This is a genomic window from Elusimicrobiota bacterium (assembly GCA_016788905.1).
Lineage (GTDB): Bacteria > Elusimicrobiota > Elusimicrobia > FEN-1173 > FEN-1173 > JADKHR01.
The window spans coordinates 57,672-115,342 of record JAEURZ010000001.1 but is presented as its reverse complement, the minus strand read 5'-3'; the positions used below and the strand labels follow the sequence as shown (position 1 = coordinate 115,342).

35 protein-coding genes and 1 tRNA gene (2 of these 36 cut by a window edge) are annotated in these 57,671 nt (G+C 53.6%); all 36 read left to right on the top strand.

What is annotated here, in order from left to right:
* A protein-coding gene (locus JNK54_00410) for a hypothetical protein (protein MBL8022730.1) crosses the window boundary here: on the top strand, positions 1-289 show its end. The gene continues 326 nt to the left of window position 1, outside the view; only the last 289 of its 615 coding nucleotides appear in the window; its start codon lies beyond the left edge, outside the window; the stop codon is at positions 287-289.
* A 4-nt stretch (positions 290-293) separates the two neighbouring features.
* On the top strand, positions 294-1,328 hold the full coding sequence (gene ruvB, locus JNK54_00405) for a Holliday junction branch migration DNA helicase RuvB (protein MBL8022729.1): 1,035 nt from the start codon (positions 294-296) through the stop codon (positions 1,326-1,328).
* Positions 1,325-2,470, top strand: a complete 1,146-nt coding sequence (locus JNK54_00400) for a SpoIID/LytB domain-containing protein (protein ID MBL8022728.1) — start codon at positions 1,325-1,327, stop codon at positions 2,468-2,470. Before ruvB ends, JNK54_00400 begins: the two co-directional genes overlap by 4 nt.
* The gene (queA, locus tag JNK54_00395) at positions 2,374-3,540 is read left to right on the top strand and encodes a tRNA preQ1(34) S-adenosylmethionine ribosyltransferase-isomerase QueA (GenBank protein MBL8022727.1); all 1,167 of its coding nucleotides are present in this window, start codon (positions 2,374-2,376) and stop codon (positions 3,538-3,540) included. Before JNK54_00400 ends, queA begins: the two co-directional genes overlap by 97 nt.
* A gap of 96 nt (positions 3,541-3,636) precedes the next feature.
* The gene (locus JNK54_00390) at positions 3,637-9,255 is read left to right on the top strand and encodes a metallophosphoesterase (GenBank protein ID MBL8022726.1); all 5,619 of its coding nucleotides are present in this window, start codon (positions 3,637-3,639) and stop codon (positions 9,253-9,255) included.
* 147 nt (positions 9,256-9,402) lie between these two features.
* Positions 9,403-19,911 carry a YvcK family protein gene (locus JNK54_00385; GenBank protein MBL8022725.1) on the top strand — a complete coding sequence of 3,503 codons (10,509 nt, stop codon included), beginning with the start codon at positions 9,403-9,405 and terminating at the stop codon, positions 19,909-19,911.
* A gap of 548 nt (positions 19,912-20,459) precedes the next feature.
* A complete protein-coding gene (locus JNK54_00380) occupies positions 20,460-28,034 on the top strand; it encodes a glycosyltransferase (protein ID MBL8022724.1) in 7,575 nt (2,524 codons plus the stop codon).
* A 183-nt stretch (positions 28,035-28,217) separates the two neighbouring features.
* Positions 28,218-29,390 carry an ATP-binding protein gene (locus JNK54_00375; GenBank protein ID MBL8022723.1) on the top strand — a complete coding sequence of 391 codons (1,173 nt, stop codon included), beginning with the start codon at positions 28,218-28,220 and terminating at the stop codon, positions 29,388-29,390.
* Positions 29,391-29,421: 31 nt separating this feature from the next.
* Positions 29,422-30,567, top strand: coding sequence for a tRNA guanosine(34) transglycosylase Tgt (gene tgt, locus JNK54_00370; GenBank protein MBL8022722.1), 1,146 nt, complete (start codon positions 29,422-29,424; stop codon positions 30,565-30,567).
* Between the two features lie 41 nt (positions 30,568-30,608).
* Positions 30,609-30,992: a preprotein translocase subunit YajC gene (yajC, locus tag JNK54_00365; GenBank protein ID MBL8022721.1), complete on the top strand. Its 384-nt coding sequence runs from the start codon at positions 30,609-30,611 to the stop codon at positions 30,990-30,992.
* A 9-nt stretch (positions 30,993-31,001) separates the two neighbouring features.
* Positions 31,002-32,438, top strand: a complete 1,437-nt coding sequence (secD, locus tag JNK54_00360) for a protein translocase subunit SecD (protein MBL8022720.1) — start codon at positions 31,002-31,004, stop codon at positions 32,436-32,438.
* Entirely contained in the window at positions 32,439-33,362 is a 924-nt protein-coding gene (gene secF / locus JNK54_00355) for a protein translocase subunit SecF (GenBank protein ID MBL8022719.1), read from the top strand. It begins immediately after the preceding gene.
* A complete protein-coding gene (locus JNK54_00350; protein MBL8022718.1) occupies positions 33,329-33,988 on the top strand; it encodes a hypothetical protein in 660 nt (219 codons plus the stop codon). The genes secF and JNK54_00350 overlap by 34 nt, the downstream gene beginning before the upstream one ends.
* Before the next feature lie 52 nt (positions 33,989-34,040).
* A complete protein-coding gene (locus tag JNK54_00345; protein MBL8022717.1) occupies positions 34,041-34,712 on the top strand; it encodes a lysophospholipid acyltransferase family protein in 672 nt (223 codons plus the stop codon).
* Entirely contained in the window at positions 34,706-36,013 is a 1,308-nt protein-coding gene (locus JNK54_00340) for a 3-deoxy-D-manno-octulosonic acid transferase (protein MBL8022716.1), read from the top strand. Before JNK54_00345 ends, JNK54_00340 begins: the two co-directional genes overlap by 7 nt.
* 2 nt (positions 36,014-36,015) lie before the next feature.
* Complete coding sequence (locus tag JNK54_00335; protein MBL8022715.1) at positions 36,016-37,044, top strand: glycosyltransferase family 9 protein; 1,029 nt, start codon at positions 36,016-36,018, stop codon at positions 37,042-37,044.
* A complete protein-coding gene (locus tag JNK54_00330; protein ID MBL8022714.1) occupies positions 37,041-38,096 on the top strand; it encodes a glycosyltransferase family 4 protein in 1,056 nt (351 codons plus the stop codon). Before JNK54_00335 ends, JNK54_00330 begins: the two co-directional genes overlap by 4 nt.
* Entirely contained in the window at positions 38,093-39,208 is a 1,116-nt protein-coding gene (locus JNK54_00325) for a glycosyltransferase (protein ID MBL8022713.1), read from the top strand. Before JNK54_00330 ends, JNK54_00325 begins: the two co-directional genes overlap by 4 nt.
* Entirely contained in the window at positions 39,205-39,972 is a 768-nt protein-coding gene (locus JNK54_00320) for a glycosyltransferase family 2 protein (protein ID MBL8022712.1), read from the top strand. Before JNK54_00325 ends, JNK54_00320 begins: the two co-directional genes overlap by 4 nt.
* Positions 39,962-40,768: a polysaccharide deacetylase family protein gene (locus tag JNK54_00315; GenBank protein MBL8022711.1), complete on the top strand. Its 807-nt coding sequence runs from the start codon at positions 39,962-39,964 to the stop codon at positions 40,766-40,768. Before JNK54_00320 ends, JNK54_00315 begins: the two co-directional genes overlap by 11 nt.
* Positions 40,769-41,770 carry a glycosyltransferase family 9 protein gene (locus tag JNK54_00310; protein ID MBL8022710.1) on the top strand — a complete coding sequence of 334 codons (1,002 nt, stop codon included), beginning with the start codon at positions 40,769-40,771 and terminating at the stop codon, positions 41,768-41,770.
* Position 41,771: 1 nt separating this feature from the next.
* A complete protein-coding gene (lpxK, locus tag JNK54_00305; GenBank protein MBL8022709.1) occupies positions 41,772-42,836 on the top strand; it encodes a tetraacyldisaccharide 4'-kinase in 1,065 nt (354 codons plus the stop codon).
* Positions 42,812-43,684 carry a hypothetical protein gene (locus tag JNK54_00300; GenBank protein MBL8022708.1) on the top strand — a complete coding sequence of 291 codons (873 nt, stop codon included), beginning with the start codon at positions 42,812-42,814 and terminating at the stop codon, positions 43,682-43,684. The genes lpxK and JNK54_00300 overlap by 25 nt, the downstream gene beginning before the upstream one ends.
* A 452-nt stretch (positions 43,685-44,136) precedes the next feature.
* Positions 44,137-44,718: an isoprenylcysteine carboxylmethyltransferase family protein gene (locus JNK54_00295; protein MBL8022707.1), complete on the top strand. Its 582-nt coding sequence runs from the start codon at positions 44,137-44,139 to the stop codon at positions 44,716-44,718.
* A complete protein-coding gene (locus JNK54_00290; protein ID MBL8022706.1) occupies positions 44,667-45,578 on the top strand; it encodes a DUF3108 domain-containing protein in 912 nt (303 codons plus the stop codon). The genes JNK54_00295 and JNK54_00290 overlap by 52 nt, the downstream gene beginning before the upstream one ends.
* Before the next feature lie 67 nt (positions 45,579-45,645).
* Positions 45,646-46,275 carry a hypothetical protein gene (locus JNK54_00285; GenBank protein ID MBL8022705.1) on the top strand — a complete coding sequence of 210 codons (630 nt, stop codon included), beginning with the start codon at positions 45,646-45,648 and terminating at the stop codon, positions 46,273-46,275.
* Entirely contained in the window at positions 46,272-47,258 is a 987-nt protein-coding gene (gene rfaE1, locus JNK54_00280; protein ID MBL8022704.1) for a D-glycero-beta-D-manno-heptose-7-phosphate kinase, read from the top strand. The genes JNK54_00285 and rfaE1 overlap by 4 nt, the downstream gene beginning before the upstream one ends.
* Positions 47,255-47,998 (top strand): 3-deoxy-manno-octulosonate cytidylyltransferase, encoded by a 744-nt coding sequence (gene kdsB, locus JNK54_00275; GenBank protein ID MBL8022703.1) that lies wholly within the window; start codon positions 47,255-47,257, stop codon positions 47,996-47,998. The genes rfaE1 and kdsB overlap by 4 nt, the downstream gene beginning before the upstream one ends.
* A 29-nt stretch (positions 47,999-48,027) precedes the next feature.
* On the top strand, positions 48,028-49,626 hold the full coding sequence (locus tag JNK54_00270) for a CTP synthase (GenBank protein MBL8022702.1): 1,599 nt from the start codon (positions 48,028-48,030) through the stop codon (positions 49,624-49,626).
* Positions 49,627-49,649: 23 nt separating this feature from the next.
* The gene (locus JNK54_00265) at positions 49,650-50,189 is read left to right on the top strand and encodes a hypothetical protein (protein MBL8022701.1); all 540 of its coding nucleotides are present in this window, start codon (positions 49,650-49,652) and stop codon (positions 50,187-50,189) included.
* 133 nt (positions 50,190-50,322) lie between these two features.
* A complete protein-coding gene (gene tadA, locus JNK54_00260; protein ID MBL8022700.1) occupies positions 50,323-52,149 on the top strand; it encodes a Flp pilus assembly complex ATPase component TadA in 1,827 nt (608 codons plus the stop codon).
* Positions 52,150-52,219: 70 nt separating this feature from the next.
* Positions 52,220-53,620: an FAD-dependent oxidoreductase gene (locus tag JNK54_00255; GenBank protein MBL8022699.1), complete on the top strand. Its 1,401-nt coding sequence runs from the start codon at positions 52,220-52,222 to the stop codon at positions 53,618-53,620.
* 45 nt (positions 53,621-53,665) lie between these two features.
* Positions 53,666-54,760 carry an LOG family protein gene (locus tag JNK54_00250; GenBank protein ID MBL8022698.1) on the top strand — a complete coding sequence of 365 codons (1,095 nt, stop codon included), beginning with the start codon at positions 53,666-53,668 and terminating at the stop codon, positions 54,758-54,760.
* Between the two features lie 479 nt (positions 54,761-55,239).
* Positions 55,240-56,604 carry a TrpB-like pyridoxal phosphate-dependent enzyme gene (locus JNK54_00245; protein ID MBL8022697.1) on the top strand — a complete coding sequence of 455 codons (1,365 nt, stop codon included), beginning with the start codon at positions 55,240-55,242 and terminating at the stop codon, positions 56,602-56,604.
* A 19-nt stretch (positions 56,605-56,623) separates the two neighbouring features.
* Positions 56,624-56,707: transfer RNA gene (locus JNK54_00240), tRNA-Leu, on the top strand.
* Between the two features lie 270 nt (positions 56,708-56,977).
* Positions 56,978-57,671, top strand: the 5' portion of a protein-coding gene (locus JNK54_00235) for a PD-(D/E)XK nuclease family protein (protein ID MBL8022696.1). Its footprint extends 2,327 nt past the window's final position; 694 of the gene's 3,021 nt are visible here — the first part of the coding sequence; its start codon is at positions 56,978-56,980; the stop codon falls past the right edge of the window.

Genomic DNA, 57,671 nt, shown 5'->3' with positions numbered 1-57,671 from the left:
CAAGGACCCCAAATCTCTCGTGGTCCTTTTTGGGTTCACCTCCAAGACGGCGGAGAAACTGGTGGCCGCTCTCCAGGGCAAGATGGAATCTCTCTCGTTGCCTGGGGGATCTCCTGAGACGGAACCGTCCTCCGCCTTTGAAGAGGCTGTGGCGGGGCTCGTCAGTTTGGGGTATCGAGAACCGGCCGCGCGGCAAGCCGCCCAGTCCGCCCGGGATACTCTTGGGGGCCGGCCCACATCCCAAGATATTTTGAGGGAATCGTTGCGACACTTGGCGGGAAGAGGCTAATTCAATGGAAGAAGACGAACGGACGCTCACGCAAAACCCTTTACCGGAAGACGCGACGTTGGACTTTACCCTTCGTCCCCAAAGTTTGGACGAATTTGTCGGTCAGGACAAGCTTAAAAAAAATCTGAAGGTGTTTATTCAAGCGGCTCAGAAACGAAAAGAAGCTTTGGACCATTGTCTCTTTTCAGCCCCGCCGGGATTGGGAAAAACCACGTTGGCGCACATTATCGCGAAAGAATTAAACGTGGGTCTTCGTCAAACCTCAGGGCCCGTGTTGGAACGGGTGGGGGACTTGGCGGCGCTTTTGACAAGCCTTAAAGAGGGCGACATTTTTTTTATTGATGAGATCCACCGGTTGAACCATACGGTGGAGGAAGCCCTTTATCCGGCCATGGAAGATTTTTCTCTGGACATCATTATTGGACAGGGGCCCTCCGCTAAAACGATCAAATTGCCACTGCCCCGATTCACCCTGGTGGGAGCGACGACGCGGGCGGGTCTCTTAACGGGCCCCCTGCGCGAGCGGTTTGGGATCATTGCGAATCTGGACTATTACGATGAAGCGGACTTGGCGGCCATTGTCACCCGTTCGAGCCGTTTGTTGAATGCACCCATTGAACCCGAGGCCGCTCGGGAAGTCTCCCACCGATCGCGCGGCACCCCGCGCATCGCCAACCGCCTTCTCCGGCGGGTCCGGGATTTTGCCGATGTGGAGGCGGGGGGGCGGGTGACCCACGCGGTGGCCCGTCGTGGCCTGGACGCTTTGGAGGTAGACCAGGCGGGGTTGGACCCTATCGACCGAAAAATCTTGATGGCGTTGATCACGAAATTCGGTGGGGGCCCGGTGGGGGCCGATACAGTGGCGGTAGCGGTCAGTGAACAGCGTGACACCTTAGAAGATGTCTACGAACCTTTTTTGATTAAGGCGGGTTTCCTCGCTCGCACTCCCCGGGGCCGTGTGGCGATGCCTTTGGCGTATGAACACCTTGGCTTGCCTCTCCCCGCCCCGCCTCTCCAGCCTAGCCTGTTCGGACAATGATCCCCTCTGTTTTTCGGACGCAACGCGCCGTTCTGGCGCTGATCTGCACGTTGGGATTGATCTCTCCGGTTTTAGGCGCCCGTTCCCCCTTGGTTCGGATTGGGCTCATGGATCAGGAATCGTCCGTGACATTGGGACCAGGGGACTTTCGTTTATTGGGGGAGTCCCCCCGGCAGACAAAACGGTATAAAACCCAAACCAAAATTCAATTATCTTCCAAGGGATTTATAATTGGAAAGAAGTCTTGGGGTCCGAAAATTTTTGTCTCTCCCACCGAACGGTCGGGTACCGTTGTGATCAATAAACGGGTCTACCGTGGCCAGATCGAACTGACCCGGAAGGGGGCTGGCATTCGCGTGGTCAACATCCTTTCCGTTGAAGACTATGTGCGTGGGGTTTTACAAATGGAAACGTCGGACAAATGGCCGGAGCAATCGCTGAAGGCGCAGGCGGTCATCAGCCGGACCTATGGACTTCGCAACAGGGGCCGCCATGGCCGATCCGGATATGATTTGTGTTCGAAACCCCATTGCCAAGTGTATGGGGGTGTCGCCGCCGAACGCAAAAAGACCGATACCGCAGTGGAGCAGACCCGGGGGGAAGTTTTGGTGGATCGGAAAAGACATTTAGTGAGTACCGTGTTTCATTCCAGTTGTGGTGGGTCAACGGAGTCTGCGGAAAACGTGTGGGAACACGGCGGGGCTCCCCATCTTAAAGCGGCTCGATGTTCCTGGTGTAAGTCCAACCCCTACGCCCATTGGGTGGCCCGGGTTCCTTACGATTTGGTTTGGTCTCGGCTGAAAGCCGCGGGTGTTGATGTGGGACACATTCGAGCGATCGGTGTTTTGAGTCATACGCCTTCTGGACGGGTGTACAAATTGAGGCTCTATGGAGACCAGGGGAAAATGGACCTTCTGGCCAATAAGTTCCGAACCGTTGTTGATCCCCGGCTCATTCGGAGCACGTTATGGACCGGAATCTCGAAACGGAATGGGGCCTGGCAGATCCATGGTCGGGGATGGGGTCATGGGGTCGGTGTTTGCCAATGGGGAATGAAGGGGCAAGCGGACAAAGGAAGGTCTTACGGAGATATCCTCCGAACCTATTACCATCATGTGAAGGTGGTCGATTGGAACGAGTAAGGCCCCATCGTTCCGACTCCTTTTTGGGTTTCCCACAGATCCCCCAGGACCGTATTGCCCAAACCCCCCTCCCCAAACGGGATCAGGCTCGTTTGCTGGTTCTCAACCGAAAGGACGGGTCCCGGACCCACCGGGTTTTTTCGGATTTGCCTCACTATTTGACTGGGGGGGATGTCCTGGTATTAAATGACGTTCGCGTTCTCCCGGCGCGCCTTTTCGGTAAAAAACCAACGGGCGGGCGAATGACGGTGTTGCTCCTGGCCCGGTTTCCGGGCGAAGGGGCTGAACGATGGACGGCTTTGGTGACGCCTCGCCCGCGGGTGGGAACCGAGATTTTATTCCCTGAGGGGCTTCACGGGTGCGTGGTGGGCGAATGTCCCGATGGGGAATGGGAACTTTCGTTTTCTGAACCAGTGGGTCCCGACTTGGAACGACGGGGGCAGATGCCTCTTCCCCCCTATATCAAACGTTCTCCCGATGGCACCGCCGCGGATCGAGAAGCCTATCAAACTGTCTATTCCGCGCCCAGCGAAGCGGAAGGAGAGGGGCCCTTGCCCCAGGGCGCCGTGGCCGCCCCGACCGCGGGCCTGCATTTTACCCCCGAACTCTTGGAGAGGGTTAAACAGATGGGTGTCCACGTCAAGTTTTTAACCCTCTGGGTGGGGTGGGGAACTTTCCGTCCCATTTCAACGGAAGATTACCGAGCCCATCACATGCTCACGGAACCCTATCGGATCCCACCCGAAACAGCCATGGCTGTTCGCCTGGCCCGGGCGGAGGGGAAAAAAGTGTGGGCGGTGGGAACCACCGCGGTGCGCGCCCTCGAATCCGCCACCACGCCGGACGGTGTGCTTCTTCCTGGGGTGGGCGCCGCCTCTCTTTACATTACGCCAGGGTATCAATTCCGTTCCATCGATCGCCTTCTCACAAATTTCCATATGCCCGGCCATACGCCGCTCCTCCTGGCCGCCGCCTTCGCCGGGCTGGACCCCCTCCGCGAATCCTACGTTGAAGCACTCGCCCAAGGCTACCGATTCCTCTCCTACGGCGACGCCATGGCTGTTTTATAACGTTTTTCTCTAAAACCCGCCAAATTTAATCGTAATTTACAACTAATTTACAATTCCTTAAGCCTTCCTTTCATGATCTTTGAATATACTTCCATTATGGCCTACGCCCTTATTTCCTATGGAAGAAAAATTGTTTCTCTTTTGACATGTTCCCTATTGGGGGCACAATGTCTCCTGGCCTATCAACCCGAAAACAGTTTTTGGGCCAATCGCCAACGTCATGTTCAAGAGCAATCCCGCTTCTACGCGCGCGCGACTCCAGCTGGGGAGACGGTTGGCGCACGTGGGGTGGCGGACCAGTTCCCTCGAATTGAAATCCCAAACGAATCCATTACTTCATCGAAGATCCGGCACGTCCCAGACCATCTACTGGAAGGGAATGAGAAACTGTTTTCGGCTCTCACCTCAAATCATGGGCAAATCCGAAAAGTTTCGGTGGCTCAGGGTGAAACGTTACGTTCCCCGTTAGTGATTCACATTCAAGATGTTCATAGAAATGCGGAAGCCCAGTGGAACATCAGGGAAGTCGTTAGTGATTTACTAAGTTCCGGTCAGGTGAATTTGCTCGCTTTAGAAGGGGCAACTGAAAAGATTTCTCTCCAGCATTACGCTGAATTTCCATTCCCTCACGCTGTTAAAAGGGGGGCGGATTATTTATTGCGTGAAAACGAAATTTCCGGGCCCATTCATGCCGCTCTAACAACGGAGAGCCCCCTTCCGCCCATTGTGGGCATCGATGACCCGCTCCTTTATGCGGCGAATGTCCAGGCGTATAGGGAGGCGACACTCCAGGGGACCCCCTCTCGTCAAAACTTCAACGCGATTCAACAGGATTTAAATAATCAAAAGAAAAGTGTGTATTCTCCGGCCCTTCTGGCTTTTGATCAAACAGTCAATGGTTATCGTGTCGGTGAAATTGGATTGGGCACCTACGTTCAATCGTTGATGCCCCAGCCCGGGCGAAGCGCTCCTTTAACTCATCTGTTCCTACAGGCCACAGCCCTCGAGCGGGACTTGAACTTTGACCAGGTGGAAAAAGAGAGGGGCCTCTTGGTCAAGGCTCTTACCCAACGGTTGAATCCACAGGAAACGAACATTCTTATTTCCGATAGTCTCGCTTACCGAGCGGGCCGTTTGGGTTACGCTGATTTTTACGGGAGGCTATTAAAGACCTGTGAACGTGTGGGAGTGCCTTTATCTAGGTATCCAGCCATGGACGCTTATGTTCGATATGTTTTATTGGCTGAGGGAATTGATCCTGAAGGGCTTCAAAAAGAACTCCATGCTTTAGAAAAGGCAACCTTTAGTCGTTTGTCTCAGCGGGAAGAAGAACGAAGCCTGATCAATAAATCGCGTCAGATCTGGCTGACACAGAAACTCCTTGATTTTTCACTTACGCCTTTAGATTGGGCGGAATACAACGAAATGAATCAACAAGATAACAATTTGAAACTGAAGCCATTTGAGTCTTTTTACCTCGAGGCCCACAAACGTGACCTCGCCATGGGCCGTCGCTTATTGACAGAGATCAAAGGTTCTTCAGTTTCCCGTCCGGTGGTCGTTCTTGTAACGGGGGGGTATCACGCTGAGGGAATGGCAAAATTTCTCACGCGGGAAGGAATCACTGTTGTCTCCTACGTTCCTAAAATTGAAAAGATCGATACTCGAGAGGGCTCTGTATCTCTCAGTGTTTTTACCCAAGAAAAAACACCCCTCGAAAAACTTTTCCAGGGCGAATCCCTGTTCCTTGCCCAATCCCCCTGGAAAAAAACCGTTCGTACCGCTTTGGCCCCTGCGGTGGTGTCCCTCCCTCTGCGGTTAGATGAGGACATCGATCCGAAAATCGATTGTTCAAATCTCTATTCATCCCTTGGGGGGGAAGGAGTTCTTTCACACGTCACCGGAGATCGAGGAACTGTTCGTGCGGTACTGTCCGCAAGATTAGGAAAGCTCTTCGTGACCCTAACAGGAACTGCCGAGTCCATTTCCTCCGTGGAATGGTCAAAGGTTGTTGAGAAAAGGACTTCCTGGGTTTCCTCTGTCTGGGGGCGATTTGTCGGTTTTGTCCAGGGAGAGAGAGCCGATTTAATGGAACCACGTTCTCAAGGGGAATCGAGGGTCTCCCTCCTTCAGAGTCTTGTGGGGTTTGTTGAACGGGCGTTAGACTTGTTTTTGCATAAATTTGGATTTCCCTTGTCTTACCTTCGCCCGGGGGTTGTTCCAGAGTCCGGATCGTCCACCGCGATCCCTCTTGACCCCATGAATTTCCGGCATCTCCCGCGCAAAGAAATTTTAGATGTATTGCGAAAAGATTTAAACGAGAACTATCCTTGGCACAACGAACACGATTCCATTCAGGTTCAGTGGCCCCCTTGGTATGACACGGATCAAAAGGAAAAAGAATTCCCCGTTCCGGAAATCATCGTTCAACTGAAAGATAACCGTAAGGTAAGCTATTTCGTTAAGCCCGCAAATTTTCAATTGCCCGCACAAATTGGTCTTGAGATGCAACGAATGTTGGGAATAAAGACGATCTCTATGTGGAGCGTTCCCCGATATATTGTTCTGAGTGACGCGGGGTTGGATACAACCACCGTTTTCGGGATATTAAATAAATTGTGGCTGGAAGCAAAACGGACGGGGGACCTGGAGGCCCAGGGCATTCTTCAAAACTACATGGGTCAGATGAATTCTGAAATTGGCCGTTTGCTGGCGACCGAAGTGATATTGGGTTACCCCGATGGGGTTGGTCAAAACGTTGTTTTTCGAAACACAAGGGATTTGAAGTCTATCCTCGCGGGGCCTGTTCCCAACGATTTTTCCAATGCCATTCAATGGATCAAAAACCATCCTCCCGAATTGAATCTTTTTGATTTTGGTGCTCACGAGTTTCTCAAGGTGTTTCTCCTTGAACACTATTGGGAGCCCGGTGGTGTGGACTACATGGTTCTCAACGCCAAAGCGGCTTTTGACGATCTGTTGAGACTCAGCATGGAGATGGGGGCCTTGGATGAAACCGAAGTCCGAAAAGCCTTTTTGGACCAAATGAACTTAGGCTACACCCTCGAGGATGACTTCATTGATTATTTGGAAAAAACTGTTCCACATGAGACCGCGGCCCTCTATTTTGCCGAAGGCTTTGAAACGTCAATTCAAGATCGGTTGGATGACGATTTCGTCGAATGGTACCAAACGCTGGTCGCGGACACTGTCCTATCTGGGCACACGCCCACCTTCCCATTGATCGGGCAGGGGGGGAAACAGGCGCTGAGAGATTTGAGCGACCGTCTTGCCTCGGGGAAAGTGAATCGTACCGCTAATGTTTTTGATATGCATGGAAATCCCAAGGTGCTGGAAAGATTGATCCCACTCGTTGAGGCGAGGCTCATCGATGAAGTCATTGTTCATGGCGATGTCTTTGACCGAGGCAATAACAACAAAGGCTGTTATGCGGCCATGCGCACATTGAAAGAAAAATTGGGGGATCGGTTCATCCTTATCCTAGGGAACCACGAAATCCTAATGATTGAATCATTAATTCTGATGAATGAGAAATCTTTGCCGATTTGGTTGGCAAACGGAGGGAATGAGGTTTTTCGAGAGTTCGGGGTGCTCCACGAAGCCGAAGGCATCGTAAATAAAATTTTGAACCTGGACCCCTTATCCGACCTCGCTCTTCATGCAAGGAACGGATTTCGTTGGAGTTTTTTCTACCGATACGTTAAGAGCACTATTTTGAAAATGACCCGTTTGGGAGCTCACCACGTCATCAATTATGACTACGAACTATTTCTCAATGATCCCAAAACACGACCCCTGATCGAAATGGCCTGGTGGGTATTGGGCAACTCTCGTTTCCATTATATCGATGACAAGGGATGGGTTCATTTACATGCGGGAATGCCCTTGACGTTAAGTAAAAAACCGATGTTTACGGCTGTCGATCTGGCCGCGGCGGAAAATCGAATGGCGACGATCCTGAGGCGCGCTCGGGTTCCTTACGATTTGACTGTTCATCATCGAGAATCATTGTTGGGGTTGTTTCATCAATTTAGTGGTATTTTTTGGGTTCGAAAAAGTCTATGGATTTACCGATTCTTTAATCCTGCCCTTGCACAAAAAACCTATTACCCAACGACGCTTTCTGCCGAGGAAGAAGGGAAGTTACGTGCCAAGGCCAATGTGATTGCTCAGATGACGGGTGGCGATCCGGAGGGGACATATAAAATGTTCCTGAAGAAATTAAGTAAACCAGAAGATCGATTGTTTATTGTTCATTTGGGGGTCCTGGCCTGGAGTTGGTTCGAGAGTATTCTTCAGAATATTTCACATCTCGCCCAAGGCATTTTGATTGGCCACAACCTTGTTCCTATCCTTCACAATGTGGGTAATATGTTTTTTGATGCGGATACCGGCCGAGCTGATTTCATACTCATGGGCTCAGATGGCATTCAGTTTGTTTCAGAAAAAGTTGATTTATTGAATGGCGGGGTGCCACAGACTTTATCTACTCGTGAACAGATGGTTGACCGCGTGAATGCCCGTCTTCGTTCTCTGGAGGAAGGACTTCCGCATTCTGAAAATACGATAGGTGACAGTCGTTCGGAACGGGATCCACTCTCTCTCGGCTATCTTTTAAGCGGGGATTGGCGGTGGGGGGGCGTGGGGCTCTTTTTGGAGTGGGCCGGAGGGGTTTTTTTGGCCCACCTTTTCGTGGCGGAATTTTCTGCGGAAGTTCTGGGTTTTATCCCTCCCGTGATTGCGGCAATGGGGGTCTTTGCTGTGGTTTTGTATGCCTATTCAATCGTTCATGCTCTGGTCATTGCCGGACGTGACGATCAGGAGCCCCATCGGGGCCCCCCTCGATCGTTATTTGTTCGAGCGAATGAATTTTTTAAGGATTTTCTTCCTTACCTCGTTTTGCCCGGGGTGTTTCTTCTCGCTCCGGGGTGGGGCGACCTCACCGCTCTTGCTGTTCTTGGAGGACACGTTTATAGAGATTTCCGATCCAAAATGGGGGACGATTTCCTTCGGAGTTTTCAGAGGGTGCGTCCCTCCAACGTCCCGTCTTCCCCTGGAGCCTCGACTGAGGAAACTCTCTTGAATTTGATGCCCGACGCGAAGAAAGGTACGTATTCCGCAGAAGATATCTTTGGGACGATCGTTACGCCTTCCGCAGATTTGGAACAAGTGGCTCGGGGGATACTCGACAAGAGCACGCCCGAGGAAAGGAAAAACATGAGTTCTCTTGCGGGGGCGACAGATGGTTTGTTGCAAAGGATGGGCATCGACCAACGTTCGGTGGGATTGATCCCCTTATCTCCGGAGGTGTTAGCGACCCCGAATCCTCAGGAATGGATGAGCCATACCCTTGCCATCCATCGACAAACGGTTTTTTATGTGGAGAAAAACACCACTATCCCTCAAATGGTTTCGGAGACCATTCAAACGATGAATGATCGTGCTCTACTCATCCGGTTGGACGAGGGGGTTCAATTATTTGCGGGAAGGAATTTATTGATGGCTACTTTGGAGCGCCATGTCCCACCACAATTTCCCATCGTTCAGCCCTATCTCCCTCCGGGCTATTCGGCCAATGATTCTGGGGTTAAAGATTCGTTCCGTTTCGGCAAAGAATCTGTTCGCCCGATGGGTCTCCTTATCCACTTTGAACGGTTCCTGGAGTTAGCAAGGCTTATTGCTCAACAGGCTTAATCCCAGTGCGCTTTCCGAATCACTAAAACCTCCCAAAATCTGCCGTAATTTACAACTTATTTACAACTCCTTTCGGCCTCCTTAAGGTGCAACTAATAAAATAAGCGTAGGCAAACCACTAGAGAAAAACTCAATGGCGAGGTTTCAATGGAAAGGAGCGTAAAAAAAACGGTACGGCCATCCGGTGGTCATTCTCTGGCCCGATCCATGGGAACGGTTCTCCTGGTCATGGCCTATCTCATGACCAACGTTTCTGGTCTTTATTCTGCGGAGACTGATTTTTGGAAAGACCGTCGTAATGCCGCTCGCCAGCACTCCTCCCACACGCAATTCGCTCAACTTTCCACGTTCACTCCACATTCCGCCCCACGTGCAGAATTGTTCTCCCCCGTTGAACGGAAAGGGATTGAAAATTCTGTATCCGTAAATCATCGTTCATTGCCGCCAGGGGCAGAGGAACAATTGGATTGGCTCCCCGAATTGGTCGCGCCTTTCGGGGATTTGGGGGATGTTTTTCTTTCCGGGAATCCCACGGCTCCCTTGATAATCCATCTCCAAGACGCTCACGAAAGTTTAGACGCCCAAAATGCTCAGGCGGGGATCATTGAAGCGTTAGGAAAAAGAGGTGTGTCGTTGGTGGGGCTTGAAGGAGCGACGGGCCCTTTTTCGCTCGATGGGGTTCGAACATCTCAAAACGCGGATATCAACAGGGGCGTGGCCGACCTCCTGATGCGCCTTGGGTATATCGGTGGGGCGGAATTTGTTCGTCTTTCTGCGGAAGCATCGCTCCTCCTCTGGGGTGTGGAAACCGAAGGGCTCTATAACCAAAACCTGGCCGCGTTCTCTGCATCTGAAATGAACCGGGCCACCTTGATCAAAGGCTTGGCGGTCCTCAAATCTCTTTCCGACCAAGCGGTGGCAAGCGTTTATTCTCCACGATTAAGGAAATTCGATTCAGCCGTGGCTTCCTATGAAGAAGGACGAACTCATTTGGGGGATCACGTGGATTTCCTATGGACCTCTTATGCAGGGTCCGCGAAAGACTATCCTCACCTGATGTCTCTCCAGAAGGCGTTCGCCATTGAAAAGACGATGGATTTCAAGGCGGTTGAAAAAGAACGTAAAACCTTGGTGGACCTTCTCAGTCACCGACTCACGCCCGCTCAACTTCAGAATGTCGTGACTCAAAGCGTGTCCTACCGGTTGGGTCGGATTTCACACGCGGATTACCATTCTTACTTGAGGTCTATCTCCAAACAAAACGGTATTCATCTTGATCAATTTTCTCAGGTGGATCGGTATATGAAATATTTGGCTCTGGCGGATGGAATCGATCGGGGGGCTCTTTTGAGTGAGCTCCCTTCCATGGAACGGGCGGTTGAATCCCAGTTGGTTCAGAATCCCAAGGAAAAAGTGTTGGCCCAATGTCGACGAAATTTGTCCCTTCTCAATAAATTGGCTCATCACGCCATGACGCCTGCGGACTGGACCCTTTACGTGACCTCCCGGGACGACGTACAAAAAATCCATGAGCGTTTGGCTGGTTTGAGCGGTCGTCCCGCTCCGCCGGAAGGATCTGTCCTGTCCCCGGCGCTCCTTCAATCCTTTGAAAAATTTTCAATGCTCGCGTTAGAACGCAACCCATCACTTGTCCAGAATCTTCTGGAAAAGGTGAAAGCGGAAAAGGCCTCCGTGGCTGTCTTGGTGGCTGGGGGATTTCACACCGAGGGCATGACAGCGCTCCTCAAAAAGGCTGACGTCTCTTACGCGGTTGTTACCCCGCGGATTGGAGAAATACCGAATAATTCACAGCCCCTTCAATCCCTGATTCGTGACCCGCTCCCTTTGGAAAAACTGCTGGCTGGTGAAGTGATCACTCTCCAATCGCCTCGTCTCCTGGCCGCCCATCCCCCTCAAGTGTCTCCCGCGCTGCAAGAAAAAATCCAACGGAATGGCCGAGCGGTGAAATTGATTCCCCTTGTGGTTGGAACTCTTTTGGAGCTTTTAGTCGCGGGAAAACCGTTGCCTTCACTGGCTCATGGGCGTATTGTTGAGTCATCCGTTGAGACGTCCTCCAATGGAAATCCGGTCGCTCACGTGGTTGTTCAACTTCCTTTCTCTGAATCCGACGGTCAAGATCAGGGACGTCTCACCGCTCGGGCTGCTTTTAAGATAGCGGTGGACCAGGACTCAAATCTTCTTGGCCCGGCATACCGTTCTATTTCTCCACTCATCGTCACGTTGCCTGAGGGTGAGGTTGTCGTTAACGTAGGTCCTTCTTCCCAAAAGGCCCGGGGTGGACGTTGGCCCTGGTTGGAATGGTTTTATGGGTTAGCCGGAAAAGGGGGATGGGCCCGGGTCGGGCTGCCTGTGATCATGGAAAGCCTTCTCCCTGCAGCGGGCTTACTTTGGGCTGGAGTGGATCCCGGATTTGGTTTTTGGTTACCGCTCCTGCTTGGGGTGGGGTATCAGCTGGTTTGGCATTTGGGCCACCTTTGGGGTGCCGAGGGAACATGGCCTGAACGATTCCGGTTTGCCTTTTCCGCAGAAAAGCTGGCGATCAGCGTGGGGGTTCTCCTCCTCCATTCCGTGATGTTTTCGGGAATGGGGGTTGTTCAAGGGGCTTCGGAACGATCCTTTGCCTGGATTGCCGGTTTGGCCATTCCGCATGCGGTGATGAACAGTGTTCTTCATATCAATAGGGACGGTAGCGAAGAGGAACAAGAGCAAGAACCAAGGGCATTTGGTTTGGTCCCTTTTCTTATGCCGCTCATCGTTACGTTCAGAGCAATTCTTGTTGGATACCAAATGGGGCTTCACTCTTTCCGCGTGTGGCGTTTGGGTTCTCGGGTTGCTCATCCCGCGCGGGTGGTCGTTTTGGGAGGAGGGAGTGGGCCCGAACTCCTTGGGAAAGTTTTTCAGAGTGTTCCGGAAGCGAGAGGATCGGTCAAAGCGGTGGTCAGCAACTTAAACGACTCTGGTCGTTCTTCCGCTCTTCAAGGCGTGGTGGGGCGAGTGTGGGAGGGGCAACGCTCGTTGAGACGTCAGGGGGTGAGGGCGCTCCCCCGTTTCCTGAGCCGATACCTCAACGGGATCCCCGTTGAAACCGTGCCTTACATGGGCTATCCCATGCGTGCCATGGAAGGGGGAATTTCAAGTCCCTGGGTCCGGGCCCTGTTGGCCGCGGAAATAACCGATTATTCCGGGACACCGGAAGATTGGTTAAGGACGTTGGTGGAAGAAGTCTCCTTTCCCGAAAGGATGCAAGAAGAAGATTCTCAGTTTAAAGAAAATGTTCTCAAGGCCATCCGTTCTCGTCTTCAGGCCATTCCCCTTGATATTCAACAGGCTATTCGTACCGACACAATTCTTGAAAACCTGAACCGGGTTTCGCGCCCGCAGCCTCTTCGCAATTTGTTGTTCCTCGGGGCGTTGTACCGGGACAGAGCCGTTTCAGTCCCAGGAATTATCCATCGATCGAATTACTACCGCGCTGTGGATGGTTTGGTCCGCGATTTAGACAGTTCCGTTGTCCCCCTCATGGCGGGGTTCGAATCGTCCCTGGAAGTTCGACCCGTTGGTTTTGATGAAACAGGACGAAGAGCAGAAGGAGAGAAATCCATTGGATTGGGCCAGGAAGCGGGCCCATTAAAAAGAATTGATTTGGAAGATGTCCGCCATGGGCACCATCTGGGGTATCTTCCTCAGGCGGAGCCTGAAGCCGTTCGGGCGATTAATGAATCGGCCGAAATATATATTGGCCCCGGAAGTCTCACCAGTTTGGTGGGCGCCTTGGCGCCAGCGGGAGTTGTGGAAGCGTTGATGAGAGCCAAGGCCCGGGGGGTCCCGATCACCTGGCTCTTCAACCCCACCCAAAATCCAGAAACCGCCGGGCTCTCCCCGGTGGAGCTGGTAAAACTTTTAGAACACTCCCTTTCCTTGGAAGGGAGGCGTGTCTCACTCAAATCGTTTCTTACGGATGTGGTGGTCAACGTTCCGGAAGAAAGCCCAGAGGAATTATCCACTTTCGTCAAAGAGGAAAGTCTTTATGCGCTCCTTTGGGGGGCCGATCCGGAAAACATGCGCCGGGCGGCCAAAACGGTAGCGGGGTTCTGGGAATCCATGACGCCGGAGGAAATTCAAGTGGAGTTTGAAGACGTGTTAGGGACCCGGGTCTTTGTCCTTCCCCTCGTGGGCAAAACCCAGGACGGTCGGTTTCTCTATCGACCGCATCGCCTTTTAACCTGGGTGGCCCTTCGGAACCTCCATGCTCTTTACGGTATATTGGTGGGTGTTTTTGATAAGGACGATACTCTCGCGAAGGCAAACACGGATATTGATAGTGAAACAGCGAAAGCGATAGCGAGGGCATTGTGGAACGGGGCTGTTATCGCGCCTCACACCGCGTCCAGTTTTGAAGAGCTATTGAAAAATCTGGATCCACTTTTCATCAACCTTACATACCGATCCGGCCGGGGATTTCGCCTCCCCGCCTATCTCCTTGGGAATAACCTTCCCATGATTGCCAGCATCATGGACGCCCGACTTTACGATTCGGTGTCCAAACAGTATCAACCGGCCATGACGGAAGATCTCTTTGAATCCGTGGCCGAATCGTTTGAAAAAAAAGTCTTGAGTGAAGGGGGCGTTATCGTGGAGGCACGGGTGGGTCTCCTCGCCCAAGCCAGGGGATTCCTAACGGAAATGAAAGACGACCCTTGGGCAGAAAAGCTGTTGGAAGGAATGGATCGCCCCCACCCTTCCACACGTTTTGTCGTGGCCCTTTGGTTGGAGGCCCTTTTGGCCCGGGAGCAGGCCCACCCGCTCCACCATGGCTCGCGAGTGGAACGGCGGCCAGCCGCTCCCAAAGCCACCGCAAAAACCGCTCCAGAATCGGTGGATGATTTACTTAAATTTCGGCGGGTTCAATACGTTCTAAGGAATATTCCTTCAATTCATCGGTCGGCGGCGAACGCCCGCATTCAGGAAGAGATTAAGCGATCGGGATTGCCTTTGGAGGGCGTGATGGCGGGGACAAGTTCCATCAACTTCATCCCCCGTGGTCAATCCAAGAAAAATGCGCTGGCCTTGCTGGTCAACCTTTGGAAACTTCCATCCATGCGGGCGTTGCTCTTAGCGGACGATAAACCGAGGATTGAAGAAGTCCTTCATGCGGTGGAAGCGGTGCTGGTTTTTTTTGGAGCCATGGGAAATGCGCCCAGGGGACCCTTGCCCCACACGACGGCCATCGTTCCTGAGGGGAAATCGGTCGGTGATGTGCGGGTCCTTATTGACGCCATGGGAAGAATTCTCGAAACGGTGAACCCCGGCGTCCGGGTCCGATTGGGGGCCCGTCCTGTCGCCTGGGCGGCTCTCATGCGGAAAATGGTGGTGGAGGGTTGGCGGGGGAAACTTTTGACAGGTCGAGGGCCTTTTCGTCAGGGCGGCTCGGTCGACGGAGAGCAAAAACTTGCGCCTCGGGCGAACGCTCTCGAGGAAATGATCTTTGAAGAAAAACAGTTGGAACGTTTAAACGGGGTTGCCGCGACGCTTAAGAACGATGGTGTCCGATACGTTATCTACGTGGGGGTGGGTGGCGTGGGGCCTATGGGACGCATGATGGATTCCTGGCCGGCCGGTTCCGACGCCGCCCGGATCTTTCCGGTGGAACATATCGATCCAGGTGAAATCGAAGCGTTACGAAGGCGATTGATCAATGCTGAAGAAACCCCCCAGGAACGTGCCCTGATTGGCCTGGGGTTTACAGGAGTTCAAAACCGAGTCTGGCGGCGGGCCATAAAGAAGAGTTCACTTGTCATTGTGTCCAAAGGAATGAATGAGGAAGGAAAAGAAGAAATCCAGGCTCTGACCAATCTCATCAGTGAAACCTTTGAGCAGGTGGATTCACAGAATAAAGAAAAAGCGTTCAAGCACATTTTTTATTTCGGAGATCCACCGGTTGGGGGAGATGATCGTACGGCGGTGGGATGGAATTGGGCGACCAGCATTGGGATCCGAACCTTTCCCCTTCAATTCGATGGCGGGCGCCAGTTGCTCAAACGTTTCCTTCATCCGGGATATCCCTACGCCTTTCTTCTGGCACTCAAGGGGTGGTCGCCGACCACCATTTTTCAGTCCGCCGCCAGCTTCGCTCGAAAAGGAGAATCAGGCGACGCTTTTTTTCGTCTAGCGGCCTGGTTTGAAGGGTATGTGCGGGAAAACAAAAATCAGGCGGTGTTTGTTTTTCCTCCGCTCTTGGAAGGATTGTCGCCTCTCACGGCGCGGAGCTTAGAACCCGGTCTTCTCACCCAGGAAGGCAACTCGCCATTAATCTCCTATGACGTCCCTTTAAACGTTGCGGCCTACGGGGACGCCGCCCACTCCCGGGCCGTTTTTGTTCATGTTCGTCAGGAGGGCGTGGACGATCCGAATGCGGAGGCCATCGAGACCCTTCGTCGAGCCGGCCACCCTGTGGCGGAGGTCACCTTGCCCAACGATCTCCCCGTGGCCTTCGCTGTGTGGATGGAGGGGATGTTCCGCATGGCCGCCGCTTTGGGAGCCATGGAAGGGAAAAACAGTGTAACCACCCCCGTGGTGGAGGCCTACAATCAGGCCATGGTCACATACAAAAACCAAGTCCCTTCCACCCCAGAGCCCACCGCTCATTTCGGTACCGTTGGGATGAACGATGAGAGTGCCTTTGCATGGGGGCAAGTTTCCCGACAAGAAGTTGAGCGATTGATGGTGGACGCGGGGTTGGGAAAAGAGGGGGATGCGGCGGATCGTTACGCCGCTATTTTCTATTTACTCAACCGAAAAACAGCAGCAGACGGTCCTGAAATCAGTGAGATACGTTATTTAGGTTCACCTTCTCCCACTTTGGTTGGCGCGCTAAAAAGAGGCCAGGCCGTTCTCTCAAGTCGATCGAAAAAAATTGTCCGGCTCGGGCGGCGCGCCCACGCGGATTACCAAGGAAGTCTCGCTCGGCCAGTTTATGGCGCTCCGATCCTTTTGGAAACAGTGGTGTGGAGCGAAGAAATGACATCCACTTCCTGGAAAAGCGATCATTCCGACGCCCAGCGCCTTCTCCGGGGAGATTCGCTTAAACTTCGTCGATACGCAGCTCTCACAGCTCTCCAAACGGCGCCCCGCGCCCCTCCCACGGTTCTCCTCACTCTGGAAACGGGGAAAGGCCAGGGCCCCAAAGACCTCCATCGTTTCTTCAATAAAGTCGAAAAACGATTCAAGCAGTTTGAAGACATGCATCGAGCGCTAACACCGGGTTCAGGCACTTCAGGTCCCCATGAAAAGAATCGTCAGTCCACTGACAGGAAACCATTCTTTTATCCGCTCATTTTCATCCTAGCTGTTTCCGCTGTTCTGCTGGCACCTTTCCTCTCCGTAATTGCTTTTGCTGGTGAGATGGTTCCTTCTCTGATTCAAACCCATGGGATCTGGCAGGACCTTTTTTCAGTTTTTGGGGGAAATGTGGGGATCAGTGCGCTCCTTATCACAAGTGTGTCCTTGATCTGGAAATTTGTGTTTCGCTCAGCTCCCGTGCCTCGATTTCAAAGCGGTGATGGGCCAGGGGCCCTTACAGAACCTGTTCGTTGGGGACAGGGGAGCGAGCATCCGGGGGACGCGGTTGTGATTGGGGACGCGGATGCCCATCTCGCGGCGGTGGAAAAGATTCTTAAGGCCGAAAAACTTGTTAACGATGCGGGCCATTGGATCGGCGGACGGCGGGCGGCGGTCCAAGTGGGGGATGTGGTGGGGCGGGGAGATCAGGCCATGGAGCTTTACACCCATCTCTTTAGAATTCAAGAAGAAGCCCGTCGAGCGGGGGGGGATTTTATACTGCTCATGGGGAATCATGAAATGGCTCTTCTCATTGGAGAACCCATCGGCGGTGATTTTAAAGAAGGAGAGGAGACGTTGCGCGAGAAGTTAAGAACACTCCTCATGAATGGTGTATTGGAGGGACGTCTTCAAGGGGCCGCGGTGTTGGAAGGTCCTGATGGGAAAAGTCACCTGGTTACGCATGCGGGATATTCGGAAAAATTGAAGGGAGCTCTGTATGGCACTCCGGTGTGGGAGGAGTGGCTGGAAGAGTATCGAGTAAACACGGGATTCCCCGAAGGGGCCGACATTCGTGCGGACAATTCCGCGCTTCTTCAATTTTTTAACCAATCGGTTCGGTCCATTGCAGAGCATGTTCGAGATCGTCCAGATAAACCGGCTAAAACGCATGGAAATTTGAGGCAATTACTCAATCGATCCAATGGCCTTTTAATGGGTTCTGAAGGAATCATGAATCGCGTGGCCAGTTTTGTTGATGAAGGATTGGTCCCCATTCACCAAATCTTTGGGCACTCCGTGGGGTCGACAGTTCGATTTCAAGATAAAGAAGGTCTGGCGGTAAACACGGACAGTGGCCTTTATCGTCCCGACCGTAAATTCCTATCAACACCTCGGTATTTTCGCCTCGGGAATAACGGATCAGCCCGGTCGGTAGAAATTGGTCGTTTCGGTGAGCTTCGTGTGTCCCGCCTTGCGTCGGGGTACGATCGGCCAAATCCTTCTAACCTGTGGGCGTGGATCATCGAAATCAAGGATCGAATTACCCTGAGGGTTCAACCATTAGAGTGGCTCCGTCTTCATGTGGATCACGCCAACACGCTTGAGGAATTGGTGGCCGCCTACCAGCGTTTTTATGATGTTTTGGGTCGGGGCCATTGGCCTTGGGTTCGCCGTCATCGGCCGGTTCTTTGGGCCGAAAGCCAACGGTTATTGATCCAACAACTTTGGGATCAACGGGCCCCCTGGTCTATGGCCCCGATTGGCGATGGGGAAAACCCGTGGGAGGTTATTCAAATTCATGAGGATCGCATGGACGATCTGCTCCGCCGGGCGCAAGAGGTCTGGAATGATCTTCCGGACCGAAAAAAGGGGGAATTTCTTCCGGCGTTTCTCGCCAGTCGGCAAAACAGCGTTCCCGCCATTTCTGCGGATCAAAAGAACCAATTGGATTTGGAATTACAACACTCGCCGGTGGCGATTTCAATTCGCGAAACAGGATTTGCGGGTGTTCATGAGCTTCTCATTGAGGCTACTCCAGATCGTGTGGGCCTTTTGGCCGATATGGCGGGAATCACCGCCGCCCATGGGTTTCATGTCCTTTTGGGTGACGTTCGCGCCATCGATGGGCCGGTCTTAGGACGGTTTTTCGTTTCGGGGCTGGCGGAAGATTTTGAAGAGAGAAAGGAACAACGGGATCAAATGGAGAAGGATTTTCTTGATCTTGTGAAGGGACACGCAACGATTGAGGACATTTTTTCTCGTTACGAGCGACCCTATCGGTTTACGATGTCCGGGAGGCCGGGTTCGCCCCCAAGCGTGGTGGGATTTCATAACGGGAATTTATCTATCCTGACTCCGGATCGGGTTGAGCCGGGTCTCCTTCACGTCATTGCACGGAAACTGGCGGAGTTGGGATGCAACATTGCCCTGGCTCCTGAATCGATTCATACCCAAGGGGACACGGTCTACGATTTCTTCAATGTGACAGGGCCGGATGGGAAAACGTCGCTGACTCCCCAGCAAAAGATTCAAGTGATAAAAGGTTTAGAGTTTCTGCTAAATTCTCGCGTCATCACTCAGGACAATTTTGCGATGAGTCGGGATGTTTTTGACCCATGGCTTTACTCGGAAGGGACAAACGTTGTTGCTTTTTCTTCTTTGGAAGAACTCAACCGGGAACTTTTGGGAGGACGAGCCCGTTCCTTGAAAATGGGAACTTTAACGGCGGACGTGGATCGGGTTCGGAGAGCGTTTGAAGAGGAACGGTCCCGGGCGCAAGCTGCCCGTGTTTCTTTAGAAGACGTTTTGGGAACATGGGAACTTCGCGGGGAGGATGGTCAACTGTCTGAGGCCGCGGTTCTTCGTACGGGTCAAGCGTTGGGGAAAGTCGTCCGTGAAGATAAAGAATTCATGGAAGATCCCGTTCCTCTGGCCCGTCGCCTGGCGTTTGCGGCCTTGTTGTCCCTGGGGGAAGTGTTGGATTCGGATACGCCGGAAAACTGGAACCGGTGGGCCATTCTTTTAGCCCGAGGGTTTAATGATAAACTTTTCGATGCCGAAGAAGTCGTGACAACCTCGCTTCAAGAGAACCGGCACCAGGTCATTGTTCTTTCGGATACTCTCCTGAGCGGGAACCCGACTCCCCAGGACGAAACCCGTTTGGCGGAATTGGAAGTCCTTGCTCGCCAAGCTCCTCATTTATCAGGCAAAAGTCGACTTTCCTGGGTTCTTCCCGACGCATCGGCATCATTAGAGGCGCTCTGGGAGAAATACCCCGCCTTGGCTCCCTTACGAAAGGTGGATTCTTCCACATGGCCCCAATCCGAATTCCGTGGGGAGGATGGAAATTATTCTGTTAAAAAACTCCTTTTCTCGGTACAGGGGGTCAGGCAGGTAAGCGATTTAAGGCCCACGGATGTTTTTCTAATGAATCGAAACGGTTGGGTGGTAGAAGAGGACCTCCCGAACGATGTGGTTCGTCTCTTGATTTCGCTTGTGGGTGGCTTGGTGTATGACGCCACCACCAAATTGGGAGAAGAAATTAATCAACTTTATTATCTCCGAATCAACGCCTAAACTCCGAAAATCTTAACCGCATCCCAAAATAGGGATCCCACCCAAGCGATCGATGACGAACAGATACCCGATAGCAATTGTCTTGATTTACAACTTATTTACAACTAATTAAGGAGATATTTCGATTTCTTGAATATAATCGAAGAATGAAACGATTACAGTTTTTCTTTCGTCTATTTATAATTCCTTTCCTCCCGATATATTTTGGAACGAACGTCCTTTTTGCCTTCACGCCAGAATCTACTTTTTGGTCTGAACGACGCCGCGCATCCGAGAACCGCCGGCAAAAAGACGAGATCCCCCAACTTGCCTTATTGGTCCCGGGAGCGGAACCTCTGGGAAGGTTTGAATCTTTCCCGAGTGTGAAATTGAACGCATTCCCATCTGCCCCGATTACAAAAACATTGTCCAAGTTTCCAAAAAAGTTGTCTTCTTCCCAGGTTACTTTTCTTAGTGCCTTGCCTCATTCCGCTGGGACTCTCCGGAAGGTTGTCTTCCCCTTGGGGAATGAATTTAAAGGAATGGTTTTGTACATACAAGATGTTCATATGAATCCGGATGCCCAAAAAAACATTTCCGACACTATTGGGGTTCTTGGATCACGAAAAGATGTTAGTTTCTTTGGGTTGGAAGGAACGGACAGAATTATCGACCTCGAACGTTTTCGTTCTTTTTCAGATCAAAAAAGTGTTCGTCTTGTTGCCGACTCCCTCCTGAGTGAAAATAAAATTTCTGGACCTATTCACGCCGCTTTAACGGGGCCGGGAAAGATGCCCGATTTCCTAGGGATTGAAAGCATTCCTCTTTATGAAAAGAACATTGACTCTTACCGGGAATCCATGCCTCGTTTAACAGAAATCCGTGCAGTGGTTGATCGTTTCAGTGAAAATATTGCTTTGCAAAAGGGAAAAACTTATGGAAAGGAACTGAGAGGCTTTGACCAAATCGTTTCATCCTATAGAGAAGGAGGTCGGTTCGGAGATTACTTGAAAGCGCTTGTCTCTTTTAGTTTAAAAAAATCAGACCCAGCCATCTTTGATTTTTTACGGGTTTTAGATATGGAAACAAGTTTAAATATTTCTGAAATAGAAAGGGAACGGGCGATTCTTTTAAATCAATTAACCTCTACTCTTCTCCCAGAACAATTACGCGCATTAGAGACAGCTTGTGTTGAGGTCCGTCTTGGGCGCATCAGTTCCGCGGATTTTTATCGTTTCTTAGCAAACGTTTGTTTCAAGGCTGGGGTCCCCCTCTCTAAGTTTCCATATATGGATCACTATGTCCGTTATGTCCTCCTTGCCGATGGGATTTCAACAGACGATCTCTATAGGGCTGTTGCTCAGGCCGAAAAAGACGTTTACGCGCAATTGGCTTCAACAAAGGAAGAACACACCCTTTACCGGCAGGATAGATTCATTCATTTAACGTCCAAATTAGTTGAATTTAGTCTGACCCCTGAAGAATGGGAAGAATATCAGATTGTCAAAGGCGAACATTTATTGTCTGGTTTCCCCCTCCAGGAATTAATCACTTTTGAAAATTTCTATCGGTTTGCAGACGCCCGAAACGAAACGATGGTGACCAATCTTCTCTCATCGATAGGTTCGCACCCAGTAACGTTGTCTCATGTCCCTCAAATCCCCGTCTTGATCACAGGGGGATTTCATTCAGAAGGAATTTCTAAACGCTTAACCCAGGCTGGTTTTGCAGTAGCAAATTTTGTCCCGCGCATCGAAAAAATTGATACGCCGGAGGGAGCCTCCTCCCTTTCTGTTTTTAGTCAAGGGAAAACCCCATTGAGCCATTTGTTCGCTGGGGAAAAGCTTTTCTTGGCTCCGAACCCGGTGGAAGAAACAATTACAGAACTCGAAGCCCCTGCGAAAATAGTGGCTGCTGGGATCCTGTCCGGGTTCCCTGTTCGGGAAGGATTTTCGCGATTGGCGGGGCCAAAAGTCTATAAAAAAGTGACGGATATCGTTCAGGATTTGGCTCGCGGGGGGGCGATTCTTCGTATACAGTTTTCTCGCGGATGGGAATACGTTGTTCAGGTAAAACCATTGCCCGACAATGGAATGACGTTTTTGGCCGAATCAAAGAAAAGGGCACTTAATCCTGTCGAGTTATTTCGGGAACAGCTGTTTGTTTTACCGGCAGTTTCGGCCACTATATTGGCCTTTTTAATCATGGGAGTTCATTCCCCCTGGGCGATCCCTGTGGCGTTCGCTACGGGTTTTGGTGGTCTCTGGGGGACTCGCAAGTTTTTTCTGGATCGTCATCCAGATTCATTGGCTTTGAAATATGGGGTTTCCCTTTCAGAATACAAGGGAATCGTAGAAAAGGGCTATTGGTTATTCGGTTTGGGAACGGTAGTAGCCGTTCTCCTGTCCTTGGGGAGTGGATCGTCTATTGATGCGGTCCGATTGATCGAACTGCTGTTTTATCAAGGCGTCTTGTCTGGAATGGGTTCCCATGCGTTATTTAATCTTTTGAGTCCCGTCCCAGCCATGGGGGTGTCCATGGCTGTCGAGGGGACCATCGAACGTTTGTCTGTTTACGTTGGTGAGTGGCGGCACTCGGTTATTCGCGATCCTCAACAGAAAGTTTCTGCTCATGTGGAGGTCTCGGCTTCTCCTCAAGAGGATCAACGAATTGTTATCGAACTTCCCGCTGCTCAAGCAGCGGTTGCTCTCCCTGCTCGAGCCGAAAAACCATGGATTTGGAATATCCTTTCCCTTTCCCCCGTTCAAAGAGAAGGTGGGTTTCGTGGTGTGGAAATAGCCCTTCTGGCAAAAGATCAGAAGACAATAACTCTGGATCTAGCCCACACCCTGATGCTCAATGTCGTTTCTCTCCGAATGGCTCTTTATTATGGACACAACATTGGTGAGGAAGAAAAAAAATTCGTGGATTATGTGAAGAATCTCCCGTCAAAGGAATTCGCTTCCATTGAAAAATTGATGTCGTCTCCTTTTGAGGAAGTCATTATTCCTCGGATCCGCAGCCAGGTGGACGTGCAGGGGAAGCTTCAACAAGTCGAAATTCTCAAAACGACCTTTGACGGCCGAAATCATTATCGATTGGGCATTGATATCCCCGACACGTGTCACGCGACCCTGACGCCTGAAGGGAATTTGCTTGTGGAGGGGATTCAATCGGTCGAAATTCGTTTGCGAATAGATTCAGACGTCGAACCTCTGATCCCCATGCCGTTTCATAAAATATTTTCTGCGAAGGCGCTCCGTGTCATGAACAGGGATCCTTTCTTCCGCGAATCAGCCGTCCGGTTTGCCGCACTGGTCTATGAAAATAAACTTTTGGCGGGATCTTGGATGTATCCGTCCTATTTTGGACGGGACACCTTAGTGGCGGCGCGCCTGATGTGGCCAGCGTTAACAACAGAGGCGAAGAAAGTTGTTATTCAGAGCGTCCTGAACCATTTGGGGAAATTTGCCATTGAAGGAGTCCCCTTGATGGATGGGTGGGTGGCGGTCAGCGATGAGCGACAAGGAGAGTTGTTGTTTCATGAAACTGTAGTTGAGTTTAACCATCTTGCGGATCGGGGTAATTCTAAGTCCGCTGCGGATCTTCTTTCTCGCGTCTTGTCTGGCCCTCGCCAAGCATTCGAATACCATGTTTTGGATGGGAATGCCCTCTTTACAGGATTGTTGGCAAAGTTCCTTCGTGAAATGGGGCCAACTGAAAGACAGCGCTTCCTTTCCATCCAAAACGAACGGGGAGAGTCGAATCTTGATTCGATTTTGGCTCATGCTCATCTCCTTCTGAATCTAACACAACCCTACGTTAAGGCATTTCAGTCTTTTCGAGATCTTCACCCTGGCCACTCCTTAGAAGAATTGAAGCTACTTCCTGGGTTTCATTCTTTAGCGCGGAATTTAATTCGGCTTCAGCCGGATGCGAAAGGGCAAGAGTCCATCGGGAACTGGCGAGATTCTCCCCCGGCACTCGGGTGGGGAAAATATCCCGCGGATATCAATGCTTTCTTGATCCCAAGAGCCTTGGCTGCGCTTGACGAAGTTTTTGATTTTCTGGGTCGAAATAACCCGCATGTGAGAGACAGACTCGAGGAAAAGAATTGGCCTAGCATAAGAGCGGCCTTGACGGAGCGAGCCATTCTTGGAAGTGCGCGGGACGCGTGGGCCACAGCCCACGAACATTTTCAGGTCCACCTAAGTAAGGAGGACGTGCGTCAGCGTCTTTCTCGGTATCTAGCCTGGGGGGGGCATTCATTTGAGGATCGACGCCGACTGGGTCGCCGTTTACTAGCGCCTGGGATAAGTGTCCAAGATTTTGTCGGCGGGGATGGGGATCCCTCTTGGCTGAAAAATGGGTTTTCGTTTACAGCGATCGCATTGGATGATAGGGTTCGCCCGGTTCCTATTGTCAATTCCGATGAGGTTTTTTCATTGGTGGATCAAAATCTTTCGATTTCGGACACGAGAAGGTTGTTGCAGTTTTGGACCCGCCCCTATCCTATTGGACTTGGGACTGAGGCAGGCCCATTAATTTCCCATCCTGTCTTAACAGATGATGAACATTTATGGCGATCATTGGACCAGAGATCTTATCATGGATCCGTTGTGTGGGGGTGGGTCACAGCCTCTCTTGGTTTGGGATGGGCACGTCAGTTAAAAGTGGCCGAAAAAGCATCTGATCGGGAAAAAATTCTTCAGATGTTTGGAGATTTTCTCTCGCTTCGAAACGTCTTGGGGCCCCTGGCTCTTTCCGAAGTTTGGACCTGGGCTTTGCAGGAAGATGGGGCAATGTTGCCGGTCGATCTCATTCATGGGAGCGAAGGCTCAAGGGCAGGGCAGCCCGCTGTTCCAATTCAATTGTGGAGTGCCAGTGCTTTCCCGCTTGATCCTTTGGTCCGAGAGGCTATGGGGATTTTACAAAGGAAGACGCGCACCCTTCGGACAGATCCAGAGAAAGACGGGGTATGGCAACGCCTCAATAAAAGGGTGCGGCTCCCTTCGCGGTTAATTGAAAAATGGCAGTTGCTGAAAGAAGACGCCCGGCTTTTTCGGGGGGATCGGCGCACGCGAATTCCTCGGTATCTTAAACTTCTGGAAGATATTTCTGCGCGGGGTCCTCCGGGTGGGATTCGAGTCGCTTTTCTTCATTATACGGCCCCTCCCCGTGTGAGTGGAGTTGATATCGTGATGACTGAGCAAGCCCGCTGGTTGGCTCGCATGGGAATTCACGTGCGTGTTGTGGCGGGAAATAGGTCCAATGAATTTGATTCAGTTCCTCGGTTAGATTTTGTTCCCCTTGAAGGATTAGCGAAAATGGAGGAAGGGGAAATCGCTCAACATTTGGAACGCGTTTTTGCACAAGAGGATATTGTGGTGCTTCATAACGTCATGTCGGTCCCTAACAATATTGCTTTGACCTCTTCGCTCCATCGCTATATGGCTAGGCATCCTGAAAAACATTTCATCATTTTTGTGCATAATGCCATGGAACGAGAAGAGCCCCACTATCCTTACAGCCTGATGAATCCGACGCTTGATTGGCCTCAGGTGACCTATGTCACCGTGAGTAAGGCCTATCGAGAAGTCATTTCTCAAAGTTACCCGCGGGCCCCTCCCTTTCAGGTCATCAATCCCGCCCTTTGGCCTTACAACCCGGATACATTATCGTCGGAGGCAGCGAGTGATTTTAGTCAACAAGGGCTTTTTAATCAAGACGTGGTGATGGTCCTTCCCACTCGCGTGGACTGGAATAAGGACATTCCTAAAGCGCTCCAAATTACAGAAGCGGTGGCCCGCCGGCGGCTTAAGACGAAACTGATTCTGATGATTCCAGGCGTAAGTTCTTTTGCAGAATTAGTAAAAGAGACTCGTGCGAATAGGGGAGTGGCCGCTGCGGATTGGCTTGAAAATTCTCTTCGACACGTTGTCGAAAGGCACGTGGTATTTCTGGATGCAACGAAAATTGAAGGTTTTCGTGAACATCGACAGTATGTGGTGGATGTCGTTGCCCTCTCTGACGTTTTGCTGATGCCGTCACGTATGGAATCTTTTGGGATGCCGGCAATAGAAGCTGCCGCGGTTCGTACCGTGGTGGCCGCCACAAGCCTGGACCCCCATCTCGAAACCCTGGGGAAGGGTGGGAGTCCATTGTTTTCCATTGAGGAAAGCCCGAAAGTTATTGCGGATCGTATTCTCGTGTATCTGGAACGCCACTCCCCTCGAGACCTCGGAACTCTTCAAAGAAAAGTAATTGAACGTTTTGAGTGGGATAGAGTCATGGCGGATCAGTTCGTTCCTGTTCTTGAAAGCGCTGTTCAGTCGCTACCTCGGATGGGGACGGCGATTAATTTTTTCCAAACGGGGGATGTGGTAAGGGCCTATGAGCAGGTCGACCATGCGTTTCATGCCCTGGCAAAGGCTCCTCATGCGTGGCAATCCATTGTGGGGGAGAAGGGAATGAAAGAGATTGGCGGCATCATCGAGCGCTACCGATCCAGGGATTTGATTGGTGAAACGCCGGAGTTGGCGCGTCTGAGAAGACTTTTTATTGAGCCAGCCTTGGCCTTATTGGCACAACGATTTTCGTCTGAAGAGGATAAAATTGCTGGATGGCTTGAAGAAATAAATCGTGTGATCGGTGCGGTTGATCTTCTCGTGGGGGATTCCCGTCACACGATTGCTTTAAATACTCTTGGCAATTTCCAGCGGGAGGCTGGTCGTTTGCAGGACTCTCGGGTTGCCTACGAAGAATCGAGGCGAATAGATCCTGTTAATCAGGACGCCTTATCCGGCCTGGGAATTTTGGACAGCCATAGTCGAGAAACCAAGAATGGGAATGGGGGGGGGGTGAATTATAACCGAGCAGGGGGAATGATGTTTTGGTTACGGGATTTATGGAACCGCTCGCTCCCTGAGTCCTGGCGGATGACAGAATTACAGTGGCATCAGTATGCATTTTTAACCGAAGGGGTCTTGTCATTGCTTTTTGGGGGTATTGTTTCGGTTGTTTGGGCCCTGTCGACTGGAGAATTGGCCCCCATCTCTTCTCTCTTTGAATATTCAGTTCTCGCTGGGTTTGCGGGTGGGCATTTGTTGGACCTGTTGGGACCCCATCGGGAGCGGGCTCTGCCTAACGTCAGAACAGCATTTTTTATAGTGGTGGTGAGCGTTATCCCATGGCTGGGAGGATTCTCTATCCAAAGCGCTCTCGTTTTTTTCTTTGTGACACACGCTGTAGTGAACACTATCCATCGAATATTTTTTCCCCGTGCTTTAATCTTTTTTGAATCTCTTTCAGAACCTGTCAACCAAGACCCGATTCTTACTCCCGGTAGCGCTGGGGTTCTCTATTCCGTGGCAGTCGCTGCGCATGACCGGCGTGAATTTGTTGAGATGGATGCTGTCCGGAACTTTAATGAATGGATGCCTCGTCCTGTTTCTTTGGATATCGAATCTATAGATTCCCGAGGGATTCGTGCCCTTCGTGAGGTGGGAGGGGGAATCCACCTTTCACGCGGAAAGGAAGAAATGAAAAACGCATTGGCCACACTCTTTTCTGAGGGGGATATTCCTCCCCCGGATATCGCCTCTGCTCTTCGAATTATAGGGGCGGTTGGATCAGGACAACGTTTGGTTGAGGGCAAGAGTCATTCCACTCCGGTGTTTTTACGGGTCCTTGCGGGCCCAGACCTTCCCAATCTAAATCGTTTACTTGAGGCCCAGGCAGAAGCCACCGCGTTGGCTGTGAAGCAAGGGGTGTCGACGCCTCAGCTCCTTTTGTCAGCGGGGGATGAAGAGGCTCAGGGCGTATTGGTCCGTTTGGGAGTTCTCCCTCAAGGTGTTTCGGTTCTGCCCTCTTCGAGGGGAACCTCGGGGACTGTATCCGCCCCCCTCTTGGACAACGGTTTCCGAATGTGGGAGAAAAACTTCCTTGGGGGGAAGGGCCCTCTGTTTTTGGTCGTTGGTCTCCCTCTGGGGTATCCCATTGCGGGGATGGGGGGCTTGGAAGAAAACTCAATCGTCAAGAACGCCCTCGAAACTTTATTCAGGCTTCTTGAAGAATTACGTCCAACTCCGGAAGATTTTTCTCTCTGGTTGGAAATGGCTGTTCTTGTTGCTCGCCAAGCGTAATCAGAGGGGTGGATTCTTCTTTCTCCAATAGGGAGTCTCCCCATGGGAAATAGAATAAGTGCGATTCGTGAAGGAACGGCTTTTCACAAAAATCGCGGAAAACACAGTTGACTTAGGATCCTCTCTTTACAATCACGCATAATTGGTTTAAAATTTCATGAATATTTAAACCGGAGGTGTGTGTTGTTTAAACGTCGGTTGGTTCTCCCTCAGACTCCTCGTCGATCCTTTTTCCTTTGGGGGCCGCGCCAAACCGGGAAAACAACACTTCTTAAAACCCTCTATCCCCGTGCTCACCGGTTGGACCTTCTGCGCAGTGACGACCTCATGCGATTTCTCCAACGTCCGGGGGCGTTCCGTGAGGAGGTTCGGGGTCTTCCCGAAAATAAATTGATTGTCGTTGATGAGGTCCAGAAAGCCCCGGGGTTGTTGGATGAAATACACTCGTTAATGGAGGACGAAGGGCGTGTCTTTGCGCTTTGTGGATCCAGTGCCCGGCAAATTCGCCGGAATCACGCGAACCTTCTGGGCGGACGCGCGTTGCGTCATGAGTTGTTTGGTTTAGTCTCAGCGGAGATAGGATCCGATTTTAATTTGGAACGGTGGACGAATGTGGGGCCGCTTCCTAGTCACTACACGCACGAAGATCCGGAGAACGCTATCCGGAGCTATGTGACGGATTATCTGCGTGAAGAAGTGATGCAAGAAGGGCTCGTTCGCCGGCTTCCGATTTTTTCAGATTTTCTTCGGATCGCGGCCATCGGGGATACGGAAGTTGTCAATTTATCGAACATCGCTCGAGAATGCGGCGTTTCGTCAGTGACCGTGAGGGACCACTTTGGGATTTTAGAAGATACGCTGATGGGGGCTTTTCTTCCCGCTTTCGTGCGTCGGGCCAAGAGGCGGATTCGGCAAGGCCCTAAATTTTATTTCCGCGATGTGGGAGTGGTGAACCATTTGGCTCGGCGGGGTCCCGTTCGCCCGGGGTCAGAAGCGTTTGGGAAGGCTTTTGAGAACTGGGTGTTCCACGAACTCTCGGCGCATCGAAGTTATCAGGGGGGATACTCCGATCTTTCCTATTGGCGGCTGACCACAGGGGCGGAGGTGGATTTTGTCCTTGGCGACGGGTCCGTGGCGATCGAGGCCAAAGGGAAGGCGCGGGTGACCTCGGACGATCTCAAGGGGCTCCGCGTCTTCCGCGAAGAACACCCCGATGTTAAAACATTATTGGTCGTTAGTCTGGAACCCCACACGCGGAAATTGGATGACGGAATTTGGGTTTTCCCCTTCCGTGAATTCGCGAAAAAATTATGGAAAGACGAATGGAACGTGACTCAGGGGCGGGTATCGTCATGAACGTCGAAAGTGTAAATAGGGAAAGTCTCCTATGAAGGCATTGTTAAGTATCGAGGCGACGGACGGTTCCGCCCGGGCGGGGACGCTTCGGTTGGCGCACGCCACGGTTCAGACTCCGCTCTTTATGCCTGTGGGAACCCAGGCGTCCGTCAAAACCCTGATTAGTGAGGATCTGGAAGGGTTGGGTTACGGGATGATTTTGGGGAACACCTATCATCTTTGGTTGCGGCCGGGGATTGATGCGCTGGAAGAGGCGGGGGGGCTCCACCGGTTTATGTCGTGGAAGGGGGCGATCCTAACGGATTCCGGGGGGTTTCAGGTCTTTTCGTTGGCCAACCGGCGTGACGTGTCGGAAGCGGGCGTAACCTTTTCTTCCCATGTGGATGGGGCACGTCATCATCTGACCCCTGAAAATGTGGTGTCGGCGCAGATGCGGATGGGGGTGGACGTTGCCATGTGTTTGGACGAATGCCCCCCCTATCCTTGCTCAGAGACTGAGGCGCGGGATATGATGGAACGGACCCTTCGCTGGGCGGCTCGGGCCAAGGCGGTTTGGGTTGGTCGGGGAGAATCCTCACTTAACACGAATCTTTTTCCCATTGCGCAAGGGGCGACATTTTCCGCTTTGCGAAAAGAAAGCGCACGGCGGACGGTGGAGTTGGATTTGCCCGGGTATGCCCTGGGTGGTCTATCGGTGGGGGAACCGCGCGACATGTTGGGGCCTATGATTGAGGCCAGTGTGAGCGAACTGCCGAAAGGAAAGCCCCGCTATTTGATGGGAGTCGGGCGGCCGGAAGATATGTTGGAAGCGGTGGAACGGGGAATTGATATGTTCGATTGTGTCTGGCCCACTCGGAACGGCCGAAACGGTCAGGCCCTTACCTCCCAGGGGCCGCTCAACCTGAGGACGAATGTCTGTCGTCGGGATGACCGCCCCCTGGACGAGTCGTGTTCCTGTCCTGTCTGCCAACGGTACACCCGTCGATATCTGGCGCATCTTTTTCGGGCAGGGGAATACGCGGCCCTTCGTTTGGTGTCTTTACACAATTTGGCCTTTATGTTAGACTTCACCCGCCAAATGAGGGAAGCTATTTTCTCGAGTCAGTATCGTTCCTTCAAGGCGGATTTTTTAGACCGTTACAGCACCGGGAACCGTTCTTCAACCAGCGGCACGTGAGCGGGATCCCCGAGCGACCCATTTCTTTTCGAGGAGATTTTATGAAATATGTGGCACTTGTTTCATTTTTCCTTTCCGCCCAGCCCCTGTGGGCCGCTGCTGAAGGGCCGGCCAAAGGCGGGGGCTTTATGACATTTGTCCCTTTGATTGCCATCTTGGGTATTTTCTACTTCCTTTTAATTCGGCCCCAGCAAAAACAGGCCAAGGAGCACCAACGCATGGTCAATGAGTTAAAGCGCGGTGACCAAATTCTTACCCAGGGCGGGCTCTACGGGACGGTCCAATCCGTCAAGGGGAAGGTGATCGAATTGAAAATTTCTGAAGAGACAAAAGTCATGCTGGCTAAAAGCTATGTGGCTCGTGTGGTTCAAGGCGATCCCGCGGTTGACGCTGAAGTGGTCCCCAACACGGCTCCTAAGGGCTAATTCCTCTCCATGCACCGCGCCTACTGGCGATCCATTTTAGTTCTTCTCTCGATTCTTACGGCGGGTTGGTTTCTTTTCCCTTCCTTTCGCTTTTATTCGCAGCCCCGCTCCGCCCAAGAAGACATGCGCCTCCGTCGAAACCCCTTGGTTGGGAAAATTTTAAATTTAGGATTGGATCTTCAAGGGGGGATTCACCTCCTTCTGGAATTACAGGTCTCCAAGCTTCCGGACGACCGGGTGGAAACGGTGAATGAAGCCATGGACCGGGCCATCGAGGTCATTCGGAATCGAATCGACCAAATCGGTTTGTCGGAACCCTTGATTGTTCGTCAAGGGGACAACTGGCTCGTGGTTCAGATGCCAGGTGTCAAGAATCGGGAACAAGCCAAAGACCTGATCGGGCGCACCGCTCTTCTCGAGTTTCGCTTAACGGAAGTGGGCGGTGTTCCCGCTCCGCTGTTGGCCAAAGCTCGGGATCTCAAGTTGGGACCCACGAATTTGCGGCCGGGAAGCATGCCGAAAGAAATTGCCGATTTACTTCTCCCAGGGACGGAACTTTTGGCTGGAAAAGAAGCGGATTTTTGGTTGGTGAAATCCACGGCCGAAATGACCGGTGGGGCTTTGAAAAACGCCCGGGTGGAGATGGGTAACGATTATTCTGGTTCGGCGCCCCATGTGTCCCTCGAATTCAGTGAAGAAGGGGCTAAGCGGTTTGCCGATTTAACCGAAGCGAACGTCAATCGGAACTTGGCCATTATTCTGGATGGAGTGGTTCAGAGCGCGCCGGTCATACGAACCCGAATCCCTGACGGTCACGCTATCATTGAAGGCCAATTCACCTCAGAAGATGCGAAATTTTTGAAGGCGGTGTTACAGGCCGGCGCTCTTCCCGCGCCTCTCGAAATTGTGGAAGAGCGGACCGTGGGGGCCACTTTAGGGGATGATTCGATTAAGGCGGGGTTGCGCGCGGGAGCCATTGGGTTAGGGTTGATTTTCCTCTTCATGGCGGTATACTACAAATGGTCTGGAATGTTGGCCAATTTAGCGCTTTTACTCAATCTCTTTTTGTTGTTGGGGGCCATGGCCATGTTCCACGCCACGCTCACCATGCCGGGCATTGCGGGTATTATCTTGACCATCGGGATGGCCGTAGATGCGAACGTACTGATCCTTGAGCGCATCCGGGAAGAGGTTCGTTTGGGGAAAACCCCACGGATGGCGGTGGACCAGGGGTATGCCAAGGCCTTTTCGGCCATTTTTGATGGGAACTTAACGACGATTATTGCCGCGGTTTTTCTTTTCCAATTTGGGACGGGGCCGGTGAAGGGGTTCGGGATCACTTTGCTGTTGGGTCTTCTCGTTTCCATGTTTACCGCCATCGTTGTCACTCACACTGTCTATGAACTCTGGATGATGAATCGAAACGTCCGGAAATTGAGCGTCTAAATGGAACTCTTCCACACTCCGAACTTTAACTACATCAAATACCACAAGATCTTTTTCGGTATTTCACTGATCCTGGGAATCGCCAGCATCGGTGCGGTCCTGTCTCGTGGGAAAAGTTTTCTCAGCATTGATTTTACGGGTGGAACGCTTATTCAAGGGTATTTTGAAAAAGAAGCGGTGCCCCTGGGTGACGTTCGTGCGTCGCTTGCGGAGGGGGGGTTGGTGGGGGCTGAACTCCAAAGTGTTCCGGAACACAACGCGGTCATCCTCCGCTTTAAAACGGAACAGTCGGACGTGGATCGCCAGGGTGTTGAAGACAAAGTTAAAAGTAGTTTTGCAAAATCATTTACCGAAAACCCCTTTGTCATTGAGCGGGCCGAATTTGTGGGTCCTGTGGTGGGGCGCCATTTGCTCGGGAAAGCGTCCTTGGCCATCTTTTTCTCCCTTTTGGGGATCGTTATTTATGTGGCGGTGCGATTTCGCAATTGGGTGTGGGGGGTTTCCGGTGTATTCGCTTTAATGCACGACGTCTTTTTGGCCACGGGGTTTATGGCCATCACGGGACGGGAATTGTCCATTGCGGTTATTGCGGCCCTTCTCACCTTGGCCGGTTATTCCATCAATGACACGATCGTTATTTTTGACCGTATTCGTGAAAACATTCGACTTCGAGGGCGGGTGAACAAAGAGGCGTTGGATGTATTGATCAATCGGTCCTGTAACGAAACCCTTTCGCGGACGATTATTACTTCCCTCACCGTGTTTTTAGTTTTGATCTGTTTACTCCTTTTCGGTGGTGAAGTCATTCGCGACTTTGCGTTGTCGCTCACCTTTGGTGTTGTGGTGGGGTCCTATTCCACCATCTTCATTGCCACTCCGATGGTTTTTCTGTGGCAGATTCGTCGGAACAAGTCGCTCCGTTGATCGGCGGGGGTGCGGGCGGCACCGCGGTGCGGTCCGTTAAAAAGATTCGCAAGTTTCGACTTCGCCCTCGTCCCAGCGCGATCCTTCGTAATTTAAAATCCCTCCTGGACGATACTCAAATCACCCCCGAACTTGAGAAAGCTGTGGAAACGGAAATCCTTTCTGTCCAAGAAGGTTTGGAGACGGCGGCACTCTTTGATGCCGTGACCCCCGCCCACGCTCCGGCGTGGATGGAACCCCTGTGGATTCCCGCTCCGGGTGAAAAGAAACCTTTTGCGCTGACCACGTTTGTGGTCACCATCGGGACCGATTTCGAGTCCAAACTGGGGGACGCTCTTTCCCGTGGGGAAGGCCTTCGAAGTCGTATTTTGACTTCTTTGGGAGAAGAATTGGCGGACCAGGCGGCCCACTTTATTGAGCGGTTGGTGGCCGAGGAAGCCCGGCGCGATTCGTGCGAGTTGGAACTCCGTCGGCTTTTCACGAATCCCCAAGACATTATGGCCACGTTGGAATTTTTGGACGCTGGGCGCCTTTCTATTTCCTATGACGCCGCAGGCCACCTTTCGCCGCGCTTCACGCGGGCCGGCGTCTTTCCCTGGGGTCCGCCCGCAAAGAAGAAAAAGTAGCGGCGCGGGCTCTCCCGTCCGATCCTCAGCTCCTTCATCGGAAGGAGGACCTTTGACATCATTCATACTTTCCCGTCGCGATCGATTCCTTTCCTTTGTCATCTCTTGGTTGGCGTGGGTCTGGATTCAGGTGATTGGCCGTACATCGCGGTTGCGCATACACGCGTCTCCTGGATTTCAAGAACAAACCCGTTGCGGGCGTCCTTTTATTTACGCTTTCTGGCATCGCTACCAAACGTTGATGCTGTTTGAAAAGAGGAAAAGCGGTGTTCACGTTCTCGTGAGTCGAAGTCGGGATGGCGAATTCGTGGCGCAAGCTCTCCATCGATTCGGTTTTAAAACGGTTCGCGGTTCGTCCAGTCGAGGAGGAGGAGCGGCGTTTAAAGCGTTAATTGATGTTGTTAAGAACGGTGAATGCGTGGCGTTTACGCCCGACGGCCCTCGTGGGCCTCTGCGGTCGATTCAGCCGGGCCTATTGGCTTTGGCCGCAAAAATGAAAATCCCTGTTGTGCCTCTCGCTTGGGCCGGGACTCGGACCAAAGAATTAAAAAGCTGGGACAAGTTCCTCGTTCCACTCCCGTTTGGTCGGTATGACGTGGTTTTTGGGGAACCCCTTGTTTTTAATGAATCCGGGCCGGAGGCTGAAATTGAATTACGTTCGGCCTTGAACGCTGTGGAAGAATCCGCCGCCCAACACCTCGCGGGAGACAGCGCCCCATGTTGACCCTTTATTCCCTCCTCTTTTTCCTTTTCTGGCCCCTCCTCTTTTTGGTATTTGTTTGGCGTTACGGGCTTCGACGTACCCTGCTAGGACTTCCAGAACGGTTTGGTTGGGGGGGGGAATGGCCAGCCCCTGGAGTGCTTTGGGTTCACGCGGCTTCTGTGGGAGAAGTGCGCGCGGCCGAAAGTTTTCTGCGCGCTTTACCTTCCCGTTTCCCTGGAATTCCTCGTCTTTTAACCACCACCACGGTGAATGGGAAAGAATTGGCGCAGCGTCTGGGTCTCGCTGAAATGGTAAGGCTGGCTCCCCTGGATCGGCCGAGCGCGGTCCAACGGTTGATTCAGGCGTGCCGTCCCCGTGTTTTGGTCCTCATCGAAACGGAAATCTGGCCCCATTGGCTCCGCACCCTGGCGGCGGCCCGGGTGCCGGTGGCTGTGGTGAATGGCCGAATTTCTGACGGAGCGTTCCCCCTCTATTACCGCTTGCGCGGTGTGTTGGAGCCGTTGTTGATGGGGATTTCCCGCGTGGGGGTTCAAAGTCCCCGGCACGCTTCCCGTTATCTTCAATTGGGCGCTCATCCTGAATCTGTGGTGATTACAGGAAATTTGAAGTTTGATGTTCCCCTTCCCGACCCCCAACGTCGATCCGCGCTCTGTTCTCTTTACGGATTTTCAGAAGGAGATCCCCTCTGGGTTCTGGGGAGCACCCACCCGGGCGAGGAATCCTCATTGCTGGATGTCTTCGTTTCCCTTCGTCGTCACTCTCCGACTTTACGGGTGGTGGTGGCCCCCCGCCATGTGGAACGGGCGGGGGAGGTGCATCGTCTTTTTTCCGAACGAGGATTTCGGACCGTTCTTCGCACGGAACTATCTGGATTTAACGGAACAGCGGATGTCGTTATCCTCGACACGGTGGGGGAATTGGCCGAAATTTATGGTCTCGCGACTGTGGTTTTTGTGGGGGGAAGTCTCGTTCGCCGGGGAGGGCAGAATCCCTTGGAAGCGGCCCGTTGGGGTGTCCCCCTGATCTTTGGGCCCCATATGGAGAACTTTCAAGAGATCGCCGCACTTTTCCAAGAGAACCAAGCGGCAATTCAAATCAAGGACGCGGCGGGACTTTATGAAACAGTGGCACAATTACTGGTTTCTCCCGAACGACGGGGAACAATGGGGGCGGCGGCGCGGTCTCTGGCGGACAGCCAACGAGGGGCCCTGGAAGCGAGTTTATCTCTTTTGAATGAGGCGCTCACCTTGCCTCCACGGTCCGTGGGGCGAGGGACTAAAAAACGTTGCGGGACTTGCTGACCATGGCTCCCGCTCGGATCCTGATGGTGCGATTATCGTCTTTAGGGGATGTTGTTTTGACCACACCCGTTTTGGCAGGGATCAAGTCTTCTTGGCCGGGGGCGCGGGTGACTGTTCTGACGAAAAAACAGTTTAGCCCAGTTTTCCTGGGGAACCCCCATGTGGATGAGATCGCGGTGTTTGAAGATCGAGGCGTGTGGGGGTGGATCCTTGAGATCCGTCGGCGACGGTTTGATGTCCTGGTGGATCTCCACGACACGATTCGATCTCGATTATGGTCCTTTTTCTCGGGGGCGGCCCAGAGGGTCCGTTACGACAAACGCTCAGCCGCGCGACGTCTCCTGGTCTGGTTTAAAAAAGATTCTCCTCGACTCCTGGTTGGGATTGTGGACCGGTATGGGGAATCCCTTTCTCCCTTAGGGATTTCCCTCGAGGATCGGACGCCCCGCCTTTATTTTTCACCGGAAGAACGGTTGTCCGCGGCATGGGAAACCCGTTTGGGGACTGGGCCTTTTATCGCCCTGGCCCCGGGGGCTCTTCACGCCACCAAACGATGGTTCCCCGATCGGTTTTCTGAAGTCGCTCATCGACTCTCTCTCCAGACGGGGTACCCCATCGTTCTCTTGGGGGCTCAGGCGGATGTTCCGGCGGCGGAAGCGGTGCTGCAGACCCTCCCCGGTCCGGTCCAAAGCCTGGTGGGGAAGACCTCCCTTCGGGAAATGATGTGGGTTCTTCGGAAATGCGCTCTTCTTATCTCCAACGATTCTGGGGCCATGCACGTGGGGGCGGCCCTGGGTGTTCCGACAGTGGCCCTTTTCGGCCCCACCGTTAAGGCCTTTGGGTTCTTTCCCACGGGGAAGGGGACCACGGTGGTGGAGGTTCCCTCCCTCGCTTGCCGTCCGTGTTCACTCCACGGTTCGACCCGATGCCCGCAGAAACATTTCCGATGTATGGGGGATATTTCTGTGGACCAGGTGGTGGCGGCGGCTAACGAACTTCTGTCGGTTGGACCCGCTGGGAAGCGTCCATGAAAATCCTTCATATTTTAGATGAGCGCTGGGATTCGGGACTGACCGCTTACGGCCTGGGGGTTGTCCAGGCTCTTAAAGATCGGGGGCACGACGTGTGGGTGGCTGCACGACCGGGGCGACCTGCCGCCCTTCAAGCGGAGTCCAAGGGGGTGTCGGTTTTTCCTTTGGGGTCCCCGCTCTCCCTCCGTCGTTGGGTAGGGAAAATGAATTTTGATCTCATCAATGCCCACACGGGAACCGGACATTCGTTGGGATTTTTTCTTTCACGATTTCGTCCCATGGCTTTGGTTCGAACGCGGGGCGAGGCTCGAACCCTGACGGTCCGACCTGGACAAGGGATACTTTTTCGGCAGACGGATGGCGTGATTGTGGCGTCCAAAATTTTGGCGGATTCCTACCGAGCGCGGTTTCCATTTCTTCTGGACCAAATTTCCTTGATTTATCCTGGGATCAATCTTCTTCCCTTTGAATCTGAACCGCCGGGGCCCCTTCGGGTTGGCATTTTAGGTCGCTTGGACCCGGTGAAGGGGCATGGGTTTTTCATCGAGGCGGTGGGGTTAATGAAAGATCGGCTCAAGGATGAAGTTTTTTTGATTGCCGGCGAAGAGAAGAATACCGCACAAAGTGAATTGCACCGACAAGCAGCCCAGCTGGGGGTGGAACGGTGGATTCAATTTTTGGGGCGTGTTCCGGACGCTGGGTCGTTCATGAACACGTGTCACGTGGGGGTCCTTGCGTCGGTGGAAAGTGAGGCGGTCAGTCGCGCGGCCCTCGAATGGTTGGCCCGAGGCCGGCCCTTGGTGGCCACCGACGTAGGAGCTCTTCCGGAAATGGTGACGAACGGTGACAATGGATTTATCGTTCCACCGCGCAACGCCACGGGATTGGCGCGGACCCTTCGGATTCTGTTGGACGACCCGGAACGCCGCAAAAAGATGGGGGCACGGGCCCGACGCACCGTAGAGTCCCGATTCAGCTTTCACCATTTAGGTGAAGAAACCGAAAAAGTTTACGAGGCCGCGTTGTCCCGTCGACGGGGGAAGAAAGCGTGAGGTTTCATCGGATCCTTCACCTCAATACGGAACGGGGGTGGCGAGGGGGGGAACGTCAAACGCTCTTGTTGGCGATGGAACTTCGTCGGCGCGGGCACTTCAACTGGATCGCGGCTCGTCCAGGTGAACCGTTGGCGCTGGCCGCAGAAAAAGAGGGGTTGTCGGTGTTTCCCGTGCGTCCTTGGGGGGAGTGGGATTTTTGGACGGCCGCCCGGTTGGCCCGGTTTGCCCGAAAGAACGGGGTGTCGATTTTCCACGCGCACACAGGGCATGCGGTGGGGTTGGGGGCGTTAGCGGTTCGAGGAACAAGCATTTCATTGCTGGCCACTCGGCGGGTTAATTTTCCTCTGGGCTCGGGGTTCTTCAGCCGGTGGAAATACAGGAGGCTGAAAGCCTTGGCTGTTTTATCATCGGCAATCTACCAAAAAGCTGTTGCGGGGGGGATCCCCGCGTCGAAAATCGTCGTTATCCCCAGCGGGATCGATTCCGCGGGGTATCCCCACGTCCACGACAGAGATTCTTTTCGCCGGAAACTTGGGTTTTCAAGTGAGGACCTGTTGATCGTCACGGTGGGGGCTCTCGATCTCCAGAAGGATCAGGCCACTTTTTTGCGTGCGGCAGCGCTTGTGGCCCCAGCCTTTCCCCAGGCCAAATTCCTTTTGGCAGGGGAGGGACCTTTACGAAGAGAGCTGGAGGGATTGACACGAGAACTCAAAATGAGTGATCGGGTGTTCTTTTTGGGACACCGTCCAGAGGTGCTAGAATATACAGCTATGGCGGACGTGTTCGTGCTTGCTTCAGCGGAGGAGGGTTTGGGTACGGCCCTACTTGACGCTTTAATAATCGGCGTGCCGACCGTGGCCACGGCGGCGGGTGGAATCCCTGATCTTTACGGAGGTCCCCATGTCCCCGAATTGTGCGCGCCCAGGGATCCAGGAGCGTTGGCCAGAAATATTCACTATGTTTTGGGCGATCGCGACGAAAGGTCCCGTCGGGTGATTTGCGGGCATGAACGAAGCCGTCTTTTTACGGTCCTCGCCATGGGGGACGCCTACGAAAAATTTTATGACATCCACCAGCCCTTTCCTGTGCCCCTCCGGCCGAACGTATGAAAGATAACGTTGCTCCGCATCTTTCCGCCATATTGATTGTGAGAAACGAAGAGCGGGATCTGCCTGGATGCTTGGAGAGTTTGCGGGGTGTGGCCGACGAGATTGTTGTGGTCGATAGTGGTTCCACGGACCGGACCGTTTCCATTGCCCAAGAGTTTGGGGCCCGGGTGATCCATCGGGATTTCGCGGGGTTCGGCCCCCAAAAACAATTTGCGTTGGAGCAGGCCACGGGGGAATGGGTCCTTAACATGGATGCGGATGAACGCCTCAGCCCTGCTCTTCAGGACGAAATCAAATCGGTTCTTGCCGGGGAACCCGCGGTCCACGGGTACCACCTTAGGTTTCAAAACGTTTTTTTGGGCCGTCGGCTTCGGTTTGGGGGACTCTGGGGAGAAAGGCATCTTCGCCTGTTTCGGCGCGACAAAGGTCATTATGTGGGGAAAGAAATTCATGAGGGGATCTCCGTTGTTCCTCCTCTGGGAAAACTCCGTTCCCGGATTCTGCATGAAAGCTACCGGAATTTTTCGGAATATTTGGACAAATGCAATCGGTATTCAGGTCTCATCGCCCGGGACAAATTTCGTCAGGGGAGACGGTTCACCTTGTGGACGCACGCCCGGTTGCCATGGGAGTTCGTCATTCGCTATGTCGTCAAACTGGGGTTTCTGGATGGGAACGCCGGTTTTATTTACGCGGTTTTGAGTTCCTATTACACCTGGTTAAAACTGGTTCGCGTCATGGAGGGGGAAGTCGATGGTCGGTGAATCGTTGGCGGTTTTGGGGGGCCTGGCGGCCCTCGGTGTTTCGGCCCGATGGAATTGGTGGCGGTTCCCCGCCACGGGTCTCCCGATCCTGATGTACCACAAGGTGGGAAATCCCCCGGCGGGCTCACGCCTTAAAAAACTGTGGGTTTCAGTGGACGATTTTCGCTGGCAAATGGACTATCTCAAGAAACGGGGATACGAAGTCCTGACGTTGCGTCGGGTGGTGGAAGATCAGGCGGCTGGCCGCGCGATCCCCCCGTCAGCGGTGGTCCTGACTTTTGACGATGGCTACCGCAACAATATAGAAAACGCCTTGCCGGTTCTTCGCGCGGTGGGGTTTCCCGCCACGGTGTATGTGGTGGTCCATGCGGTGGGCCGGGACAACTTTTGGCACGATCCGTCCAGTGAAGTGCGCTTGCCCATGCTTTCCTGGGAAGACATTCTCATCTTGAGGGACGCTGGGTGGGATATTGGGTCGCACACGTTGACCCATCCACGCCTCGCTCGGCTGTCTTTGGAAGAGGCGAATCATGAAATCGTTGAAAGCCGGCGGATCCTCGAAAAGAAGGTGGGCGTGTCGCCTGTTTCCTTTGCCCATCCCTACGGGAACGGGGCGGACCACCTTGAAATCCGACGGCGGATTCAAGACGCGGGGTATCGGACCGCTGTTTCCGTTCACCGGGGAAAAGGGGATCTGACGAAAGATCCTTTTTGTTTGAAACGAATTTTTGTTCGCGGCGATGACACGCGCTGGGATTTCCACCTGAACCTCACCCGTGGGCAAGCGCGGTTCTAAATGAAGATCCTGGTGATCCAATTGCGGCGAATAGGGGATGTGATTGTGACCACCCCAGCGATTGACGTTCTGCGCCACAGGTTTCCCGATGCCCAAATAGATTTTTTGGTGGAACCCGCGGCCGCTCCGATTTTGGATAATTACCCGGGTCTCACGGAGCGCCTGGTTTTTGAAAAGAGTAAATTTCTGCATTGGGTTCGTGAACTACGTGGTCGCCGTTATGATTGGGTCTTGGATTTTATGAACAACCCCCGCACCGCCCAGATGACGTGGTTGAGCGGTGCCCCCGTTCGTGTGGGGTTTGTCGTTCCGTTTTGGAGTCTCGTTTATACCCATCCGGTGCCCCGTCCGACCGGAGACGTCTACGCGGTTCAAAATAAATTTGCGCTCCTTCGGCGGTTGGGATTATCGGTCCCTGACGTGAAGCTTCCTCGTCTTCCCGTCCGAGAAACGGAGTTGGACGACTTGCGCGACTGGTGGACCACGTCCGAGTTGGACAAGGCCACGGAACGTGTGGCGGTCATGCCCAAGCATCGGCACCAAATTCGTCAATGGCCCGCTGAGAAGTTTCAGGAAACCATTCGTCGCCTTCTTTTAAGGCCCGGGCGATCCATCGTTTTAGTGGGGGGAAGCGACGAACGGGCTTATCTTGAAGTCCTAGCGCGAAAATTTTCATCCCGTGTTTCGATCCTTCCTGCGGGAACCCTCCACCGGGCGGCGGCGGTGTTGTCCCGTTGTCATGTGGCGGTGACGAACGATTCGGGGTTGATGCATCTGGCGGTGTCGGTGGGGACACCTACGGTAACAGTCTACGGCCCGACATCGCCGGTGTCCTGGAACCCCCGTCAACCACCCCACCGCTACGTCCAAGCCGATGGATTGGCCTGTTTGGTCTGTAACCGGGACCGCTGCCCGTTCGGCCACGAATGTATGGAATGGGTTTCCCCCGACCGGGTGGTTCAAGAAACCGAAGCCGTCCTTGGGGCGGCCCGAGACGTGTAACGTGTCTTTCTCCTTTCCACCCCCGCGCGGCGCGGGGGGTGTTTTGTGGCGGGTTTTGATGGGTGGGCCGGCGTTCCTTTTTCAGGGAATGGCCCGTGTTCGGGAGGCGGCCTACGCCCGGGGGATTTTTGAAACCGTTCGAGTTCCCGTCCCGGTTTTTTGCGTGGGGAATCTGACCGTGGGGGGGTCCGGCAAAACACCGGGTGTGGTGTGGCTCTTGGAAGAGCTTAAAAAACGGGGGCACCGTCCGGCCGTGGTGAGCCGGGGGTATGGCCGGAGGGACAGAACGCCGGTGGTTCTTGTTCCGAATCGAGGGGAGACGGTCCCAGGGGTGGAGAAGATCGGGGATGAGCCGCGTTTTTTAGCGCGCCGGTCGGGGGTGTCCGTGGCTGTTGGTTCGGATCGGGCCCAAGCGTGCCGGCGGGCCTGGGAAGAATTTGATGTGGATTGTCTGGTGATGGATGATGGGTTTCAACATCATCGAATGTTTCGGGATCGGGACCTGGTTTGCCTGGACGCGAAATTAGCCTCGAGCGTTTTCTTGGAGGAGTGGCCCACTCCGCTTCTTCCCGCGGGACCCTGGCGGGAGAAACCGGAGGCGTTGAAACGAGCTCACGGGATTTTTCTCACTCGGGCGGAGGGCCTTTCGACCGATCGTTTGGGGGCGCTTCAAGCCCACCTTCGGGGAAGGGGTCTTGCCAGTGTGGCGGTGAAGGGGCGCTTGACGTTTTGGGAAAATTTAACGGGGAAGGAGATCCCTTCCGTACAACTTCAGAACCAGCGGCTTTTGGCCTTGTCCGGATTGGGGGACCCCGCTTCTTTTGAATCGGCTTTGGTCCGTTTCGGGGCTTCTGTTCAGGGACAACGGTATGGGGACCACCATGTTTTTTCCTCCCGGGAGTGCGCGGGCGTTTTGGAAAGAGCCCGTCGGGAAGAGCGTCGTGTTGTCGTCACAGAAAAGGACCGGGAACGTCTTCCCGAATTGTTTCCGGCGATCGTGGCCCGGTTGGAGTGGGAATGTCTTGAGGAGGGATGGAACCCGTGGATCGAATCCGTTTTTTCATAGAATACCTGGCGCTCCGGTTTCTCTATGGGGTAATGGGTCGCCTTCCCTATTTTCCTGGGAACACCATGGGGCGCGCTTTAGGCCGTGGGGTGGGGTTCCTTTCTTCGCGTCGAACCCAGGTGGCGGCCACCAATCTGCGGGCGGCTTTTCCTGAACAAAAGCCGGAAATCATTCAGGCCTGGACCCGTGGGGTCTGGTCTGAGTTGGGGGCCAGCGTGTGGGAGTTTGCCCGGCTGGGGGTTCTTTCAACGGCAGAATTTGATCGAGAGGTTCGGGTGGTGGGCGCTGAGCATTTGCGGGCGGCTCACGCCCAAGGGAAAGGGGTCGTCCTCTTTACGGGTCACCTGGGAAATTGGGAATACACGTCCTGGGCGACGGCTCGCGCTGGGTTTCCCACCGCGGTGATTGCCCGGCGCATGAAGAACCCTTTTGTGAACGACTGGATTACCGCTCTTCGGAAACGGTCCGGGTGCGAGGTCTTGATGCATAAAAATGCGGTGCGTGAATCGTTCCGACACCTGTCATCCGGGGGGCTCCTGGGGCTGCTTTTCGATCAACGCATCACCGCGGGAGGTTTGCAAGTGCCTTTTTTCGGCCGTCCCGCGCACACCACGGGATTGCCAGCCTTGGTGGCCCTTCGCCTGGGATGTCCGATTCTTCCGGTTCGGAGCTGGCGTGAAAAAGGCCGATTGACAGTGGAGATGAATCCTCCGCTTCCCATTGAACCAGGTCCTTCCACCCCGGAACGGGTGGACGCTGTGACGCGGCAGATGACGGCAGTGCTGGAAGGATGGATTCGCGAACGGCCCATGCAATGGCTCTGGATTCACGATCGGTGGAAACCGTGAGCGAGACACCACTCTTTGGATCGTCCTTTTACAAGGGGAACCGCTGGTCGCTTAACCCAAAATCCCCAGTTGAATCACGGGATTCGACAAAAAAATCGGGCCTTTTTCCTTCCCAAAAAAAGTTTGTCCGTAGTCCCCGCGACCGCGCGAGCGGAAGTGTGACGGCGCTAGCCAGGAATGCCAAGGGGGATTGGCCCGCGTGGGAGCGGCCTACGACCTGCACTTTTTTGTTCGTAAAAAAGACCGCTTTTTTCGTCTCGCATCAGCGGCTCTGCCGCCTCAGGTGCCAGGCTCTCTGAGCCTGGCCGGTCCTCGCGCTCAACTGGGGATTCCGGGTTAAGCGCTTTTGTTTTCGATAGATGGAGAGGGGATGTCTTTCTCTTTCGTGGTGGGAACGCTTTGGTGTTGGGGAAATAGGATCGTGGCGTGGATGGTCTTAGGCCAGATCCGTTGTGAAAATAATAAAAAGTGAGGTAACAAACGTGATCGCACGGTGGCGTGTGTTTTTAGGTTTCATTGCGGGGATTGTTTTCCTTTTCTTGTCCCATGTGGATCATTGGCCGAGGGCGGTGGGGGGGCTCTTGATCGCACTCCTTGGTCTGTTGCTCCGGGGGTGGGCGGCGGGCTATTTGGAGAAAGGAAAACGTTTGGCTCAAGACGGTCCTTATGCCTGGGTCCGGCATCCTCTTTACACGGGAAGTTTCTTCATGGCCGTGGGGTTTTGTGTGGCGGGCACCGGCGTGGTCCCCACAGCCAGTGTCATCCTTTGGGGGGTCTTCCTGTTCCTCTTCGGCTGGATTTATCCCCAGCGAATTATCGTGGAGGAGCAATCCCTGGAAAAGCATTTTGGCGATGCGTGGCGAACTTTTACGGGGCGAAACCGGCGTTTCCTTCCGAGCCTTCATCCCTTCCGTCGCGAAAACGCGGACCGGTTCCAATGGTCTCGTTACCTCAAAAATAAGGAGTACAACGCGGCGGTGGGATGGGCAGCCGGAACCGCCGTCATTGTTTTGAAGGGAATCGCTGGATTGTGACGCCTTCCCGTTGGGCCGTTGCGTTTTTGTTTTTGGGGTTTATCCCCATGGCCCACGGGGAGGGGATCGTTGTGTCCACGTCCCCTTCCTTTGTGTTTCAATGGAGGGAGGAACCTGTCCCCCCTTTTGCCGTGGGGGAATCCATTCGCTACATCATTAAATACGGTCTTATTCCCGCCGGTTTTGCCACGCTCGAGGTTGTCTCCACTGAAACGGTGGCGGGCCGGCCGACCTACCGGATCCTGTCCGAAGCCAAAACCAACAAGGGGATGGATGTCGTTTTTAAAGTTCGCGACACGAATGAGTCGTGGATCGACGCGGAGAGTCTCTGTTCCCTTCAATTTCGCCAGGACATTCGTGAGGGGCGCTACACGCGCCGGGTGGAAACGACCTACGATCATCCCGGCCGTCGTTTCCTCTACAAAAAGTGGCGCAAGGGGAACGAATCGGTTCAGGAGGGGGCCATCCCCCCTTTCGTCCATGACGTCCTTTCCAGTTTGTATTACATCCGAACCCGGCCTCTGGAAGTGGGGAAAGATTTCACAATGGACGCTAATTCAGGGGCCACCACCTGGCCCCTGTCCGTTCATGTTCGGGCGCGTGAACAAATAAAGGTGCCGGCCGGGACGTTCGACTGCTTTCACCTGGAACCCGTCCTGGCTGGGGACGGAATTTTCCAAGCCAGTGGACGCTTGGAAGTTTGGGTCACCGTGGATCCCCCCCATATTCCCGTTCTCCTCCGCTCCCGGGTGATGGTGGGCGCTTTTGATGCGGAGATGACGGAGTTTCGACCCGGACCGGTTCCTGATCCCTCTGTAGAATCCATCGCCCCGCCCTCTCCCGAGATGGGCGCCCGTTAACGAGATTTGTTTTAGTATAATCCGCCCATTCGCTTCAATTGTTTGATCCTCAGAGGAGGCTCTTCCTGTGACTTACGAACTCTCATTTCGTGATGCTCTTTCGACCGGTTGGAACATTACCAAAAGCCGATTTCCACTCTTGCTGGCGTTTATGGCGACCTTCTTGCTGCTGGGGGGACTTCGCGCTTTTCTGGGAGAGAAGATGGAATCCCAAATGCTTAATGTCATTATCGGAATCGGGTTTAATGTGTTCAGCTGGTATCTCACCTTTAATGCATTGGGGATTTCCTTGAAACTGATTGACAGTAAGCCTGTGGAATACGCGGATCTCTGGCGGCCGCAAAACAAATTCTGGTTTTACGTTCTGGCGACCCTTCTTTACGGGGTGATCACCGCGTTGGGAACCCTGTTGTTGGTTGTCCCAGGAATAATCCTTGGACTCATGTTTATGTTTTATGGATACGTGATGATTGAAAAGTCGCTCGGGCCCATTGAAGCGCTTCAAGAGAGTAAACGCTTAACCCAGGGGGTGAAAATGGATCTCTTCCTTTTTTCTCTCCTCGCCATTGGTCTGAACCTTTTGGGAATGTTGGCGTTGTTGGTGGGGGTGTTCGTCACAATGATCGTCACGTATTTGGCCATTGCTCACCTCTATCGCCAGCGCACCCGCGCTCTGGAGTTGACTCCCGCGGCATGATCGATCTCGCGACGCGCGTACGATCCTTCCCCGGGTTGCCCGTCCTTGTGGTGGGCGACCTTATGGTGGACCGTTACATTCGCGGGGCGGTGAGCCGTCTTTCCCCTGAGGCGCCCGTTCCCGTGGTGGATGTCCATCATGAGGAATTCATGCCCGGTGGAGCAGGAAATGTGGCGGCCAACATCGCCGCCCTGGGCGGCCACCCCATTCTGGTGTCCCTGGTGGGTGACGATTCCGACGGAGAGCGTCTCCTCTCCTCTCTCAGGGAGAGGGGGGTGGATGTTTCTGGAATCGTCAGGGACCCGTCCCGCCCCACCATTATAAAAACCCGTGTTTTGGCGGGTCATCAACAGGTGGTTCGCTTTGACCGGGAAAACCGAGCCCCCTTTCCCCACGCTCTTGTGGATCGTTTGTTGTCCAGTGTTCGGGACCGGTTGTCCCCTTCGAAGGGGGTCGTCCTATCGGATTATGGGAAAGGGATGGTGAGCGCCCGTCTTTTAAAAAACGTTCTTGGGTGGGCGCACCGCCAAGGCAAGCTGGTTACGGTGGATCCCAAAATCGAACATTTTCTGCGTTACCGAGGGGTCGATTGCATCACCCCCAATCTGAAAGAAGCCACGGAGGGGGTTCGGGGCCTTCCTCCCCAGAGTGATTCCGATGTGGACGCGTTGGGACATCGGATCCTGCGACGGCTTCGATGTCATTCTGTTCTGATCACCCGCAGTGAACGGGGCATGAGTCTTTATCGGGAGAAAAAGCCGCCTCTCCATATCCCGTCCCAGGCACGGGAAGTCTTCGATGTGACCGGCGCGGGGGATACCGTGATCGCCACCTTGAGTCTGGCCCTCGCCGCGGGTGTTCCCTTGGGGGAAGCCGCGCGTTTGGCCAATGTGGCGGCAGGTGTTGTGGTGGCCAAGTTGGGGACCGCGACGGTGAGCCCCCGGGAACTCCTTTCCGCGCTGAAAACCAAGGGAGTCTCATGAACGTTTTGGGGGTGATCCCCGCTCGTTTCGCGGCGCAACGATTTCCAGGAAAACCTCTGGCCCCGATCGCGGGCCGACCGATGATCTGGTGGGTTTGGAACGCCGCACGGAAGGCTCTGCCTCGGGTTGTGGTCGCCACGGACGACCCGCGTATCGTGGAGGCGGTCCGTGGGTTTGGGGGAGAATCCCTCCTCACGTCAAACAAATGCCGAAGTGGAACCGACCGGGTGGCCGAAGTCTCTCGTCGAATAAAAGCGGATCTCTATCTCAATATCCAAGGGGACGAACCTCTCATGACCGCACGGACCCTTCGAAAGGTTTTGGCCCTCCACCAGGACCGATCGGTGGTTTTGGGAACGGTGGCCACGGCATTGACGGCCGCGGATTGGTCGGACCCAAACGCTGTCAAAGTTTTGCTGGATAAGCGGGGGGACTCGCTTTACTTTTCCCGTTCCCCCCTGCCGTATTTTCGCGAGGGAGCCCCCGCATTCCCTCCCCGCAATCGATTCCTGTATAAGCACCTGGGCGTGTATTCCTACCGTCCTGAAACATTGCGGGCCTTTGTTCGTTGGTCTCCGGGATTCTATGAAGGGGCGGAAAAGTTGGAGCAGTTGCGTGCCTTGGAAAATGGGGTTCGTCTGCGCGTGGCGGTGACCCCCGACGATTCCATTGGCGTGGACCTTCCTGGGGACGTGGCCCGGGTGGAAAAAATTTTGAAACGGCGGGGCACAGGGTCGTGAGTCCGTCAACGGAAAGGAAGGGAGGAACGATGGCTAAGTTTATTTTCGTGACGGGCGGCGTGGTGAGTTCTCTGGGAAAGGGGATCGCGGCTTCGTCTCTCGGTCGATTGTTAAAAGCCCGGGGGTTGAACGTGACCATGATCAAATTGGACCCCTATTTAAACGTGGATCCGGGGACCATGAGCCCCTATCAACACGGGGAAGTCTACGTCACGGAAGACGGTGCGGAAACCGACTTGGATTTGGGGCACTACGAACGGTTTATCGACGTAGACATGTCCCGGGACAACAATTGCACGTCTGGACAGATTTACGAAACCGTTTTGGCGAAGGAACGCCGCGGGGAGTTTTTGGGAAAGACCGTCCAGGTGATTCCCCACATCACGAACGAAATAAAAAGTCGCCTCTTCCGCGTGGCCAAAGGCCGCGATATTGTGATTGTGGAAGTGGGGGGGACCGTGGGCGATATCGAGTCCCTCCCTTTCCTGGAAGCGATCCGCCAGATGAGGATCGACGCGGGTCGTGACAATGTGCTCTATATTCACCTGACGCTTGTTCCCTACATCAAAGCGGCGGAGGAACTGAAGACGAAACCCACCCAGCATTCGGTGGGCAAGTTGCGCGAGATCGGGATTGAACCTGATATCATCATTTGTCGGACCGACCGCCCGTTGGGTCAAGAGATTCGGGAGAAGATAGCGCTCTTTTCCAGTGTGCCGGATGACGCGGTGATTGAGGCTGTTGATGTGGACACCATTTATGACGTGCCGCTCATGTTTGAACACCAAGGGTTGGATGAGTTGGTTCTCATGCTTTTGCGTCAGCGCAGTCCCACAAAAGATTTGGCGACTTGGAAAAGCATGGTGGAAAAAATTCGGAACCCCAAGCACCACGTGACCATCGGCGTCGCGGGAAAATATGTTGAACTGAAGGACGCTTACAAGTCCATCGGAGAGGCTCTTCTTCATGGCGGGTTGGCTAACGACACCAAGGTGGTCGTCAAGTACCTGGATGTGGAGGACAAAACCCTGGAAGCGCAACTTCTCCAAGTGGACGGAATCTTGATTCCCGGCGGTTTCGGCGATCGAGGGGTCGAAGGAAAAATTTCGGTGGCGAAATTTGCGCGAGAACACCAAATTCCTTTTTTTGGGATCTGTTTGGGAATGCAGTGTGCTGTCATTGATGTGGCGCGCCACTTGGCGAAACTTTCTAAAGCCAACTCGACGGAATTTGCGTCAAAAACTCCCCATCCTGTCGTGGGCCTTATGAATGAGCAAAACAAAATCACCCAATTGGGGGGCTCCATGCGGTTGGGGGCCTATCCTTGTCGGTTAAAGGCGGGTTCCTTGACGCACAAAGCCTATGGACGGGACATAGTTCACGAACGTCATCGCCATCGCTATGAGCTGAACAACAAGTATCGCCCGGCTCTGGAGAAAGCGGGTCTGCGGGTGGTGGGGGAATACCCCCGGCTTCATTTGGCCGAAGTGGTGGAACTTAAAAATCATCCCTGGTATGTGGCGGTTCAATATCACCCGGAACTGAAATCCCGGCCCCTTCATCCGCATCCGCTCTTTCGGGATTTTATTGCCGCGGCGCTTCACCGACTTTCTCCTCGAAATCATTAACGGCTTTCAACCTGGGGTGGGAAATGGAATCAAGCGGGAGGCGGAGTCGGAGGTGGGTGTGGGGGACCTACACCCTTTCCGTGGTGTGGGTGGGGGGAATTTTGTTCTCTATCCACGGGTCGCTTGTTTCTTCTCGCGGGGAGTGTTTCCGCCGAGAAGGGCGGCGATTGGCCCAGGTGTGGGCCGAACGATTGGCGGAAGCCGGATCGGATCTTCCCCGGCGTTCCCGGCTTCTCCGCCGTTTCGCGGGAGAGATGGATACGCGAGCGGCCGTTCTCCTCAACGAACAAGGCCAGCCGTTGGAAACCCAAGGTGATCCTGTTTCTCTTCCTGTCCTTCCTTCTCTTTCTGAGCCTTCCGATAAGTCCCTTTCCTCTGATTCCTGGGTTTTCTGGGCGCCTCTTTGGGTAGACGGTCGTCGATCCGGGATGTTGGTTTGGGTTCGGAACAGTCAAATCCTCCATGCCGATCGATCCCGGGACCGATCCGGTCTCTTGGCGGCATGGGCCTGGTGGGCCGCGGTGGGGGCCGTTGGGGCCGTTTTTTTCTCCCGTGAGGCATAAACCACTGGACAAATTTGTGTTCTGGATGTAAATAGTTGGTAATGGAATCCCTGGTCAAGTCGCTCTCTTCCCTGACACCCTGTTCCCGGATCCGGTCCGAAAAATCCTTGTTTTTCCCCTTCCCGGATCTGCCATGATCCCACGCCTTCCCAGCGGACGTAAAACCGCCCAAGAAATCCTATTGGAAGCGCGGCTTATTTCCTCCGAAAACATGGCGCTGGCGGAGAAAGAAGCGTCCCAAACGAGCCGCCCCATTCAACAAATTATTATCGATAAGAAGTGGGCCGACAAGGTGGATGTTCTTCAGGTCCTTTCTCGGGAGTGGCGGACCAAGGCGGTGGACCTTGCGGAAATGGAAATTGATCCGGAGGTCGTTCGCCTCTTATCTGAGGCCACGACGCGAAAACATATGGTCATTCCCTTCGCAAAGGAGGACCAGGTCCTCCTTCTGGCCATGGCCGATCCCCGGGATTTCATGGTGTCCGAGGATATTCATATTAAGACGGGGTTGGAAGTTCAGCGTTACCTGGCCATGCCCGAAGATATTTTTCATGAACTGGATAAGGTCTACGGGATTTCCGGAAGTGGGCAGGGAGCGGAACTGCTTAAGTCCGTAACGGACGCGGTCATCCCCGATGTGGATGGCACGTTGGAACGGGTGCAGGAAAAAACGGATGTGACCGAAGTGGACGCCTCCGCGCCTGAAGTTGAAAAAATCGTGAACGGCATTATTCTTTCTGCGCTGGGTCAAAAATCATCGGATATTCACATCGAGCCTTTTGAGGATCCCGCGGGGCGGAATTCCCGCGTGTTGGTTCGGTTTCGAGTGGACGGATTTTTAAAACCTGCCAATTTCCAAATCCCTTGGACATACCGGAGCGCCGTAATCGCGAAGATCAAGATCATGACCAACTCTATGAATATTACCGAACGGAGGATTCCCCAATCGGGCCGGATCCAAGTGATGGCCAAAGGGAATCCCATCGAATTTCGTGTGGAGATCGTGCCCACGGTGTATGGGGAATCTGTTGTCATGCGGATTTTGGATCGGAAAGCTGTTCAAGTGGACATTAAGAAACTCGGTTTTTTCCCTGACACTTTGGATCGTTTTTTGGCTTTGATGGCCGGTGTGGGAGGAAAAAAGAATTTCGGAATTGTTCTCGTGTGTGGGCCCACCGGGTCGGGGAAGTCGACCACGTTGTATGCGGCCCTTAACCACATTAACAGGCCGGACATCAAAATATTGACCGCTGAAAATCCCGTTGAATACAATCTGGATGGGATCGTTCAAGTTCAAGTGAACCCCGATTTGAAATTGGGCGAGGACAAATGTTTTGATTTCGCCACGGCTCTTCGCTCCTTCCTTCGTTTGGACCCCGATGTGATCATGGTTGGTGAAATCCGGGATCAGGAAACCGCGCATATCGCCATGGAAGCGGCCATGACGGGACACCTGGTGTTTTCAACGATCCATACCAACGATGCTTCCTCCACTGTGACGCGGTTGGTGGATATGGGCATCCCCGCGTTCATGGTGGCGAGCACGCTCAAGTGCGTTTTGGCTCAGCGGCTTTGTCGCCGCATTTGCCCCGATTGCCGTACGCCGCGGGCCCCGACAGTCGATGAAATCGCCATTTTTAAAACCAATCACGTCACACTCCCCCCAGACGCACAACTTTTCCAGGGGGCGGGATGCCGAACCTGCAATGGATCGGGGTTTAAAGGGCGGCTTGGAATTCACGAGCTTTTGGTGGTGGACGATACGGTTCGTCTTGGCATGTTGAAAGAGATGACGGCCGATTCGATTCGTGACGCGGCGGTGAACCAATCCCCACAAAAAATGCGGACCATTCTCACGGACGGATTTCAAAAGGTTTTGGAGGGACAGACCACCGCTCGTGAAGTGTTGGGCGGCGCCTCAGAAATTGCCGAAGAGGTCGCCAAAAAAGCCACCGAATGACGGGACCCCAACGGTTGCGAAGGGGGAATGGGTTGAAAGTCCTTTTTGCTGGAGAGTCTTTCCCCAAACAATGACTTCCCGAAAATTTGACGCCATCGTGATTGGTGGAGGTATTACCGGGGCCGGGGTCTTACGGGATTTGGCGTTAAGAGGGTTCCGCGCCCTCCTATTGGAAAGAGGTGCCCTGGGTGCCGCGACCACTGCAGCGTCCAGCCACCTGATTCATGGGGGTGTTCGTTACCTCCTCTACGACCGCCTGACCACCCACGCGACCTGTTGGGATTCGGGTCTCATCGCGCGTATCGCTCGCCCGCTCCTCACACGACTCCCTATTCTGTGGCCGGTCTATCGTGATCATCGACGTGGTTTGGAGACGGTGGAAACCCTTCTCGAATCCTATGACCCGTTTCAACGGTTGAAAGGGGGGAAAATCCATCTTCGCCTTTCGGCCCAGGAAACACGTCGTCTGGTTCCTGCACTCAAAAAAGAGGGACTTCGCGGGGGGCTCCTCTTCGACGAATATTGGGTGGACGCGGTCCGTCTTGTAACGGCCAACGTGGACGACGCGCGCCGGAATGGCGCGGAAGTTCGAGTGGGGGCGGACGTTGTTGGTTTTGAAAGGGGAAAGGATCGTCCCACTCCGGAATCGGGTGTGCGCGTCCATTTTTCTACAGGGGAAGAGGCGACGTTCTGGGCCTCGGTGATCATCAACGCGGCGGGGCCTTGGGCGGATCAGGTGGCCTCCCTAGCGGGAGCCACCCTCGACCTGCGACGGCAAAAAGGGTCCCATTTGGTTTACGATCGTTGTCCACCGATGGTGGGGAACGGTCCTCTTGGCGTGGGGCTCTTGCTCGAGGCTGTGGACCGGGAGCGTTATGTGTTCATTTTGCCAGGACTAGAGAAAACGCTGGTGGGTCCCACGGATTTGAACGATTCGGAGGGGATGTCTCAACTCAAAACAACCGGGGAAGAGATTCAATACCTCCTGAGCTCCTGTCAACGTTATTTTCCGGATTTTCCCATCCGATTTGACCGGACGGTTGTGGGTGCCAGGCCGATTTTGGGGCAGCGGGGTCCGGAAAAACTTTTGTCCCGGGGTTTTCGGGTGGTGGATCATGGGGTGGAAGGGGGGCCCGATCGTTTGATCACCGTGGCGGGAGGAAAAATGTCAGACTTCCGTCTGATGGGTGAGGAAGCCACCGATGCGGCGGCTCGATATATGGGACCGGGCGGTCCCGGCCGAACGTCGGACATTTCCTTGGACGGAATCCCGGTGACCGATTCCCTTCGTGGGAATCCTCCGTCTCCTCAGTTCAAGAAGTTTCTGAACAACCATCCGCGTCTCCGTGAGATCCATGCCCTATTCTTTTTAGGGGCGGCTTACGCCCGCCACTCGGCCCGACGCCTGTTTTTTTCAGAGCGTGACGTTTCGGTGACGGAAGTCATCGCGCATTATCAAGATAAGACTTGAAATAAATGCCCTCCGGGGCCATCCTTTTACAAGAGGCACGACACCATGACGCAAGAACCGACACCACCGCCCCAGAACGAAACCCGTTACCCGGAAGAATCCCATACCGAATCTTTTAACGCGTGGGATCCCGAAATCACCGCACAAATTGACGCGCTTGTGAAACGCGCCCGGGTGACCGATGTCCCGGAAGAAGACATCAGTGATTTGGTCCGTGAAATTGTGGTGACCGCTCTCAAAACCCAGCATTCCCAACTCCGTCGGGGCGAGGCCAAAATCCTCAGTCGGGCCATGCGGGAACTTCGGTTTGGGTTTCGGGTGTTTGGGCCCTATCGGCATCGCCGAAAGGTCACGATTTTCGGTTCCGCCCGAACACGGCCTGCCGATGTGGATTACAAGCAGGCCCGGGCTTTTGCGCGAAAAATGGTTCAACGGGGTTTTATGGTCATCACGGGCGCGGGCCCGGGGATCATGCAAGCGGGCAACCAGGGGGCCGGCGCTGAAAACAGTTTTGGCATTAACATTCGCTTGCCCTATGAACAAGGCACCAATGTGTATGTGGACCGAGGGGAGCGTTTTATCGATTGTCGGTTCTTCTTCACTCGGAAACTCATGTTCGTCAAGGAAGCCAACGCTGTTGCCATCTTCCCCGGCGGGTTTGGCACGCATGATGAGGGGATGGAGGTCCTGACCCTGGTCCAAACCGGGAAGGCGGACCCCATGCCGATCGTCTTCATCGACACTCCTGGGGGATCCTACTGGAAAGATTGGGAATTTTACGTGCGAAAACATTTATTGAAGAAAGGGAAAATTGCTGAAGAAGATTTCAATCTTTTCCGCGTCACCGATTCCATCGGAAAAGCCGCCGACGAAATCGCCCATTTCTATCACAATTATCACTCGGTCCGTTACGTTCGTGACCGGATGGTCATTCGTTTAACCCGACCAATCCCTCAGGTGAATCTGGATGTGCTGGAAAAAGATTTTAAGGACATTTTACTCAAGGGGGCCCATTTCGTTAACCAGGGGGCTCTCCCTGAAGAAGCCGAATTTTTGGAACTGCCCCGACTTGTCTTTCCTTTTAACCGGTTCAATTTTGGTCGGCTGCGCCTCCTCATCAACGCCCTCAACGAATTCTAAAACCGATCGTTCCTTAGGTCAAAAGGGTGGGGCTCACCCTCTCTTTCTGGGGTCATTCTGGCCCAGAGGAAGTCTTCCTAAATGTGGGCGGGGTTCAATCGGTAAGGGGAACAAAACGAACTTCATGAATCAGTGTCGCGGGCCTGTCTGGCCCGCACCCGACCAGGGGCCCTTTTGGGACGCGCAAAAAGAGCCCCTGGACCCCAAAAACGCGCCCCAGCGGCCTGCGCGCGCTTTTTCACCGGAGACCGGACCAACTCCCGGCCCTCAACTTCCAACGGGCCGGATCGGACAGGTCCGGTCCCACTGTCGGCGAAAAAGCGTGCTCGAATCGCCTTATGGGGACCCAAAGGCAGTATCAAAAAAATCTGGGCGCACTTACGCATTGAATTCGTGTGGTGCGACGGATCTTTTATTTTCGTCAGGGAATGATAAAATGGGCTACCGCGTCTTAGCGAATATAGGCAGAGGAGTTCCTAATGAGTGAGACCGTTAAATATTTGTTGGACGAAAAACGACTCCCCAAATTCTGGTACAACCTGGTGGCGGACTTTCCCGTGCCGCCCCCACCCGTTCTCCATCCCGGAACCCATCAACCGGTGGGGCCCGGGGACCTGGAACCCCTGTTCCCCATGTCGTTGATTCTTCAGGAGGTTTCGAAAGAACGGGAAATTGAAATTCCAGAACCGGTTCGGCAGATTTATCGTCAGTGGAGACCTTCTCCTCTTTTTCGGGCCCGCCGTTTGGAAAAAGCTCTCGATACACCAGCGCGGATCTATTACAAATACGAAGGAGTCAGCCCGGCCGGAAGTCACAAGCCGAATACGGCTGTCCCCCAGGCGTTTTATAACCGAGAAGCGGGGATCAAAAAAATTGCGACCGAAACTGGGGCTGGCCAGTGGGGCTCTTCGTTGGCTTTTGCGGGCGCGCTCTTTGGAATTGATGTTCAAGTATTTATGGTGCGTGTCTCCTACGATCAAAAACCTTACCGACGGGCGTTGATGGAAACTTATGGCGCGAGGTGCGTGGCTTCTCCGTCTCAAGAAACCCAATCGGGGCGGGCGATTTTAGAAAAGAATCCTAACCATCCCGGGAGTTTAGGCATCGCCATCTCGGAGGCTGTGGAAGTGGCCGCCCAACGGGACGACACCAAATATGCCTTGGGCTCGGTTTTGAACCATGTCCTTTTACACCAGACGGTTGTGGGTCTGGAAGCCCTGGAGCAAATGGAAATAGCGGACGACTATCCGGACATTCTGGTGGGATGTACCGGGGGTGGGTCCAATTTCGGTGGTTTGGTCTTTCCTTTTTTAGGGGCACAACTTCGGGGCGGAAAAAAAGTGCGGGTGGTGGCGGTGGAACCCGCCGCGTGCCCGACCCTCACCCGAGGGCCCTTTGCCTATGATTTCGGAGATACAGCGCATCTGACGCCACTGACCAAAATGCACACGTTGGGATCCACTTTTACACCTCCCGGGTTTCATTCTGGCGGGTTGCGGTATCACGGGATGGCGCCTCTCGTGAGCCACGCCCTGGACTTGGGTTTGATGGAAGCGACGGCCTATCACCAAACCACGTGTTTTGCGGCCGGAGTCCAATTTGCCCGTGCCGAAGGCATCCTCCCGGCCCCCGAAGCCAACCACGCCATTCGGGGCGCCATTAACGAGGCGCTGAAATGCAAAGAGGAAGGGGTGTCCCGAGCGATTCTTTTTAACCTCTGTGGTCACGGTCATTTTGATATGCAGGCCTATATGGACTACAATGCAGGAAAACTGGTGGATCAAAAACTGGATGAGGGCGAACTGGCCATGGCCCTCGCCGGATTGCCTACGGTCAAGGCCTGAGAAAAGAAATTCAATTTTAGCCCGGGTGGTGGAATGGCAGACACACAGGACTTAAAATCCTGAGGTCCCTAGGATCGTGCGGGTTCGAGTCCCGCCCCGGGCAGTTTTAGTGTGGGACTCGAAGCCGACCCTTGCGCTGTCATGAATGGCAGAAAAGGGCGGCGAAGTAATTCATTCACAGGAAAAATCCCCCCCCTCCGAAGTGAGACGTTAGTGGCTCCGCCCCTTTAGGTCTTGGTCTGCTTGGCTCGCCTGCCTTTTGTTTAGGATTTTCCGGCGCAAAAGAGATCCCATTCGAATTTCGTCCGATAAGAGCGGAATGGTTGGGGAAGTTTTATAATGAGAAGAGCGCCCTTGTCGGGGCGAAGAACCCATGCCCCTTTCACTCCATTGCGGTCCATTCTCATTCCTTGAGGAATCCTTCGTTTCCCACTTGACGGCGAATCCGCCGGCGGTGAACCGGCGGGTGGCGGTGGTGACTTCTTCTCAGCGGATGGCGGAGCGACTTCAGCGCCTGTTAACCCAAGAACGAGGCCACTCTTTTTTTAACCTCCGGTTTCATACGCTTCACAGCCTTTCCTTGGATGTTCTCCGCTCCGCCCATGTGTCCTTACCCGCTGTCATTAATGAAGATCTCTTCCATGAACGGTTGGTGGAGCGGATTCTCATCGATAGTGGTGAATGGGCGAGTGATCGGGCACGGGCGTTGGCGGAGGCCCATCGGGCGACCCTGCGGGATCTAGTGGAAGCGGGAGTGGAAATGGGAAGTTTTCGAGAACATTTTAGTGATATGGAAATTCCAGGGAAGGAAAAACTTTTCCGTCTTTTGGCCCTAGCGGCCCGGTACCGGGAACGATTAGCGGATTTGAATGTGGCCGGATCAGCGGATTTAGCGCGGTTGGCGGGCCTGACCGTGGAGGATCGTCCGAGTGTTTTGGACAGTTACGATGAATTCCTCTATTACGGTTTCTACGATCTGAATGGTGCCCAGTCCGATTTTTTTAGCGCCGTGGCCCGTCAGGCCAGGGTTCACCTCTTTTTCCCCTGTGTGAAAGGTCAGCCGGGGT

Coding starts and splice junctions, on each gene's coding strand:
- JNK54_00270 (MBL8022702.1), top strand. CDS start 48,028: ATGGCTAAGTTTATTTTCGTGACGGGCGGCGTGGTGAGTTCTCTGGGA.
- JNK54_00380 (MBL8022724.1), top strand. CDS start 20,460: ATGAATCCGGATGCCCAAAAAAACATTTCCGACACTATTGGGGTTCTT.
- JNK54_00290 (MBL8022706.1), top strand. CDS start 44,667: ATGGGCAGCCGGAACCGCCGTCATTGTTTTGAAGGGAATCGCTGGATT.
- ruvB (MBL8022729.1), top strand. CDS start 294: ATGGAAGAAGACGAACGGACGCTCACGCAAAACCCTTTACCGGAAGAC.
- JNK54_00245 (MBL8022697.1), top strand. CDS start 55,240: ATGAGTGAGACCGTTAAATATTTGTTGGACGAAAAACGACTCCCCAAA.
- JNK54_00385 (MBL8022725.1), top strand. CDS start 9,403: ATGGAAAGGAGCGTAAAAAAAACGGTACGGCCATCCGGTGGTCATTCT.
- JNK54_00310 (MBL8022710.1), top strand. CDS start 40,769: ATGAAGATCCTGGTGATCCAATTGCGGCGAATAGGGGATGTGATTGTG.
- JNK54_00390 (MBL8022726.1), top strand. CDS start 3,637: ATGGCCTACGCCCTTATTTCCTATGGAAGAAAAATTGTTTCTCTTTTG.
- secD (MBL8022720.1), top strand. CDS start 31,002: ATGCACCGCGCCTACTGGCGATCCATTTTAGTTCTTCTCTCGATTCTT.
- JNK54_00335 (MBL8022715.1), top strand. CDS start 36,016: ATGGCTCCCGCTCGGATCCTGATGGTGCGATTATCGTCTTTAGGGGAT.
- tgt (MBL8022722.1), top strand. CDS start 29,422: ATGAAGGCATTGTTAAGTATCGAGGCGACGGACGGTTCCGCCCGGGCG.
- queA (MBL8022727.1), top strand. CDS start 2,374: ATGGGGAATGAAGGGGCAAGCGGACAAAGGAAGGTCTTACGGAGATAT.
- JNK54_00330 (MBL8022714.1), top strand. CDS start 37,041: ATGAAAATCCTTCATATTTTAGATGAGCGCTGGGATTCGGGACTGACC.
- JNK54_00400 (MBL8022728.1), top strand. CDS start 1,325: ATGATCCCCTCTGTTTTTCGGACGCAACGCGCCGTTCTGGCGCTGATC.
- JNK54_00340 (MBL8022716.1), top strand. CDS start 34,706: ATGTTGACCCTTTATTCCCTCCTCTTTTTCCTTTTCTGGCCCCTCCTC.
- kdsB (MBL8022703.1), top strand. CDS start 47,255: ATGAACGTTTTGGGGGTGATCCCCGCTCGTTTCGCGGCGCAACGATTT.
- secF (MBL8022719.1), top strand. CDS start 32,439: ATGGAACTCTTCCACACTCCGAACTTTAACTACATCAAATACCACAAG.
- JNK54_00255 (MBL8022699.1), top strand. CDS start 52,220: ATGACTTCCCGAAAATTTGACGCCATCGTGATTGGTGGAGGTATTACC.
- rfaE1 (MBL8022704.1), top strand. CDS start 46,272: ATGATCGATCTCGCGACGCGCGTACGATCCTTCCCCGGGTTGCCCGTC.
- JNK54_00265 (MBL8022701.1), top strand. CDS start 49,650: ATGGAATCAAGCGGGAGGCGGAGTCGGAGGTGGGTGTGGGGGACCTAC.
- JNK54_00315 (MBL8022711.1), top strand. CDS start 39,962: ATGGTCGGTGAATCGTTGGCGGTTTTGGGGGGCCTGGCGGCCCTCGGT.
- tadA (MBL8022700.1), top strand. CDS start 50,323: ATGATCCCACGCCTTCCCAGCGGACGTAAAACCGCCCAAGAAATCCTA.
- JNK54_00250 (MBL8022698.1), top strand. CDS start 53,666: ATGACGCAAGAACCGACACCACCGCCCCAGAACGAAACCCGTTACCCG.
- JNK54_00320 (MBL8022712.1), top strand. CDS start 39,205: ATGAAAGATAACGTTGCTCCGCATCTTTCCGCCATATTGATTGTGAGA.
- yajC (MBL8022721.1), top strand. CDS start 30,609: ATGAAATATGTGGCACTTGTTTCATTTTTCCTTTCCGCCCAGCCCCTG.